At 67.3% G+C, this 55,441-nt stretch carries 52 protein-coding genes and 1 other RNA gene (1 of these 53 running past the window's edge); 32 read left to right on the top strand and 21 right to left on the bottom strand.

Annotation, left to right across the window (positions count from 1 at the left end):
• Positions 1-89: 89 nt before the first annotated feature.
• Complete coding sequence (locus GGR43_RS01065) at positions 90-1,970, bottom strand: methyl-accepting chemotaxis protein (RefSeq protein ID WP_284278522.1); 1,881 nt, start codon at positions 1,968-1,970, stop codon at positions 90-92.
• 168 nt (positions 1,971-2,138) lie between these two features.
• Complete coding sequence (gene purB, locus GGR43_RS01060) at positions 2,139-3,452, bottom strand: adenylosuccinate lyase (RefSeq protein ID WP_188070086.1); 1,314 nt, start codon at positions 3,450-3,452, stop codon at positions 2,139-2,141.
• A 282-nt stretch (positions 3,453-3,734) separates the two neighbouring features.
• Between purB and GGR43_RS01055 the strand changes: the two genes are divergently transcribed.
• Complete coding sequence (locus GGR43_RS01055; protein WP_188070085.1) at positions 3,735-4,184, top strand: EF-hand domain-containing protein; 450 nt, start codon at positions 3,735-3,737, stop codon at positions 4,182-4,184.
• 153 nt (positions 4,185-4,337) lie between these two features.
• Here GGR43_RS01055 and radC read toward each other — a convergent pair whose 3' ends face one another.
• Positions 4,338-5,201 carry a RadC family protein gene (gene radC, locus GGR43_RS01050; protein WP_188070084.1) on the bottom strand — a complete coding sequence of 288 codons (864 nt, stop codon included), beginning with the start codon at positions 5,199-5,201 and terminating at the stop codon, positions 4,338-4,340.
• Between the two features lie 161 nt (positions 5,202-5,362).
• On the opposite strand from radC, the gene GGR43_RS01045 reads away from it, so the two are divergent.
• The 8 genes from GGR43_RS01045 to GGR43_RS01010 all read left to right on the top strand — a co-directional run bounded on the left by GGR43_RS01045 (position 5,363) and on the right by GGR43_RS01010 (position 12,084).
• Entirely contained in the window at positions 5,363-8,611 is a 3,249-nt protein-coding gene (locus GGR43_RS01045; RefSeq protein WP_223177230.1) for an intermembrane phospholipid transport protein YdbH family protein, read from the top strand.
• A gap of 5 nt (positions 8,612-8,616) precedes the next feature.
• Positions 8,617-8,835 carry a YnbE family lipoprotein gene (locus GGR43_RS01040; RefSeq protein WP_246343279.1) on the top strand — a complete coding sequence of 73 codons (219 nt, stop codon included), beginning with the start codon at positions 8,617-8,619 and terminating at the stop codon, positions 8,833-8,835.
• Positions 8,832-9,242: a YdbL family probable chaperone protein gene (locus tag GGR43_RS01035; RefSeq protein WP_188070082.1), complete on the top strand. Its 411-nt coding sequence runs from the start codon at positions 8,832-8,834 to the stop codon at positions 9,240-9,242. Before GGR43_RS01040 ends, GGR43_RS01035 begins: the two co-directional genes overlap by 4 nt.
• Positions 9,243-9,414: 172 nt before the next feature.
• Positions 9,415-9,744, top strand: coding sequence for an AtpZ/AtpI family protein (locus GGR43_RS01030; protein ID WP_188070081.1), 330 nt, complete (start codon positions 9,415-9,417; stop codon positions 9,742-9,744).
• Between the two features lie 62 nt (positions 9,745-9,806).
• On the top strand, positions 9,807-10,565 hold the full coding sequence (locus GGR43_RS01025) for a F0F1 ATP synthase subunit A (RefSeq protein ID WP_188070338.1): 759 nt from the start codon (positions 9,807-9,809) through the stop codon (positions 10,563-10,565).
• A 65-nt stretch (positions 10,566-10,630) separates the two neighbouring features.
• Positions 10,631-10,858, top strand: coding sequence for a F0F1 ATP synthase subunit C (locus GGR43_RS01020; RefSeq protein WP_188070080.1), 228 nt, complete (start codon positions 10,631-10,633; stop codon positions 10,856-10,858).
• An 85-nt stretch (positions 10,859-10,943) separates the two neighbouring features.
• Positions 10,944-11,438 carry a F0F1 ATP synthase subunit B family protein gene (locus GGR43_RS01015; protein WP_188070079.1) on the top strand — a complete coding sequence of 165 codons (495 nt, stop codon included), beginning with the start codon at positions 10,944-10,946 and terminating at the stop codon, positions 11,436-11,438.
• Between the two features lie 10 nt (positions 11,439-11,448).
• On the top strand, positions 11,449-12,084 hold the full coding sequence (locus tag GGR43_RS01010) for a F0F1 ATP synthase subunit B family protein (RefSeq protein ID WP_188070078.1): 636 nt from the start codon (positions 11,449-11,451) through the stop codon (positions 12,082-12,084).
• A 166-nt stretch (positions 12,085-12,250) separates the two neighbouring features.
• Here GGR43_RS01010 and GGR43_RS01005 read toward each other — a convergent pair whose 3' ends face one another.
• The gene (locus GGR43_RS01005; RefSeq protein WP_188070077.1) at positions 12,251-12,757 is read right to left on the bottom strand and encodes a hypothetical protein; all 507 of its coding nucleotides are present in this window, start codon (positions 12,755-12,757) and stop codon (positions 12,251-12,253) included.
• 145 nt (positions 12,758-12,902) lie between these two features.
• On the opposite strand from GGR43_RS01005, the gene uvrC reads away from it, so the two are divergent.
• From uvrC to GGR43_RS00965, 8 genes are all read left to right on the top strand, one after another.
• Complete coding sequence (uvrC, locus tag GGR43_RS01000; RefSeq protein WP_188070076.1) at positions 12,903-14,840, top strand: excinuclease ABC subunit UvrC; 1,938 nt, start codon at positions 12,903-12,905, stop codon at positions 14,838-14,840.
• Between the two features lie 98 nt (positions 14,841-14,938).
• A complete protein-coding gene (locus GGR43_RS00995) occupies positions 14,939-15,628 on the top strand; it encodes a class I SAM-dependent methyltransferase (RefSeq protein ID WP_188070075.1) in 690 nt (229 codons plus the stop codon).
• Positions 15,629-15,705: 77 nt separating this feature from the next.
• The gene (recO, locus tag GGR43_RS00990) at positions 15,706-16,446 is read left to right on the top strand and encodes a DNA repair protein RecO (protein WP_188070074.1); all 741 of its coding nucleotides are present in this window, start codon (positions 15,706-15,708) and stop codon (positions 16,444-16,446) included.
• 66 nt (positions 16,447-16,512) lie between these two features.
• Positions 16,513-17,556 (top strand): 3-isopropylmalate dehydrogenase, encoded by a 1,044-nt coding sequence (gene leuB / locus GGR43_RS00985; RefSeq protein WP_188070073.1) that lies wholly within the window; start codon positions 16,513-16,515, stop codon positions 17,554-17,556.
• Positions 17,557-17,670: 114 nt separating this feature from the next.
• Positions 17,671-18,063: a hypothetical protein gene (locus GGR43_RS00980; RefSeq protein WP_188070072.1), complete on the top strand. Its 393-nt coding sequence runs from the start codon at positions 17,671-17,673 to the stop codon at positions 18,061-18,063.
• Positions 18,064-18,230: 167 nt separating this feature from the next.
• On the top strand, positions 18,231-19,439 hold the full coding sequence (locus GGR43_RS23460) for a trans-sulfuration enzyme family protein (protein ID WP_188070071.1): 1,209 nt from the start codon (positions 18,231-18,233) through the stop codon (positions 19,437-19,439).
• A gap of 14 nt (positions 19,440-19,453) precedes the next feature.
• Positions 19,454-19,852 carry a Co2+/Mg2+ efflux protein ApaG gene (apaG, locus tag GGR43_RS23455; RefSeq protein WP_188070070.1) on the top strand — a complete coding sequence of 133 codons (399 nt, stop codon included), beginning with the start codon at positions 19,454-19,456 and terminating at the stop codon, positions 19,850-19,852.
• Positions 19,849-20,643: a LysR family transcriptional regulator gene (locus GGR43_RS00965; RefSeq protein ID WP_188070069.1), complete on the top strand. Its 795-nt coding sequence runs from the start codon at positions 19,849-19,851 to the stop codon at positions 20,641-20,643. Before apaG ends, GGR43_RS00965 begins: the two co-directional genes overlap by 4 nt.
• Before the next feature lie 334 nt (positions 20,644-20,977).
• Here GGR43_RS00965 and GGR43_RS00960 read toward each other — a convergent pair whose 3' ends face one another.
• Entirely contained in the window at positions 20,978-21,784 is an 807-nt protein-coding gene (locus tag GGR43_RS00960) for a LytR/AlgR family response regulator transcription factor (RefSeq protein WP_188070068.1), read from the bottom strand.
• A gap of 13 nt (positions 21,785-21,797) precedes the next feature.
• Positions 21,798-22,880, bottom strand: coding sequence for a sensor histidine kinase (locus GGR43_RS00955; RefSeq protein ID WP_188070067.1), 1,083 nt, complete (start codon positions 22,878-22,880; stop codon positions 21,798-21,800).
• Positions 22,881-23,078: 198 nt separating this feature from the next.
• Here GGR43_RS00955 and GGR43_RS00950 point away from each other — a divergent pair, with 198 nt between their 5' ends.
• A complete protein-coding gene (locus tag GGR43_RS00950; protein ID WP_188070066.1) occupies positions 23,079-25,169 on the top strand; it encodes a RelA/SpoT family protein in 2,091 nt (696 codons plus the stop codon).
• A 299-nt stretch (positions 25,170-25,468) separates the two neighbouring features.
• On the opposite strand, the gene GGR43_RS00945 is transcribed toward GGR43_RS00950, so the two are convergent.
• Positions 25,469-27,730 (bottom strand): NADP-dependent malic enzyme, encoded by a 2,262-nt coding sequence (locus GGR43_RS00945; RefSeq protein ID WP_188070065.1) that lies wholly within the window; start codon positions 27,728-27,730, stop codon positions 25,469-25,471.
• A 175-nt stretch (positions 27,731-27,905) separates the two neighbouring features.
• On the opposite strand from GGR43_RS00945, the gene mutS reads away from it, so the two are divergent.
• On the top strand, positions 27,906-30,575 hold the full coding sequence (gene mutS / locus GGR43_RS00940; RefSeq protein ID WP_484592890.1) for a DNA mismatch repair protein MutS: 2,670 nt from the start codon (positions 27,906-27,908) through the stop codon (positions 30,573-30,575).
• A gap of 10 nt (positions 30,576-30,585) precedes the next feature.
• Entirely contained in the window at positions 30,586-33,351 is a 2,766-nt protein-coding gene (locus tag GGR43_RS00935) for a [protein-PII] uridylyltransferase (RefSeq protein ID WP_188070064.1), read from the top strand.
• A gap of 224 nt (positions 33,352-33,575) precedes the next feature.
• Here GGR43_RS00935 and GGR43_RS00930 read toward each other — a convergent pair whose 3' ends face one another.
• From GGR43_RS00930 to GGR43_RS00875, 12 genes are all read right to left on the bottom strand, one after another.
• Positions 33,576-34,100: a L,D-transpeptidase family protein gene (locus GGR43_RS00930; protein ID WP_188070063.1), complete on the bottom strand. Its 525-nt coding sequence runs from the start codon at positions 34,098-34,100 to the stop codon at positions 33,576-33,578.
• Positions 34,097-35,173, bottom strand: a complete 1,077-nt coding sequence (ribA, locus tag GGR43_RS00925; RefSeq protein WP_188070062.1) for a GTP cyclohydrolase II — start codon at positions 35,171-35,173, stop codon at positions 34,097-34,099. The genes GGR43_RS00930 and ribA overlap by 4 nt, the downstream gene beginning before the upstream one ends.
• The gene (locus tag GGR43_RS00920) at positions 35,173-35,967 is read right to left on the bottom strand and encodes an exodeoxyribonuclease III (RefSeq protein ID WP_188070061.1); all 795 of its coding nucleotides are present in this window, start codon (positions 35,965-35,967) and stop codon (positions 35,173-35,175) included. The genes ribA and GGR43_RS00920 overlap by 1 nt, the downstream gene beginning before the upstream one ends.
• Positions 35,968-36,563: 596 nt before the next feature.
• On the bottom strand, positions 36,564-37,223 hold the full coding sequence (locus tag GGR43_RS00915; protein ID WP_188070060.1) for a LolA family protein: 660 nt from the start codon (positions 37,221-37,223) through the stop codon (positions 36,564-36,566).
• Between the two features lie 77 nt (positions 37,224-37,300).
• The gene (locus GGR43_RS00910) at positions 37,301-37,963 is read right to left on the bottom strand and encodes a COQ9 family protein (RefSeq protein WP_188070336.1); all 663 of its coding nucleotides are present in this window, start codon (positions 37,961-37,963) and stop codon (positions 37,301-37,303) included.
• A gap of 89 nt (positions 37,964-38,052) precedes the next feature.
• Positions 38,053-38,475: a 6,7-dimethyl-8-ribityllumazine synthase gene (gene ribH / locus GGR43_RS00905; RefSeq protein ID WP_188070059.1), complete on the bottom strand. Its 423-nt coding sequence runs from the start codon at positions 38,473-38,475 to the stop codon at positions 38,053-38,055.
• A gap of 24 nt (positions 38,476-38,499) precedes the next feature.
• Complete coding sequence (gene ribB / locus GGR43_RS00900; protein WP_188070058.1) at positions 38,500-39,786, bottom strand: 3,4-dihydroxy-2-butanone-4-phosphate synthase; 1,287 nt, start codon at positions 39,784-39,786, stop codon at positions 38,500-38,502.
• Between the two features lie 74 nt (positions 39,787-39,860).
• Entirely contained in the window at positions 39,861-40,496 is a 636-nt protein-coding gene (locus tag GGR43_RS00895) for a riboflavin synthase (RefSeq protein WP_188070057.1), read from the bottom strand.
• Positions 40,497-40,538: 42 nt separating this feature from the next.
• Positions 40,539-41,519, bottom strand: coding sequence for a bifunctional diaminohydroxyphosphoribosylaminopyrimidine deaminase/5-amino-6-(5-phosphoribosylamino)uracil reductase RibD (ribD, locus tag GGR43_RS00890; protein ID WP_343054377.1), 981 nt, complete (start codon positions 41,517-41,519; stop codon positions 40,539-40,541).
• Positions 41,516-42,019 (bottom strand): hypothetical protein, encoded by a 504-nt coding sequence (locus GGR43_RS00885; protein ID WP_188070056.1) that lies wholly within the window; start codon positions 42,017-42,019, stop codon positions 41,516-41,518. The genes ribD and GGR43_RS00885 overlap by 4 nt, the downstream gene beginning before the upstream one ends.
• A 139-nt stretch (positions 42,020-42,158) precedes the next feature.
• Entirely contained in the window at positions 42,159-43,061 is a 903-nt protein-coding gene (gene rpoH / locus GGR43_RS00880) for an RNA polymerase sigma factor RpoH (RefSeq protein ID WP_188070055.1), read from the bottom strand.
• A 66-nt stretch (positions 43,062-43,127) separates the two neighbouring features.
• The gene (locus tag GGR43_RS00875) at positions 43,128-44,093 is read right to left on the bottom strand and encodes an RluA family pseudouridine synthase (protein ID WP_188070054.1); all 966 of its coding nucleotides are present in this window, start codon (positions 44,091-44,093) and stop codon (positions 43,128-43,130) included.
• A gap of 17 nt (positions 44,094-44,110) precedes the next feature.
• On the opposite strand from GGR43_RS00875, the gene GGR43_RS00870 reads away from it, so the two are divergent.
• The 9 genes from GGR43_RS00870 (at position 44,111) to GGR43_RS00830 (ending at position 51,789) form a co-directional block, all read left to right on the top strand.
• Positions 44,111-44,536: a M67 family metallopeptidase gene (locus GGR43_RS00870; RefSeq protein ID WP_188070053.1), complete on the top strand. Its 426-nt coding sequence runs from the start codon at positions 44,111-44,113 to the stop codon at positions 44,534-44,536.
• A gap of 121 nt (positions 44,537-44,657) precedes the next feature.
• Positions 44,658-45,335, top strand: coding sequence for a histidine phosphotransferase family protein (locus GGR43_RS00865; protein ID WP_188070052.1), 678 nt, complete (start codon positions 44,658-44,660; stop codon positions 45,333-45,335).
• Positions 45,336-45,417: 82 nt separating this feature from the next.
• Positions 45,418-47,844, top strand: coding sequence for a chemotaxis protein CheA (locus GGR43_RS00860; protein ID WP_188070051.1), 2,427 nt, complete (start codon positions 45,418-45,420; stop codon positions 47,842-47,844).
• Positions 47,841-48,290, top strand: coding sequence for a chemotaxis protein CheW (locus GGR43_RS00855; protein ID WP_188070050.1), 450 nt, complete (start codon positions 47,841-47,843; stop codon positions 48,288-48,290). The genes GGR43_RS00860 and GGR43_RS00855 overlap by 4 nt, the downstream gene beginning before the upstream one ends.
• Positions 48,291-48,366: 76 nt before the next feature.
• Positions 48,367-48,729 carry a response regulator gene (locus GGR43_RS00850; RefSeq protein WP_188070049.1) on the top strand — a complete coding sequence of 121 codons (363 nt, stop codon included), beginning with the start codon at positions 48,367-48,369 and terminating at the stop codon, positions 48,727-48,729.
• 108 nt (positions 48,730-48,837) lie between these two features.
• Positions 48,838-49,695 carry a CheR family methyltransferase gene (locus GGR43_RS00845; protein ID WP_188070048.1) on the top strand — a complete coding sequence of 286 codons (858 nt, stop codon included), beginning with the start codon at positions 48,838-48,840 and terminating at the stop codon, positions 49,693-49,695.
• Between the two features lie 151 nt (positions 49,696-49,846).
• Positions 49,847-50,542 carry an N-acetylmuramoyl-L-alanine amidase gene (locus GGR43_RS00840; protein WP_188070334.1) on the top strand — a complete coding sequence of 232 codons (696 nt, stop codon included), beginning with the start codon at positions 49,847-49,849 and terminating at the stop codon, positions 50,540-50,542.
• Between the two features lie 59 nt (positions 50,543-50,601).
• Positions 50,602-51,054: RNase P RNA component class A (rnpB, locus tag GGR43_RS00835), an RNA gene on the top strand.
• Positions 51,055-51,252: 198 nt separating this feature from the next.
• Positions 51,253-51,789: a J domain-containing protein gene (locus GGR43_RS00830; protein ID WP_188070047.1), complete on the top strand. Its 537-nt coding sequence runs from the start codon at positions 51,253-51,255 to the stop codon at positions 51,787-51,789.
• A 100-nt stretch (positions 51,790-51,889) separates the two neighbouring features.
• Here GGR43_RS00830 and GGR43_RS00825 read toward each other — a convergent pair whose 3' ends face one another.
• On the bottom strand, positions 51,890-52,471 hold the full coding sequence (locus GGR43_RS00825; protein ID WP_188070046.1) for an HNH endonuclease: 582 nt from the start codon (positions 52,469-52,471) through the stop codon (positions 51,890-51,892).
• A gap of 96 nt (positions 52,472-52,567) precedes the next feature.
• Between GGR43_RS00825 and gluQRS the strand changes: the two genes are divergently transcribed.
• The 3 genes from gluQRS (at position 52,568) to GGR43_RS00810 (ending at position 54,382) form a co-directional block, all read left to right on the top strand.
• Complete coding sequence (gluQRS, locus tag GGR43_RS00820) at positions 52,568-53,461, top strand: tRNA glutamyl-Q(34) synthetase GluQRS (RefSeq protein ID WP_425502133.1); 894 nt, start codon at positions 52,568-52,570, stop codon at positions 53,459-53,461.
• 92 nt (positions 53,462-53,553) lie between these two features.
• The gene (locus tag GGR43_RS00815) at positions 53,554-53,784 is read left to right on the top strand and encodes an HIG1 domain-containing protein (RefSeq protein WP_188070045.1); all 231 of its coding nucleotides are present in this window, start codon (positions 53,554-53,556) and stop codon (positions 53,782-53,784) included.
• Positions 53,785-53,797: 13 nt separating this feature from the next.
• Positions 53,798-54,382, top strand: coding sequence for a cob(I)yrinic acid a,c-diamide adenosyltransferase (locus tag GGR43_RS00810; protein ID WP_188070044.1), 585 nt, complete (start codon positions 53,798-53,800; stop codon positions 54,380-54,382).
• A gap of 201 nt (positions 54,383-54,583) precedes the next feature.
• Here the strand turns inward: GGR43_RS00810 and GGR43_RS00805 are convergent, their stop codons facing one another.
• A protein-coding gene (locus GGR43_RS00805) for a DUF1176 domain-containing protein (protein WP_246343257.1) crosses the window boundary here: on the bottom strand, positions 54,584-55,441 show its 3' portion. The gene runs 225 nt beyond the window's last position; 858 of the gene's 1,083 nt are visible here — the last part of the coding sequence; the start codon falls outside the window, past its right edge; it ends in the stop codon at positions 54,584-54,586.

The raw sequence follows: 55,441 nt of genomic DNA, 5'->3' as shown, positions 1-55,441 counted from the left end.
ACTTGCAGTTTGACTTGAAACGGGACGGCCCGGCATCGCGCAGGATGCCGGGCCGCATGTGAGCCATGTTCGGGAGCAAGGGCGGGGCGTCAGAATTCCGCCCAGTCGTCCTCCATATCGACGGCCAGATTGCCCTGGCTGACCGGCAGTGCGCGGCGGGGCGCGGTGCGGGTCGGCGGCGCGGCGGCATCGTCGTCGGAGAGGCCCGCCACCAGCGACGGACCATGGGACGAGGCGGGCTGCATGCCCAGCTCGAAGAAGGAAAGCTGGTCGACCAGCCGCTCCATCTCGCTGTTGAGGTTGCGCGAGCTGGCGGTGCTTTCCTCGACCATCGCGGCGTTCTGCTGCGTGGTCGTGTCCATCGACGTCACCGTTTCCGAAATCTCGCTGAGGCCGGCGGCCTGACGCGCGGCGGCCGATGCGATCTGGTCCATCAGGTCCGAAACCTCGGTCACTTCCGTCACGATCTGGCGCAGCGCCTCGCCGCTGTTCTCGACCAGCGACACGCCGTGCGAGATTTGCGCGCCGGAGGTGGCGACCAGCTGGCGGATCGAGTTGGCCGCTTCGGCCGAGCGCTGGGCCAGATGGCGCACCTCGCTCGCGACCACCGCGAAACCGGCGCCCGATTCCCCGGCGCGCGCGGCCTCCACGCCTGCATTCAGTGCCAGCAGGTTGGTCTGGAAGGCGAGGCCGTCGATGGTCGAGATGATCTCGTTCATCTCCTTGGACGACGCCTCGATATTGCGCATCGCGACGATCGCCTGCTTGGCGGTTTCGTCGACCTTTTCCGCCGAGGAGCGGGCGACGGCCAGACGGCTGCTGGTCTGGCGGGCATTGTCCGCCGCGACCTTCACCGAATCGGTGAACTCGCCCAGCGTCTTGGAGGTGTGGGCAAGCGCTTCGGCCTGATGCTCGGTGCGGAGCGAAAGGTCGGAGGACGCCTGCGCGATCTCGGTGGTGCCCATGCGGATGATGTTGCAGCCCTCGACGATCTCGGCCATCGCGTCGCGCAGGCGCGACACGGCGTCGTTATAGTCGTTGTGCAACTTGGCGAGCGGGCCGGTCGCGTTCTCGTCGACCCGGTGGGTCAGCCGGCCATTGGCCAGCGCCGACAGCCCGTCGCCGATCGCGGTGATGGTGAGCTGCGTTTCGCGCGCGCGCTCCGCCTCGGCCTCGGCGCGTTCCTTGTCGGCGGCGAACAGCGCCTTGAAGCTGTCCAGCGCGCGGGCGAGGCTGCCCAGCTCGTCCTTGCGCTTCAGCCCCGGCACCTCGACCGACAGGTCCCCGTCGACGAGGCGGGCGACGGCGGCGGCCATCAGCTTGACCGGCTTGGCGATGGTGTGCATCAGCATCGCCGCGAGGCCCAGCGCCGCGATCAGGCCGAAAATCACCGCGCCGATCACCATCATGCGCGATTCGTCGTAGATCTTCTCGCTCTGCGCGCTGATCGCCGCGCCGTTCTTGCTGCTGAGGTCGATGAGCTGGAGCAGGTCGTCCTCGACGGTGTAGAACATGTCCAGCGCCTCGCCGTCGAACATGTCGTTGGCGGCCGGGTCGCCGGCGTTCGACAGCGCGACCATCCGGTCGGTAAGCTGGCTGTATTCCGCCCAGTTCTTCTTCAGGTCGGCGAACAGCGCCTTCTGCTCCCTGGTGGCGAGCAGCGGTTCATAATCGTGCATCATCCCCTGAATCGCCTTGTCGGCGTTGCGCAGCATCTTTTCCGCCTTGTCCTTGGCCTCCGGCGTCTGGGCGGTGATGTGGCCGCTCTGCTGGATCCGGTATTGCGAGGTATAGGCGTGGAGATCGCCCACCAGCTGGGTCGCCGGCAGGGTGCGGGTGCGCATGATGCTGGAAAGCTGGTTGACCTCGCCGATCTTCATGATGGCGAACAGTCCGATCGCGGCGAGAAGCGCCAGCAGCATGATGAACGCTGCCGCCATCTTGGCAGTAATTGTCAATCCTCTGGGCACGGCCGATTCCCTTTACATGGTTCTGTTATGGGAAAGGGCAATAAATGCAGAGGCTTGAAAAATGGTAACCAGCCGGACAACCCGAACCGGATGGTGACGAAATGTCGCGGGCGGGGCTGCGGGCGGCGGGGGGAGGCGGCGGTTTTCCGTCCTCCCCCGCCCTTTCGATCAGGCGCCGAATACCCGCGCGAAAATGGTGTCGACATGCTTGTAGTGATAATCGAGGTTGAACTTGTCCTCGATTTCCTGCGCGGAAAGCGCGGCGGCGACGTCGGCGTCGGCCTTCAGCAGCTCCTTGAGCGAAAGCTGGCCGTCCGATTCCCATACCTTCATCGCGTTGCGCTGGACCATGCGATAGCTGTCCTCGCGCGATACGCCAGCCTGCGTCAGCGCGAGCAGCACCCGCTGCGAGTGGACGAGGCCGCCCATCTTGTCGAGATTCTTCATCATCCGCTCCGGATAGACGAGCAGCTTGTCGATCACGCCGGTCAGGCGGCCGAGCGCGAAATCGAGGGTGATGGTCGCGTCCGGGCCGATGAAGCGCTCGACCGAGCTGTGCGAGATATCGCGCTCATGCCACAGCGCGACATTCTCCATCGCCGGGACGGCGGCGCTGCGCACCATGCGGGCGAGGCCGGTGAGGTTCTCGGTCAGCACCGGGTTGCGCTTGTGCGGCATAGCCGAGCTGCCCTTCTGGCCGGGCGAGAAATATTCCTCCGCCTCCAGCACCTCGGTGCGCTGGAGATGGCGGACCTCGACGGCGAGGCGCTCGATCGAGCTGGCGATCACGCCCAGCGTCGCGAAGAACATCGCGTGGCGGTCGCGCGGGATGACCTGCGTGGACACCGGCTCGACCGAGAGGCCGAGCTTTGCCGCGACATGCTCCTCGACGCGCGGGTCGATATTGGCGAAGGTTCCGACCGCGCCGGAAATGGCGCAGGTGGCGATATCGGCGCGGGCGGCGATCAGGCGCTGCTTGCAGCGGTCGAACTCGGCATAGGCTTCGGCCATCTTGAGGCCGAAGGTGACGGGCTCGGCGTGGATGCCGTGGCTGCGGCCGATGGTCGGCGTCATCCTGTGCTCGAACGCGCGGCGCCTGATCGCTTCGAGCAGCTTGTCGAGATCGGCGAGCAGGATGTCGGCGGCCTGGCTGAGCTGGACGGCAAGGCAGGTGTCGAGCACGTCGGAACTGGTCATGCCCTGATGCATGAAGCGCGCTTCCTCGCCCACCTGCTCGGCGACCCAGGTGAGGAAGGCGATCACGTCATGCTTGGTGACGGCCTCGATCGCGTCGATCGCGGCGACGTCGATCGCGGGCTTCGTCGCCCACCAGTCCCACAGCGCCTTGGCGGCGGACGCGGGCACCACGCCCAGCTCGGCGAGCGCGTCGGTCGCGTGCGCCTCGATCTCGAACCAGATGCGGAAACGGTTCTCCGGTTCCCAGATGGCGGTCATTTCGGGGCGGGCATAACGAGGGACCATGGCGCGACTCTTCTGCTGGAGGAAAGGGGATCAGCGCGCCGCCTAGCAATATGATTCGCGCACCGCAATGGCGGTTGATCGGCATGCGGCGCCGGCGGCGGCGCGCGCAAGGGCGATCGGGGCGGCGGGAATCGTCCCGAATTATGCACAGGTGCGGGACGGGCCGACCCCATGGCGTCGACCATGGGAGCGGCGCGGCGATGTGAGGGGTTGCGCCTGCAACCCTTGCTCATCAGCTTGGTTGTGAAGGGGATCGAAGATGAATTTTGATTGGAGTTAGCGATGTTTCGTTTGATGATTTCCGGTGCCGCCCTTGCCCTCGCCGTTCCGGCGCTGAGCATGTCGGCGGCGGCCCAGCAGGCGCAGCCTCAGGACCCGGCCCAGAATCCGGCGGTCGGCGCCGGCGCGGCCGGTGCCGCGACCCAGCAGACACCCGCCCAACCCACGCCTGCCCAACCCGCTCAATCCACCCCGGCCAACCAAGCCTCTCAGGTCGCAACCATAATAGAGAGCGAATATCCGGTCTATGACGCCGACAAATCGGGCCAGCTCGATCAGGCCGAATTTTCCAAATGGCTGCTCGCCTTGAAGCAGCAGGAAATGCAGGCCACCGGCAAGAGCCTGTCGGAAGCCGAGCTGAACGCCTGGGTGTCCGCCGCCTTCCAGACGGCCGACGCCAATAAGGACGGCACCGTGTCGAAGGCCGAACTCACCACCTATCTGGGCGGCTGACGCCCGGACGGGTTCCCCGCAGGAAAGGCATCCATTTCGTCGGGGGATGCCTTTTCCGGAAATGGGGTGGCGCAGACAGCGCCGCCCCATTTTTGTTGGCGGTTTCCGGCCATGCCTCGCATGGTCCCTTTCCCCCAAAGGGGAGGAACGGGATCAGAACAGCCCCATCGCCCGCATGCTGGAAAAGCCTTCCGAGCCGATGATGATATGGTCGTGCACCGCGATGCCCAGCGGCTTGCCCGCCTCTATGATGTGGCGGGTGATGTCGATGTCCTGCCTGCTGGGCTGCGGCGATCCGCTGGGATGGTTGTGGACGAGAATGACCGCCGAGGAGCCGAGGTCGATCGCCCGGCGGATCACCTCGCGCGCATAGATGGCCGCCTGGTCGATCGACCCGTCCGCCATATGATCGTCGCGGATCAGCATGTTGCGGGCGTTGAGGTGCAGCACCCGCACCCGCTCTATCTTCAGCCACGCCATGTCGGCGCGCAGATAGTCGAGCAGCGCCTGCCAGCTCGACAGGATCGGCTGCTGCTCCACCGGCGCGCGCAGCAGGCGCAGCGCGGCGGCCTGCACGATCTTGAGCGCCGACACGCTGGTGTCGCCCATGCCGGGAAAGCGCGACAAGGCTTCCCAGTCGGCGGTCAGCACACCGCCGATGCCGCCGAAATGCGCGATCAGCGCCTTGGCGAGCGGCTTGGTGTCACGCCGCGGAATGGCGAGCGCCAGCAGATATTCGATCAGCTCATGATCCAGCAGCGCCTCCGCCCCGCCGGTCGCGAGCCGCTGGCGCAGCCGCGCGCGATGCCCCGCGCCATGATGGGCCGGCGCCTTGGCGGGAACGGCCGAGGACGGGGCGCTTCCGTCCTTCTCCTGCGCGGCTTCTTCGGGGAACAGCTCCGTCGCGCGCGCGGGCCAGAAGGCGGCTTCCCCCAGCCGGCAAAGCGCCGGATCGGCCTGCTCCGCCCCATATCCTTGCCTGCCGGCCTGCCGCTCGTCGGATCGCCCCTTCGCCATGCCGTATAGCGCTAGGCTTTGCCAAATCGCTCGGCAAGGATATTTACGATGCGGATTTTACGGAGACGGGCGCGTTCGATCCTGTAAGAGGGGGACCGATCCTCAGGAGGACGGGCACAGCCGGACGCGGGTCAACGGTTTACGGAGTGAGACGACAGGGAATGACTGGCGCGCAGATCGAAGAGGGAAGCTCCTTCCCGTCTGACCGGACACGCGCGCGTCGCCGTATCATGCTCGTCATCGCGCTGTCGCTGGCGGCGGCCATGGTGGCGCTCTGGTGGCAGAGGATGGCGATCGTCGAGCATTTCGTGCAGCGGGAGCTGGCCGCCCGCAACGTCCGCGCCAGCTATTCCGTCGCGCAGATCGCCTTCCGCACGCAGCGCATCGAAAATCTGGTGCTGGGCGATCCGGCGCGGCCCGACCTCACCGCCCGGTCGGTCGAGGTCGATATCGATTATGGCGCGTTCATGCCGCGCGTCGGCGCGGTGCGCGCGCGTGGCGTGCGCCTGCTGGGCCGGGTGGACGACAAGGGCCTCCATCTGGGCGAGCTGGACAAGTTCCGCGACCCGGCCTCGAAGGAGCCGTTCAGCTTTCCCGACATCGACCTGACGCTGGAGGACGCGCGCGCGCGGCTGGAAACGCCGGTCGGCGCGGTGGGCCTGTCGCTGCGGGGCAGCGGGCGGCTGGGCGACGGCTTTACAGGGACCGTGGGGGCGGTGATTCGCGATGCGCGCTTCGGCGCGTGCAATGCCCCGCTGGCGAGCGGTTATGCGGCGCTGCGGATCGAGGACGGCGCGCCGAAGGTGAAAGGCCCGCTGCGCGCGCCCGCGCTGCGCTGCGGCGATATGGGCGCGGCCGCTATCGCCTTCAACGCCGACCTCGCTTTCGACGAGGCGCTGAAGCAGGTTTCCGGTCGCCTGACCGGCGGGGCGGAGGCGGCGCGCGGGGGCGGGGCGACGCTCGCCCGGCCGCGCGCGGACCTGCGCTTTTCCGGGTCGATGCAGGCGCTGCGGGGCCGCGCCGCGCTGGATCTGGCGGGGCTGCGCCATCGCGCGGTTCGGGCGGACGGCTCGCGCATCGAGGGCGACTGGCACTGGGCCGCAGCCGAGGCGGGCAAGCCCGGCGGCTTCGGCGCGGATGCCGCGTTCGATTTGCGCCGGGTGCGGGCGTTCGATCTGTCGGGGCTTGGGCAGATGGCGCGCACCGCCGCCGCCACGCCCATCGGCCCGCTCGCCGCCCGGCTCGCGCGCGGGCTGGCGGGGTTGCAGCAGGACAACCGCCTCGCCGGGCATATCCGGCTGACCGGCAAGGATGCAGGCACGGGCGTGGATATGGACATGGAAATCCCGCGCCTCTCGTTGCGCGGCAGCCATGGCGAGCATGTCGCGCTGAGCAACGACAGCCGCATCGTGCTGCGCCTGCCGGAGGGGCGCTGGCGGCTCGACGGCGGGCTTTCGGGCGGCGGCGGCGACCTGCCCGAACTGGCGCTGCGCCTGCGTCCGACCGAAAGCGGCGGCGTTTCCGGGCAGATGTTCGTCCAGCCCTATGAGGCCGACGGCGCGCGGCTGGATATGGAGCCGGTGCGCTTCCTCGCCGCCGCCGACGGCAGCACCCGCATGACCACCCATGTGCGGCTCGACGGGCCGCTGCCCGACGGCGTGCTGCGCGGCCTCGACCTGCCGGTGACGGCGACGATCGACCGCCTCGGCAACTGGGCGGTCAATCCGGGGTGCACGCGCATCGGCTTCAAGATGCTGCGCACCGCCTCCCTCTCGCTCGACCCGCGCAGCCTCTCGCTGTGCGCGGGCGAGGGCGGGGCGCTGCTCGCCTCGCGCGGCGGCAGGCTGACGGGCGGGGGCGTGGTGCGGCAGGTCGACCTGACCGGCAGGATCGGCGCCAATCCGCTGCATCTCGTCGCGGGATCGGCGGATTTCTCCGTGTCGCGCGGCGATTTCGCGCTGGCCGGGGCGGACCTGCGCATCGGCGACCGCGCCGCGCCCGTGCGCCTCGCCGCGACGCAGCTTTCCGGCCGCGCGGTGCCCGGCGGCTTCGGCGGGGAGATGGCGGGGGTCGAAGCGAAGATCGGCACCGTGCCGCTGCTGGTCGAGGAAGGCCGCGCGAACTGGGGCTATGCGGCGGGCGCATTGTCGCTCAAGGGCCGCATCCTCGTGCTGGACGACGCCGCGCCCGACCGCTTCAACCCGGTCGAAGCGCGCGATTTCGCGCTGCGCATGGCCGATGGGCGGATACAGGCGAGCGGCACGCTCACCCTGCCGGGGCATGAGCGGACCATCGCCGTCGTCCGGGTCGCGCATGATCTGGGCAGCGGCGTCGGCCGCGCCGACCTCTCGGTCGACGCCCTGCGCTTCGACGGCGGGTTGCAACCCGACCAGCTGACCTTCCTCGCGCTCGGCGTCGTCGCCAATGTCGAGGGCACGGTCGAGGGCGCGGGGAGGATCGACTGGCGCGGGTCGAGGGTGTCGAGCACCGGCCGCTTCTCCACGCGGGGAATGAACCTTGCCGCCGCCTTCGGGCCGGTGCAGGGGCTTTCGACCAATATCGCCTTCACCGACCTGCTCGGCCTCGTCACCGAACCGCATCAGCAACTGCGCCTCGCCAGCGTCCATCCGGGCGTGGAGGTGCATGACGGCGTCATCCATTACCAGCTGCTGCCCGACTATCGCGTGGCGATAGAGAATGGCCGCTGGCCGCTCGCGGGCGGGGAGCTGACGCTGCTGCCCACGGTGCTGGACATGAGCGCGGAACGATCGCGCCATCTCACCTTCCGGGTGCTGGGCATTCAGGCCGGATCGTTCATCGAGCTGCTGGAGCTGGAGAATGTGAACGCCACCGGCACCTTCGACGGGCTGCTGCCGATGATCTTCGACGCGCAGGGCGGGCGAATCACCGGCGGCGTGCTGGCCGCGAGGCAGATCGGCCTGCCGCCGCTGGTCATCGACCATGTCGAGGGGCTGAGCATCCCCTGCGACCCGAACCGGCAGGCGGGGCATCTGGCCTATGTCGGGCAGGTGTCGAACGAGGATCTCGGCATGTCGGGCAAGCTGGCCTTCGACGCGCTCAAGGACCTGCAATATAAATGCCTCACCATATTGATGGACGGCGCGCTGGACGGCGAGATCGTCACGCAGGTGGTCTTCAACGGCGTCAACCGCGGCGAATTGTCGAGCGTGCCGAAGGTCGTCGCGAAGAAGTTCGTCGGCCTGCCCTTCCTGTTCAATGTGCGCATCGAGGCGCCCTTCCGCGGCCTGATGAGCACGGCGCAGTCGTTCATCGACCCCAGCCTATTGATTCGCGATCAGCTCGACAAGGAGCTGGAGGCCATCGGCGAGAAGGGGGTTGCCGTTAAGCCGCGCGAAAGCGAAGATATGCTCAATAAGGAGAAGAAATGAGCCAGATGTGCGAACAAGGGCGGCCCGCGCGGCCGGGCGGATATGCGCTGGGCGGCGCGGCGGCGGGCATCGCCCTGCTGCTGGGCGGGTGCATCACCGTCAAGGCGCCGGACAAGCCGATCGAGATCAACCTCAATGTGAAGGTGCAACAGGAAGTGGTCGTCCGTCTGCAAAAGGACGCGCAGGACCTCATCCAGAACAACCCGGAGCTGTTCCCGCAATGACACGCAAATCCTCCCTTCTCCTCGCCGCGCTGGGGCTGGCCGTCGTCGGCCTGACCGGCGCGCTCCTCTCCTCCGGCCCGGCCATGGCGCAGTCCGGCGTCGTCGCCTCGGCGATGGCCGCCGGCACGGTGGGCGAGCAGGCCGACGGCTATCTCGGCATCAACGGATCGGTCAGCGCTGAAGTCCGCGCCGAGGTCGAATCGATCAACATCAAGCGGCGCGCGGCCTATACCGACCTTGCCGCCAAGCGGGGCGTGACCGTGGCCGATGTCGCGGCGGCGACCGGCTGCCAGACGCTGGCCAGCCGGGTGAAGCCGGGGCAGGTCTACCGCATCGGCACCGGCGGCTGGCAGACCAAGGGCAGCGCGCCGATTTCGCTGCCCGGCTATTGCGCCACGGCCAACTGAGCGGGCGCGGCGGGGCCGTGACCGGCCTTAAAGCGGGCATTGTCGCGACTCGCAACATGTCCGGTTGACTTGATCCTTTCCCCTTTCTAAACGGGCCGCGCCTTGACGGGTGCAGTCTTCACGGTTCAAGCCTTTCCTTACCCAAGCCGCTGTTGGAGAAGGAGAGGCCGGAATGTCGGAGATTGAACCTGGGCAGGACCCTGTTCGGGAAGACCCCCGCATCGTGTCGCTGGAAAAGCGAATCGAGGAGGTGGAGCGTACCGAGCGGAAGAGGACCGGTCAGCGCGACCCGGTGGCGGAGGAAAACAACCGCCTTGGCAATCGCGTGCTGGCCGAGCTCGTCGGAGGTCTTGCCGGTGGCGCGCTGGTGGGCTGGTTTCTCGACCGGTTGCTCGGCACGTCCCCCTGGCTCCTGCTGGTCTTCCTCTTCCTGGGGATAATCGTGGCCTTCAGGAACATCATAAGGATTTCGACGAAGCGCTCCGGCAGGCCGGGGCGCTGATGTCATAGGCAAGTGCATGGTTTCGGGGGTTATAAGTGGCAGAATCCGGTAAAATCGACCCGATGCACCAGTTCGCGATCGAACCCCTGTTCGGTACGAGCAACCTGTCGCTGGGCGGATACAACATCGCCTTCACCAACAGCGCGCTGTGGATGGTGGTCGCGGCCGTCGCGCTGTGGATCTTCGTCGCGGGCGGCATGAAGCGCAGCCTGATTCCCGGCCGCTGGCAGATGGCGGTGGAATTCTTCACCGGCTTCATCGAAAAGCTGCTCACCGACAATGTGGGCGCGGGCGGCAAGAAATACGTCCCCTATGTCTTCACCCTGTTCATGTTCATCCTGATGGGCAATATCCTCGGCCTGCTGCCGCTGGGCCTCGTCGGGGTGCATCCCTTCACCTTCACCAGCCATTTCACCGTCACCGGCGCGCTCGCCGTGCTCAGCTTCTCGATCGTGCTGATCGTCGGCTTCTGGAAGCATGGCCTGCACTTCTTCTCGCTGTTCGTGCCGCACGGCACGCCGCTGCCGATGATCCCGGTGATCTTCCCGATCGAGGTCGTGTCGTTCATGGTGCGCCCGTTCAGCCTCGGCCTGCGTCTCTTCGTCGCGATGACCGCCGGGCACGTGCTGCTGAAGGTGCTCGCCGGGTTCGTCATCAACTCGACCAATGCGGGCCTGGGCTACGGCGCGCTGGTCGGCATCCCCAGCTTCACGCTGATGGTCGGCATCAGCGCGCTGGAGCTGCTGGTCGCGGTCATCCAGGCCTATGTTTTCGCGCTGTTGACCTCGGTCTACATCAACGACGCCGAAAATCTTCACTGAGCCAAATCTTCGCCGAATTTATCAACGCTGTTCAAAGCACGAGTTTCAGAAAAGGAGTTATCATTATGGACGCAGAAGCCGCAAAGCTGTTGGGTGCCGGTCTGGCCGCGATCGGTGCGGGCATGGCCGCGCTCGGTGTGGGCAATGTCTTCGCTTCCTTCCTCGAAGGCGCGCTGCGCAACCCGTCGGCCGCCGACGGCCAGCAGGGCCGCCTGTTCATCGGCTTCGCCGCCGCGGAACTTCTGGGTCTGCTGTCGTTCGTCGTCGCGATGATCCTGGTGTTCGTCGCCTAAGCAGCGATCGGACGATTGTTACCGTGAGGGGCGGATTTTCCGTCCGTTCCTCACGCCTATTCTCTGATCCAACGGGACGGGTGCAATGCCTCAGATAGCCCAGCTTGCCGCAACCTACAGCTCGCAGATCTTCTGGCTGCTGCTGACGTTCGGCCTGCTCTTCTTCGTTGTCGGACTGGGCATGGTGCCCAAGATCCAGTCGACCGTCGATTCGCGCAACGCGAAGATCGCGGACGATCTGGCGCGCGCCAAGGCGGCCTTCGCCCGCGCGGACGAGATCGAGGAAGACTATCGCGCCCGCGAAAATGCGAGCCGCGCCGCCGCGCAGGCTCTCGTCGCCGAAGCCAAGGCCAAGGCGGCCAAGGACAGCGAGAAGCAGGTCGCGACCGCCGACAAGAAGATCGCGGCCCGCATCGCCGAGGCGGAGGAGGCCATCAAGGCGTCGTCGGCCAGGGCCCTGGCGGAGCTGGAGGCGGTTTCCGCCGAAGCCGCGCAGGACATGGTCGCAAAGATTTCCGGCGGGGAAATTTCCCGCGAGGCTGCCTTGCAGGCGGTGAAGGTGGCTCTGGCCCATGGCTGAGGAAGCAGGAATGAACGCGCACGCCGATACGCTGACCGGTTCGCAGGCCGTGGCCGAGAATCTGGAAAACGCCGACAAGGTGCAGGACCTGCATGGCCAGGTCCATGCCGCCAGCGAAAGCGTCGGCGGGCCGGAAGTCCATCATGCCGAACCGGCGGTGGCGGGCGTGCTGGACGCGACCGTCTGGGTCAGCCTGGCGATGGCGGTCTTCATTCTGGTGCTGCTGGTGAAGAAGGTTCCCTCGGTCATCGGCAAGGCGCTGGACGGCCGGATCGACGCGATTCGCGCGCAGCTGGACGAGGCTTCGAAACTGCGGGCCGAGGCCGAGGCGCTGAAGGCGGAATATCAGGCGAAGCTGTCCGATGCCGAGAAGGACGCCGCCGCCCTGCGCGCCCGCGCGGAGGAAGAGGCCGCGCTGCTGATCGCCGACGCCAAGACCAATGCCGCCGCGCTGGTGAAGCGTCGCCAGAAGATGGCCGAGGACAAGATCGGCGCCGCCGAGCGCGCCGCCGTGGCCGAAATCCGCGCCAGAGCGGTGAGCGCCGCGACCAGCGCCGCCTCCGCCCTGCTCGCCGAGCATCATGACGCGAAGGCGGACAAGACGATGATCGACAGCACCATCAAGTCGCTGGGCACGATCAACTGACCGGATCGCACAGGCCCCTGCGGCCCCTGTGAGCGGAGTGAAGAGGCGTCGCATGTGCGGCGCCTTTTTGCATTTGGAGACCCCTTGCCTGCCGTGGGAAAGCCCGCCGCATGGCTTCGTGCGCGGCCCGGACCGGTCATGCCGTTCCCGCTGCGGAGAGCGCCGTTCAGAAATAGATGTCGATATAGTCCGTCAGCCTGTCGCACCACTCGAATTCCCGCAGGCGGTAATAGGGCCGGTTCTGGGTGATGGCGAAACGCCATTCTTTGGTCGCTTCGCATGTACGCCCCCGGTCGGGCGTGTCGGTGATGCTGATCGTGCCTTGGAAGAGGAAATAGTCCTTTCCGATCTCCCGGATGACGCCGTCGAGAAACAGGCGTCCCGGCCCGCCGGCTTCGAACTGTGCGCCGCGCAACCTCCAGCTGTCGCCCTTGGCGCTGATGCTCGCCGTTCCGCGCGTATTCCAGTCGATCCACTGCAGCGTCAAACCCCGGTTGCCGAGCAGGCGGCGCGCGGCGGCCCTGTCGAGGATGCGGGTCGGCTTTTCGCTGGCAGGCGCGGGCGCGGCACGATCTTGCGATACCTCCGGCCGGGCGGCGGCGGGGGCCGCGCTGGCGAGGAACAGGACCGCAAGCGGGAGCGGGGCGGCGAGGAACGGGCGCAGCATGGTCATGGGGCAAAGCTAGCCCCGTGCAAAATTGTCCGCAAGGCCGGGCGCGGAGGCGGGGCAGGCCCCGGTTGCGGCCGGGGCGAAATAATCCGCTCCCGCCATCGCCTTCCCTCTCGCTAACGCGCTCCTTCCGCCCTACATCGGCCCCATGGCCTCCACCGATCTTCCCGACCGCTTCAACGAGGAAAAATCCGTCTTCACCGTGCGCGGCGCGGGCGCGCCCGACATAGAGACGGGCGTGGCGGCGATCCGCGAGGTGGTGCGCACGCTGCCGCTGCGGCCCGGCGTCTATCGCATGCTCGATGCGCGCGGCGACGTGCTCTATGTCGGCAAGGCGAAGGCGCTCAAGAATCGCGTCACCAACTACACGCAGGTGATGCGCCTGCCGCGCCGGCTGCAACGCATGGTGTCGCAGACTCGCGCGATGGAGATCGTCACCACCGGCAGCGAGGCCGAGGCGCTGCTGCTGGAAGCGCAGCTGATCAAGCGCTATCGCCCGCCCTATAATGTGCTGTTGCGCGACGACAAGAGCTTCCCCTTCATCCTCGTCCGCCACGACCACGCCTTCCCGCGCATCCAGAAGCATCGCGGCGCGCGCAAGGCGGAAGGGCGCTATTTCGGCCCCTATGCCGGGGCCGGGCAGGTCAACCGCACGCTCAACGCGTTGCAGAAGCTGTTCCTGCTGCGCAGCTGCACCGACAGCTTCTTCCGCAACCGCGCGCGCCCCTGCCTGCTCTACCAGATCCGCCGCTGCTCCGCGCCCTGCGTCGGGCGGATCGACGAGGCGGCCTATGCCGAGCTGGTCGCCGATGCCGAGGCGTTTCTCGACGGCAAGGGCGGTGGCGTGCAGGCGAAGCTGGCCGACGCGATGAACAAGGCGGCCGAGGCGCTGGATTATGAGCTGGCGGCGGTCTATCGTGATCGGCTGAAGGCGCTGACCTTCGTGCAGAACAGCGGCGTCGCCTCCCAAGGAGTCGAGGATGCCGATATCTTCGCGCTGGCGAGCGAGGGCGGGGCGATGTGCATCCAGGCCTTCTTCCTGCGCGGCGGCCAGCATACCGGCAGCCAGTCGCTCTTTCCCGTCCACACGCAAGAGGTCAGCGAGGACGAGGTGATGTTCTCCTTCCTCGCCCAGTTCTACGAGGACGTGCCGCCCGCGCGCCTCATCCTGCTGGACCGGCAGCTGGAGGAGGGGATGCTGCTGGAGGAGGCGCTCTCCACCAAGATCGGGCGCAAGGTGCGCATCGAGGTGCCGCAGCGCGGCCCGCGCACCAAGCTGATCGAGGAGGCCCGCCGCAACGCCGCCGAGGCGCTGCAACGGCGGCAGGCGGAAAGCACGGGCCAGGCGAAGCTGCTCGCCGGGCTGGCCGATCTGTTCGGGCTGGAGGGGCCGCCGGACCGGATCGAGGTCTATGACAACAGCCATATCCAGGGCGCGCACGCGCTGGGCGCGATGATCGTCGCGGGGCCGGAGGGCTTCCGCAAGAATGCCTATCGCAAGTTCAACATCAAGGATCCCGACACGCGGCCGGGCGACGATTTCGCGATGATGCGCGAGGTGTTCACGCGCCGGTTCGCGCCGCTGGTGGAGAAGGAGGCGCGGGCGGACAGCCCGGAGCGGGAGAAGGGCGAATGGCCCGATCTGGTGCTGATCGACGGCGGCAAGGGACAATTGTCGGCGGCGCGCGAGATGCTGGAGGAACTGGGCATAGAGGATGTGCCGCTGGTCGGCGTCGCCAAGGGGCCGCATCATGGCCGCGAGGGGCGGGAGGTGTTCCACCTGCTCGACGGGCGGGAGATCATGCTGCCGCTCAACGATCCGCTGCTTTTCTATCTGCAACGCCTGCGCGACGAGGCGCACCGCTTCGTCATCGGCGCGCACCGGGGCAAGCGCAGCAAGGCGATCACCACCTCGTCGCTGGACGAGGTGCCGGGCATCGGCCCCGCGCGCAAGAAGGCGCTGCTGATGCATTTCGGCACCGCGCGGGCGGTGAAGGATGCGCGGCTGGAGGATCTGCAACGCGCGCCCGGCGTGTCGAGGGCCGTGGCGCAGGCCGTCTACGATTATTTCCATCCGGGCGGCTAGCGGAACGGGCGGAAAGGCGGCCGGCCGCTTTCCTGTTCTCATGCCCGGCGGCTTGTGATAGTCGCCGGGGGCGGCACCGGCGGCAGGAAAGGGCAGGCATGGAAGGGGATCGCGCGGCGCGCGGCGGCGTGTTCAGGCCCGAATTCGAGGTCGCGGAGGGCACCGAGAGCAACCGTTTCCGCACCGCGCGTTTCAGGCGGTTTCGCGCCTTGCTCGAATCCCTTCCCGCAAAGGCCGATGGCGCCCCCATCCGCATTCTGGATGTCGGCGGCGCCCCCGGCTACTGGCTCGGCGTCCGGCCGCTGTGGCAGGATTTCCCGGTCGAAATCACGATCGTGAACATCGGCGCGGAGGATGAGGACCGCCCGCCCTTTCACCTGCGGAAGGGGGACGCGTGCAGCCTGCCCTATGCCGATAGAAGCTATGACATCGTGCATTCGAACAGCGTGATCGAGCATGTCGGCCAGTGGCGGGCGATGCGGGCGATGGCGCATGAGGTAAGGCGGCTGGCCCCGCGCTATTTCGTCCAGACGCCGAATTTCTGGTTTCCCTATGAGCCGCATTACAAGATGCCGTTCATTCATTGGCTGCCCGAATCCGTGCGGGCGGCCATGGTGCTGCGCAAGGCACGCGGCTGGATATCCGCAGATACCTACGATCAGGCCATGACCGAGGTGCAGGACATCAATCTGGTCACGGCCCGGCAAATGGCCGAGCTTTTCCCCGATGCCGCGATAGAGCGCGAATATATCGGGCCGTTCACCAAATCGCTGATAGCCATTCGTTGACGGACCGGTCGCCGTCGCGAAAGGGCGGCAGGAAGGCAGGGGCTGCCTCCCTTCCCGCTTTGCGCTAAGGAAGGGCGATGCCCCATTTCTCCACCCCCGCGATCCTCTGCGCCGTGCGGCATCATGGCGAGCATGGCGCGGTGGTGCGGGCGCTGACGCCGGCGCACGGTCTGGTCGCGGGCTATGTGCGCGGCGGGCGGTCGCGGACGATGCGCCCCGTGCTGCTGCCCGGCAACCGGGTGATGGCGGACTATAGCGCCCGCACCGCGGAGCAGCTTTCCTCGCTCGGCGTCGAATTGTCGCACAGCCTCGCGCCGATCCTGTCGGAGCCGCTGCCCGCCGCCGCGATCGAATGGATCTGCGCGCTCACCGCCACCGCCCTGCCGGACGATATTCCCTATCCCGCGCTCTACGAGGCGATGGGCGCGGTGCTGGATGCGGTCGAGGCCGCGCCCGCCGCGCGGGGCTGGGCGGTGGGGCTGGTGCGCTATGAGCTGCTGCTGCTGGCGGAGCTGGGCTTCGGCCTCGACCTGTCGGGCTGTGCGGTGACGGGGCAGGGGATGGAAAGCCTCGCCTATGTCTCGCCCCGCACCGGCGCCGCCGTCAGCGCGCAGGCCGCCGCCGGATATGAGGCGCGGCTGCTGGCGCTGCCGCCTTTTCTGCGCGACCGGACGATGCAGGCCGACTGGACGGATATCCTCGCCGGCCTCGCGCTGACCCGTCATTTCCTCGAACGCTCGGTGCTGATCGACCGCCGCGCCGGCGTGCTGGCGGCCCGCGACCGCCTGACCGACCGCCTCAAAAGAGCGGTTGCGTGAACAGCGCCTTCTCCATATGCGTGCCCGCATATTCATCCGCGGTCGCGGGACGGGAAGGAGATATTCATGCTGGTTGCGCTGTTCGCCGGAGACGGCATCGGTCCTGAAATCATGGCGGAGGCCCGCCGCGTGCTCGACGCGCTCGGCCTCGACGGCCTGACTTATGAGGAAGGGCTGGTGGGCGGCGCGGCCTACAAGGCGAAGGGGCATCCGCTGCCGCCGGAAACGCTGGATATCGCCCGCCGCGCCGATGCGATCCTGTTCGGCGCGGTCGGCGATTATGATTGCGACGCGCTGGAGCGCCATCTGCGCCCCGAACAGGCGATCCTCGGCCTGCGCAAGGAACTGACGCTGTTTTCCAACCTGCGCCCGGCCAAGGTATTCCCGCAGCTCGCCGACGCCTCCGCGCTCAAGCAGGAGGTGGCGAGCGCGATCGACCTGCTGATCGTGCGCGAACTGAACGGCGACGTCTATTTCGGCGAGAAGGGCATCCGCACCACCGCCGACGGCCTGCGCGAGGGCTATGACATCATGAGCTATAACGAGGCGGAGGTCCGCCGCATCGCGCACAGCGCCTTCCGCGCCGCGCAGGTGCGCCGCAAGAAGCTCTGCTCGGTGGACAAGGCCAATGTGCTCGAAACCAGCCAGCTGTGGCGCGACGTGGTGACGGAGGTTGCCGCCGACTATCCCGATGTCGAGCTGTCCCACATGTATGTCGACAATGCGGCGATGCAGCTGGTGCGCAACCCCGGCCAGTTCGACGTGATCGTCACCGGCAACCTGTTCGGCGACATCCTCTCCGATCAGGCGAGCATGTGCGTGGGGTCGATCGGCATGCTGGCCTCGGCCTCGCTCGATGCGAACGGCAAGGGGCTGTACGAGCCTATCCACGGCAGCGCGCCCGATATCGCCGGGCAGGGCAAGGCCAATCCGCTGGCGACGATCCTGTCGGCGGCGATGATGCTGCGCTATTCGCTGGGCAGGCCGGAGGCGGCGGACCGGATCGAGGCGGCGGTGGCGAAGGCGCTGGAAAGCGGCGCGCGCAGCCCCGATCTGGGCGGCGCGATGACCACCCGCGAAATGGGCGACGCGGTGCTGGCCGTCCTCTGATTTCCCGGTGGCGGCGGGCGATGAAACCCGCCGCCCCGATTCCGACTTTTTTAACAGAATCAACGCTATCGCCGATCCTGTACAGAGAAACAGGGTCGGACGATGCAGGGCACAATGCGCGCGGAACATGACGCGTTACGCACCATGGTGCGCGAATTTGCGGAGTTCCTGAACGGACCCCTGCCTCAGGACATGGCGGACGCGTCGAAGCGGCGGCTGGAATTTTCCCGGCTGTTCCGCAGCCATATCGTCGCCGAACGCGATTATGCCCGCGCCTGCCTGCAATATGCCGACAAGTCGGTGCACGCGCTGATGGAGGAATATTCCCGCGCCTTTCACGCGCTCTATTTCGACTATAGCCGCCATATCCAGCATTGGGGCCTCGACCGGGTGAGGGAGGACTGGCGCGGCTACGGCAAGGCGGTGGGCGAATTGCGCGAACGTTTCCTGAAGCTGATGGACTGGGAGGACGCGGAAATCCTCCCCGCGCTGGCGGTCACCGAATAAGGCGGCAGCCGCTTCGCCTTTCGGCACGCGGGGGAGCAAAAGGCTTGCAGTTGCGCGCCGTGGCGGTAAGGGCTGTGGCAGCGGCCGACGCCGTGCAAGCCCCTGCCCCCGCGCAGGGGCTGCCCCGTCGCCTCCATCACGATCAGGCATCACGATCAGGGCATGAGATGAAACGCACAACGGGTCAGAATCGCGAGATTACCTCCAAATGGCGTCCGGCGACGCAGGCGATCAGGGGCGGCACCTGGCGCAGCGAGCATGGCGAGACCTCCGAGGCGATCTTCCTCACCTCCGGCTATTGCTATGACGACGCGCAAACGGTCGCGGTGCGCTTCGCCGGGGAGCAGGAGGGCATGACCTATTCCCGCCTCCAGAACCCGACCGTGCAGATGCTCGAAGAGCGCATCGCGCTGATCGAGGGGGCTGAGGCCGCGCGCTGCCAGGCGAGCGGCATGGCGGCGATGACGGCGGCGCTGCTGTGCCAGCTGAAGGCGGGCGACCATGTCGTCGCGGCGAAGGCGGCGTTCGGTTCCTGCCGCTGGCTGACCGACACGCTGCTGCCGAAGTTCGGCATCGAGACGACCGCGATCGACGCCTTCATCAACGAGGAATGGGAAAAGGCGATCCGCCCCAACACCAAGCTCTTCTTCTTCGAAACCCCGGCCAACCCGACCATGGATCTGGTCGACATGGACTATGTCTGCGGCCTCGCGAAATCGCGCGGCATCGTCACCGTCGTCGACAATGCGTTCGCGACCCCGGTGTTGCAGCGCCCGCTCGATTATGGCGCGGATATCGTCGCCTACAGCGCGACCAAGCTGATGGACGGGCAGGGGCGCGTGCTGGCGGGCGCGATCTGCGGCAAGGCGGAATTCATCAACGACGTGCTGATGCCGTTCCAGCGCAACACAGGGCCGACCCTCTCGCCGTTCAACGCCTGGGTGGTGCTCAAGGGCATGGAAACGCTGGAGCTGCGCGCGCTGCGCCAGTCGGAAAGCGCGCTCGCCGTGGGCCGCTTCATGGAAAAGCGCGTGCCGAAGATCCTGCACCCCGGCCTGGAGAGCCATCCGCAATATGTGCTGGCGCAAAAGCAGATGAGGGCTTGCGGGCCGATCTTCTCCTTCATCCTCGACGGCGGGCGGGAACAGGCGCATGCGCTGCTCAACGCGCTGGAGCTGATCGATATCTCCAACAATATCGGCGACAGCCGCAGCCTGATGACGCATCCGGCCTCCACCACCCATCATGGTGTCGGCGCGGAAACGCGCGAGGCGATGGGCGTGGTCGAGGGCATGCTGCGCCTCAATGTCGGGCTGGAAGACCCGCAGGATATTATCGAGGATCTGGATCAGGCATTGACCTCGATCGGCCTTTAGGAGAATCTGGGCCGGTGAAGGCCTTGTTTCCCTTTTTCGCCGTGACCGACGATATCGTCGTCCGTGTCGCCGTCAGTTATCTCCCGGAGCAGTCCCAGCCGGAGCAGGACCGATGGTTCTGGGCCTATCATGTCCGCATCGAAAATGAGGGGGACGAGCCGGTGCAACTGCTGTCGCGGCGCTGGTCGATCACCGACGGGCGCGGGGCGGTGCATCATGTGGAAGGCGAAGGGGTGATCGGCGAGCAGCCGGTGATCCATCCCGGCGCCTCCTATGATTATGTGTCGGGCTGTCCGCTCACCACCTCGACAGGGGTGATGGAGGGCCATTATACGATGGTCGCGTCGGACGGGCGCATGTTGAAGGTCGCCATTCCGCGCTTCGCCCTGATTGCTCCTGCGGAAACGGAATGAAAAGAACCCATCTGCCCCTGAATGGCCTGCGCGTGCTGGATGCCGCCGCGCGCCACCTTTCCTTCACCCGCGCCGCCGACGAACTGGCGGTGACGCCCGCCGCCGTGGGGCAGCAGATCCGCGCGCTGGAGGACATGCTGGGTGTCGTCCTCTTTCGCCGCACGCCCAAGGGGCTGGAGCTGACACCGGAAACGGAGGGCGCGCTGGAGGCGTTGCGCAATGGCTTCCTGAAGTTCGAGGAAGCGGTGCAGACGATGCAGGCGGGCCAGTCCAGCAACGCGCTGACCATCGCCGCGCCGCGCGACATCATCGCGACCTGGCTGATGCCGCGCCTCGCCGGCTATGCGGCGGAGCGGGCGGACCTGCACCTGACGCTGATCGCCGCCGACACGCCGCCCGACTTCACCGAGGCGAATCTCGACCTTGCGATCGAACTGACCGGCGGCGTCGGCGAGCATGAGGGCGTTCCATTGGATGACGGGCGCTATATCGTCGTGGAAAGCGCGACCGGCGGCGCCGAAGGCTGGATCGACTGGCCCGGCAGCGGCGCGCCCGCCGCCGAACCGGCGCTGATCCGCGTCGCCGACGGCGGCCTCGCCATCAGCGCGGCGGCCAATGGCCTCGGCCGCGCCAGCGTGCCGCATCTCCTCGCGCAGGGCGCGCTCGCCGATGGGCGCGTGCGGCAGGTGGGAGAGGCGCAAGCGGGCAAGCACGGCTATTGGCTGATCGCCCCCGCCCCGCAATGGCGGCAGAAGAAGGTCCGCGCGCTGGTCGAGGTGCTGACCGCCTGATACGCTCGCCGATCTCGGGCTGCATGAGGGTTAATCGGGTTCACGCGGAGGCGCGGAGACACGGAGAGATTGGGAGGGGCCGCAGGTCTCTCAGCTTTTCTTGCCTTGGGCGGGCCGGGTGGATGGAATAAAGACGCTTCGCGAATATTCCCTCCGCATCTCCGCGCCTCCGCGTGAAATTTCAATAAGCCCCAGAGAAACAGCCTATCCCATCTCCGTCATGCCAGCGCAGGCTGGCATCGCCCTCGACAGCGTGGAACCAGGCCCCCCGTCATGCCAGCCTGCGCTGGCATGACGGGGGGCGGAGAGGTAAGGAAGCGGACGAACGGCCGCCTCAATGCACGAAGCGGGCCACCACGTCGCGATAGCTGCGGCTGACCTTCACCTGCGCGCCGGATTCGAGGATCAGGAAGCATTCGCCGTTGGTATGCGGCTTCACCTGCCGCACCTGTGACAGGTTGACGATGGTGGAGCGGTGCACGCGCTGGAAATTGCGCGGGTCGAGCCGCTTTTCGAGGTCCTTCATCGTCTCGCGCAGGATCAGTGAATTGTCGGCGGTGTAGATGCACATATAGTCGCCCGCCGCGTCGATCCGCTCGATGCTGTCGACATCGACGCGGAAGATCTGGCCGCGATCCTTGATGTTGATCAGCTTCTCATAGCGGCTGGCGGACGGCGCGCTCTCGTCCTCGTCCGTGTCGAAGCTCGACATCGCCTCCGGCGCGACCTCGGCCAGCACCTCGCGCAGGCGCTCGGCCTCCTGCGCCTGGCGTTTGTCGGCAAGGCGCTGGCGCACCCGTTCCAGCGCGTCGGCGAGCCGCTGCTCGTCCACCGGCTTCATCAGATAATCGACCGCCTGCGCCTCGAACGCGCGGATCGCGTGGTCGGAATAGGCGGTGACGAACACGAACAGCGGCGGCTCTATGTCCATCGTGCCTGCGACGACCGAAAAGCCGTCGAAGCCGGGCATCTGAATGTCGAGAAAGACGAGATCGGGCTTGTGGGTCTTGATCGCGCGGATCGCCTCCCGCCCGTTCTGGCAGGTTTCCACTATTTCAACGTCGGGATGGGCCTCCAGACGCAGGCTCAGCCCCTGAATGGCGAGGCTTTCATCGTCGACGAGAATGGTGCGGATTGTCATCTTGGGAAATCTCTCATGCTGGCTTCGTTACCAGGGGCAGCTCGATCGTGACGACGAAACCACCCCCCGGAGCAAAACGCGTTTCGAAGCTATGTCGTTCCCCGAACGCCTGCGTCAGCCGGTCGCGAATATTGACCAGTCCAACCCCTGTAGACAGATTTGGGCGTTTATGCTCGTCATTCAACCCCGGACCGGTATCGGAAACCACGATGCGCACATTTTCCCCTGCCGGATGGGCGCTGACGCCGATTTCCGCCCCTTCCTCCTTGGGCGTCACCGCATATTTGATCGCATTCTCGACCAGCGGCTGGAGCAGCAGCGAGGGCAGATGGGCGTCGGCGACGCGCGGGTCGATGTCGAACACCGGGCGCAGCCGGTCCTCGAACCGCATCTTCTCTATCTCCAGATAGAGCTTCAGCGTCTCGATCTCCTGATGCAGCGGCACCATCGCGGTCGGCTCGTTGATGAGGGTGTAGCGCAGGAAGGAGGACAGGCGGGAGAGCATCGCATTGGCCCTGTCCGTCTGCTTCAGCAGCACCAGCGTCGATATGCTGTTGAGCGTGTTGAACAGGAAATGCGGGTTGAGCTGATAGCGCAGCATCGCCAGCTGCGCGCTCGACGCCTGGTTTTCCAGGCGCAGCAGCTGGTCCGCCTGCTCCTCCACCGTCAGGTAGAAGTTGATCGCATAATAGAGCGCGGCCCAGGCGAACAGCAATGTGACGGTGAGATAATAGGCGCCGAGCAGCAGTTGCAGGCCGACCGCGCTGCTGCCCCGGTTCTGCGTCGCGAACACCCAGGCGTCGATGAAAGCACCGATCCCGGCGGCGATCAGCACCACGAGGATCGAGACGGTCCACGTCACGAACGGCCGCTGCTTCAGCAGCATGCGGAAGATCACCGCCATCAGCAGCGTCAGCGAATAGCCGGTGATGGTCGAAATGAGGACCGGGATCAGGAAGGAAAAGGGCTGGCCGTTGGCGAGGCCGGAAATGCCGCGCAGCATGAAGGCGCCGGCCCAGCCGACGGATTGCAGGTTCCAGAACGCCCGGTTCTTGTCCTGAAAAAAAGGTTTGGCCTGAAACGGATTAACGGACATGCGCTGTCCGTCTTACCGCATGGCTCCGGCAAACGGGAACCGCTTTTTTGCAAAAAACATATGCGATGACCGAAGGCGGCGGAACCGGGCCGGATCGTCCCTCGCGGCGGTTGCGAGGGAGGCGAACAGCGGAAAAAGGCGCGCATAAATGATTTTTTTGTTGCGCCCGCGCGCATTTAACCCAAATCGTCAGGGATAATGTTGCGTCAATATGAACTTGTCGAACGCGTAAAACGCTACGATCCCGATGCGGACGAGGCGATGATCAATCGCGCCTACGTCTTTTCCGTGCAGAAGCATGGCAGCCAGAAAAGGGCGAGCGGCGACCCCTATTTCAGCCACCCGATCGAGGTGGCGGGCATCCTGACCGATTTCTACATGGACGACAAGACGATCGTCACCGCGCTGCTGCACGACACGCTGGAGGACACGCTCACCACCTATGAGGAGATAGAGGAGCTGTTCGGCCCCGACGTCGCCCGGCTGGTCGACGGCGTCACCAAGCTTTCGAAGATCGAGGCGCAGTCGGAAAACGAGCGCGCGGCGGAAAATCTGCGCAAGTTCCTGCTGGCGATGTCGGACGATATCCGCGTACTGCTGGTGAAGCTGGCCGACCGGCTGCACAACATGCGCACGCTGCACTTCATCGGCAAGGAAGAGAAGCGCCGCCGCATCGCGCGCGAGACGATGGAGATCTACGCGCCGCTGGCCGAGCGCATCGGCATGTACGACTTCATGCGGGAAATGCAGCTGCTCGCCTTCCAGCAGCTGGAGCCGGAAGCGCATGACAGCATCACCCGGCGGCTCGACCAGCTGAAGGAAGGCGGGGTCGACAAGGTCGCGCGCATCTCCTCCGGCCTGCAACTGCTGCTGGGGCAGGCGGGAATGAAGGTAACGGTGTCGGGGCGGGAGAAGCATCCCTATTCGATCTGGCGCAAGATGCAGGAACGGCACATCAGCTTTGAGCAGCTGACCGACGTGATGGCCTTCCGCATCATCACCGCGACGACCGAGGATTGCTATCGCGCGCTGGGCATCATCCACGGCCGCTACAAGATGGTTCCGGGCCGCTTCAAGGATTATATCTCGACCCCCAAGCGCAACGGCTATCGCTCGCTGCACACGACGGTGATCCATGCCGAGAATGCGCGCATCGAGATTCAGATACGCAGCGCCGAGATGCACCGGGAGAATGAGTTCGGCCTCGCCGCCCACTGGGCCTACAAGCAGGGCAAGGGGCCGGACGGGCAGGCGGGCTGGCTGCGCGACCTGATCGAGATCCTCGACCAGAGCCACGATGCCGACGAACTGCTCGAAAACACGCGGCTCGCCATGTATCAGGACCGCATCTTCGCCTTCAGCCCGAAGGGGGAGCTGTACCAGCTGCCCAAGGGCGCGACGCCGGTGGACTTCGCCTACGCGGTGCACACGAGCCTCGGCGGGCAGACGGTCGGCGCCAAGGTCAACGGCCGGGTGGTGCCGCTGCGCACCGTGCTGGAAAATGGCGATCAGGTCGAGATATTGAAGAGCGAGGGGCAGGAGCCGCAGCCCGGCTGGCTGACCTTTGCGATCACCGCCAAGGCGCGCGCGGCGATCCGCCGCTATATCCGCCACAAGCAGCGCGACGAGACGATCCGGCTGGGCGAGAACCTGTTCGAGGAGATCGTCGACCGGCTGCCGGTGGAGATCGGCGACAAGGCGGTCGCGGCGGCGTTGAAGCGCCTGAAGATGGAGGATCGCGCCGCGCTGATGATCGCCATCGCCACCCATCGCGTCACCGACATGGAGGTGATGGAGGCGCTGATCCCCGGTTCCACCAGCGGGCAGGACGGCGACCATCACGCCCCGGCGCAGCATCATCCGGTCTCGATCCGCGGCCTGACGCCGGGCATAGCCTATAGCCTGGGCGAATGCTGCCACCCGGTGCCGGGCGACCGCATCGTCGGCATCCGCCGCACCGGCGAGCCGATCGAGGTGCACACCATCGACTGCATGGCGCTGGAGGACGGGCAGGACGCGGACTGGGTGGACCTTGCGTGGGACAGCAAGTCGAAGGGCGGCACCGCGCGGTTGCAGGTGATCGTCAAGAACCAGCCGGGCGCGCTGGCCGCCGTCGCCAATATCTTCGGCGTCAACAAGGCGAACATCCTGAACCTGCAACTGGTGAACCGCGAGGGGCCGTTCCACACCGACATCATCGATCTGGAGGTGACCGACGCCCCGCACCTGATGCGCATCGTCTCCGCCCTGCGCGCGCTCGATTGCGTGGCGCAGGCGGACCGGGTGTAGCGCGATCACCCCTTAAAACGGGTTCTGGGGACTCGGCCGAAACCGGACTTTACCTCTATCGTCACCCTGAACTTGGTTAGCTGCGCTGGCCTTCGGCTCAGGGTCCATCGCGCCGGATCGGCCATCGGTCTGTGGGGCTGGATGGATGCTGAAACAAGTTCAGCATGACGGTTGGGCTATGTCAGTTCCACCCCAACCCTGTTTTCCATACCATGTCTGCAAAGGCTATAATCGTCAAAAAAAAGGAGACGGGCCAATAGCCGCGCCTCCCCTTTCCCTTGATTGGGCTACCCCCGCGCTCAGCCCGCGATGCCGCTCGCCGCCAGCACCGCCAGCGTCATCAGGTCGCTCGCGGTGGAGGCCATGGGCGCGACCTGCACCGGCTTTTCCATGCCGACGAGGATCGGGCCGATCACCGAATCGCCGCCCAGTTCGCGCAGCAGCTTGGCGGAGAGGTTGGCCGATTGCATGCCCGGCATGATCAGGCAGTTGGCCGGGCCGGACAGGCGGCTGAACGGATATTTCTTCATCACCGCCGGGTTGAGCGCGACGTCGGGCGCCATCTCGCCCTCATATTCGAAATCGACGCCGCGCTGGTCGAGGATCGACACCGCCGAGCGCAGATTTTCCAGCCAGTTGCCGGTCGGGTTGCCGAAGGTCGAATAGGACAGGAAGGCGACGCGCGGCTGGTGGCCCATGCGGCGGGCGACGGCTGCCGTCCCTTCCGCGATATTGGCCAGCTCTTCCGCGCTGGGGCGTTCGTTGACCATCGTGTCGGCCATGAACACCGTGTGCGTCTGGCCGACCAGCACATGCACCGCGAAGTTGGTCTGCCCCTGCACCGGATCGACCACGCGGCGCACCTGCCGCATGGTTTCGGGGAAGGTGCGGGTGATGCCGGTGATCATCGCGTCGGCCTCGCCCATCTGCATCAGCAGCGAGGCGAAGATGTTGCGGTCCCGGTTGACCATGCGCTGGCAGTCGCGCAGCAGATAGCCGCGCCGTTGCAGGCGGCCGTAGAGCTTTTCCACCATCGCGGGCACCAGCGGCGAGTTGACGCTGTTGTGCACCTCGAAGCTGTGCGGGTCGGAAACGCCCAGATCGCGCAGCCGGTCGTAAACGTCCTGCCGCCCGACCAGCACCGGGATGCCGTAGCCGCCGTCGCGGAACTGGATCGCCGCGCGCAGCACGACCTCTTCCTCGGCCTCGGCGAAGACGACGCGCTTCGGGTTGGCCTTCGCATTTTCATAGGCGAGGGTCAGCACCGAGGTGGTCGGGTTGAGGCGGCCCTTCAGCGACCGGGCATAGGCGTCCATGTCCTCGATCGGCTTCTGCGCGACGCCGCTTTCCATCGCCGCGCGGGCGACGGCGACCGGCACGACCTCCATCAGGCGCGGATCGAACGGGGCGGGGATGATATAGTCCGGCCCGAACTGGTGCGCCTGGCCATAGGCGGCGGCGACTTCCTCCGGCACCTGCTGGCGGGCGAGCTCGGCGATCGCGGTGGCGGCGGCGATCTTCATCGCCTCGTTGATCGCGGTCGCCCGCACGTCGAGCGCGCCGCGGAAGATGAACGGGAAGCCGAGGACGTTGTTCACCTGATTGGGATAGTCCGACCGGCCGGTCGCGACGATGGCGTCCGGGCGCGCGGCCTTGGCGGCGGGCGGCGAGATTTCGGGATCCGGGTTCGCCATCGCGAAGATGATCGGCTGCTCCGCCATGTCCTTGACCATGTGCGGCTTGAGCGCATCGGCGGCGGACAGGCCGAGGAACACGTCGGCGCCCTTCAGCGCCTCTTCCAGCGTGCGCGCCTCGGTCTTGACCGCATGGGCGGATTTCCACTGGTCCATGCCGCTGGAGCGGCCCTGATAGATGACGCCCTGACGGTCGCACATGATGACGCGGTCGGCGGGCGCGCCCATCGCCTTGATCAGTTCCGTGCAGGCGATGGCCGCCGCGCCCGCGCCGTTGACGACGACGTTGATGTCCTTGATGTCGCGGCCGGTGATGTGCAGCGCGTTGATGAGGCCCGCCGCGCAGATGATCGCGGTGCCGTGCTGGTCGTCATGCATCACCGGAATGTTCATCCGCTCTTTCAGAGCCTGCTCGATGATGAAGCATTCGGGCGCCTTGATGTCTTCGAGGTTGATGCCGCCGAAGCTCGGTTCGAGCAGCGCGACCGCATCGATGAAGGCCTGCGGATCTTCGGTGGCGACCTCGATGTCGATCGAGTCCACGTCGGCGAAGCGCTTGAACAGCACCGCCTTGCCTTCCATCACCGGCTTGGAGGCGAGCGCGCCCAGATTGCCGAGGCCGAGGATGGCCGTGCCGTTGGAGATGACCGCGACCAGATTGCCCTTCGCGGTATAGTCATAGGCGGTGCCGGGATCGTCGGCGATCGCCTTCACCGGGACGGCGACGCCGGGGGAATAGGCGAGAGAAAGGTCGCGCTGGGTAGCCATCGGCTTGGAGGCAATGATCTCGATTTTGCCTGGCCGTCCCTGCGAATGGAAATACAGGGCCTCGCGTTCGGAAAATTCGACACTTGCTCTCTCGGTCATTGTATCTCCTTCATTCGCACTGCACCTGACGGGGACGATCCGCATCGCCGTGCAAAAGGCCCTAGACCCATTTACGTTACGGCCACAAGTGCGATGAAGCCCGCGGCGGCATAAATTGTTTTCACCGGGGCGGGGGCTTCCGCTTCGCCGCGTCACCGGCTATCGCTGCGCGGTGATGGCCAATCCCGCTTCCAAGACCGGCTCCGTTTCCTCCGCCCCCGCTTCGGCCCAGACGCCGATGATGGCCCAGTATATGGAGCTGAAGGCGCAGGCCGCCGATTGCCTGCTCTTCTACCGCATGGGCGACTTTTTCGAGATGTTCTTCGACGATGCGAAGGCCGCCGCGGCGACGCTCGACATCGCGCTGACCTCGCGCGGGGAGCATGACGGCGTCCCCATCCCGATGTGCGGCGTGCCGGTGCATAGCGCGGAGGCCTATCTGGCGCGTCTGATCCGCGCCGGGCACCGCGTCGCCATCGCCGAGCAGACCGAAACCCCGGCGGAGGCCAAGGCGCGGGGCGGGTCCAAGGCGCTCGTGGCGCGGGGTATCATCCGCTATGTGACGCCGGGCACGCTGACCGAGGACACGCTGCTCGATTCCCGCGCCGACAACATGCTGGTCGCGGTCGGCGAGGCGGGCGGGGAGATCGGCATCGCCGCCGCCGACATCTCGACCGGCCGGTTCGAGACGATGACGGTGGACGCCGCCGCATTGCAGGCCGAGATCGCCCGGCTGGGCGCGAGCGAGATCGTGATCGCGAACGGCTCTGCGCTCGACGTTGCGGGCAGGCAGGGGGCGGGCGCGCATGGCTTCGACAGGGGCGCCTTCTCCTCGCAGCGGGCCGAGGCGCGGCTGAAGGCGATGTTCGGCGTGGCGACGCTCGATGGCTTCGGCAGCTTCGGCCGGGCGGAACTCGCGGCGATCGGCGGCCTGCTCTCCTATCTCGACCATGCCGGGCAGGGGACGCTGCCCCATCTCGCGCCGCCGGTGCATATCGCGCCGGGCAGCCATATGGCGATCGACGCCGCGACGCGCGAGAGCCTTGAGATCGTCGCCACCATGGCCGGGGCGCGGCAGGGCAGCCTGCTGCACGCGGTCGATCGCACCGTCACCGGCGCGGGCGCGCGCCTGCTCGCCGCCGATCTGGCCGCGCCGCTGCTCGACGGCGCGGCGATAGAGGCGCGGCTCGATCTGGTGCACTGGCTGCACGATCATGGCGGCCAGCGCGATGCGTTGCGCGCGGTGCTGCGGGCGCTGCCGGATATCGGCCGCGCGCTGGGCCGCGTGGCGATGGGGCGCGGTTCCCCGCGCGACCTCGGCCAGATACGCGACGGCCTGGGCGAGGCGCGGATGCTGCGCGAGCGGCTGGCGAGGGCGCCGGATCGCCCGCCGCTGCTCGACCGGCTGCTGCCCGCGCTCGACGGTCATGGCGATCTGGTCGATGAACTGACCCGCGCGCTCGTCCCCACCCCGCCCACCGAGACGGCGAGCGGCGGCTATATCGCGGAAGGCTATGACGCCGCGCTCGACGATCTGCGGCGGCTGGGCAGCGACGGGCGGCGCGCGATCGCGCTGCTGGAGGCGCGCTATCGCGACGAGACGGGCATATCGGCGCTCAAGATCCGCCATAATGCGGTGCTGGGCTATCATGTCGAGGTGCCTGCCCGCCATGGCGACACTCTGATGAAGGAAGGGTCGGGCTTCACCCATCGCCAGACGCTGGCCGGGGTGGTGCGCTTCAATTCGGTCGATCTGCACGAACAGGCGAGCCGGGTGATGCAGGCGGGCGCCCATGCGCTCGCCGCCGAGGCCGCGCATCTCGAAGCGCTGATCGAGCAGGTGCTTTCCCGCAAGGAAGCGATCACCCGCGCCGCGCAGGCGATCGCGCGGCTCGACGTGGCGGCGAGCCATGCCGAGCGCGCGGCCGAGGGCGGCTGGGCACGCCCGCGCTTCGTGCCGGACCAACGGCTGGAGATCGTCGGCGGGCGGCATCCGGTGGTCGAGGAGGCGCTGCGGCGCGAGGGCCAGCCCTTCGTCGCCAATGATTGCGTGCTGTCGGGCGCGGACCGGCTCTGGCTCGTCACCGGCCCCAATATGGGCGGCAAGTCGACCTTCCTGCGCCAGAACGCGCTGATCGTGCTGCTGGCGCAGGCGGGCGCCTTCGTGCCCGCGCAATCAGCGACGCTGAGCCTTGTCGACCGCCTGTTCAGCCGCGTCGGCGCATCGGACAATCTGGCGCGCGGCCGCTCCACCTTCATGGTCGAGATGGTCGAGACGGCGGCGATCCTCTCCCAGGCGACAGAGCGCAGCTTCGTCATATTGGATGAGGTCGGGCGCGGCACCTCCACCTATGACGGCCTCGCGCTCGCCTGGGCGGTGGTCGAGGCGGTGCATGAGGTCAACCGCTGCCGCTGCCTGTTCGCGACCCATTATCATGAGCTGACGCGCCTGGCCGAAAGCCTCAAGGCCCTGTCGCTGCACAATGTCCGCGCGCGTGAATGGAAGGGCGATCTGGTGCTGCTGCACGAGGTCGCCGACGGCCCTGCCGACCGCAGCTACGGCATCGCGGTGGCGCGGCTCGCGGGCCTGCCGCCTGCCGTGCTGGCGCGGGCGAAGGACGTGCTGTCCCGGCTGGAGGCGGGCAAGGCCAGGACCGGTGGCATAGCGGCGGGCCTCGATGACCTGCCGCTCTTCGCCGCGAGTCTGGCCGCGCAGGAGGAAGCGGCCGCCGACCCGCTGCGCGAGGCGCTGTCCGCGCTCGATGTGGACGCGCTGTCCCCGCGCGAGGCACTGGATCATCTCTATCGCCTCAAAGCGCTGGCGAATGAGGGGGCGGAGCACTAGATATCCTCTTATGACCGATCTTTTCGCCAGCCTGCCCAACCGGCGCTCCATCATCAATCGCCGGATCATCGCCGACAGGATCGAGGCGCTGGCGGCGGAAAGCAGCGGCGATGTGGGCCATTTGCGGCAGAAGATCGTCGCCGTGCTGGCCGAGGCGCTGAAGGAAGGGCGGGCGGAGGCCAAGCGGCGGCTGGAATATCGCCCCACCAACGGGCGCGAGGCGGTGCAGGCGCTCGCTTTCCTGACCGACCAGATCGTGCGCATCCTGTTCGACGCGACCACCCACTATCTCTATTCGCCGGGCAACCGCACCGCAGGCGAGCAACTCGCGCTGCTGGCGGTGGGCGGCTATGGCCGGGGCGAGATGGCGCCGCACAGCGACGTCGATATCGCCTTCGTCACCCCCTACAAGCCGACGAGCTGGACCGAGCAGGTCATCGAATCCATGCTCTATTCCCTTTGGGACCTGGGCCTGAAGGTCGGGCATTCGAGCCGCTCGATCGACGAGATGATCCGCATGTCGAACGCCGACCTCACGGTGCGCACCGCGATGCTGGAGGCGCGCTATGTCTGGGGCGACCGCGCCGTCTACGACGAAGCGCTGGCCCGGTTCGACGCGGAGGTGGTGCGCGACAGCGCCCGCGCCTTCGTCGCCGAGAAGCTGGCCGAGCGGGAAGAGCGGCACAAGCGGATGGGCGACAGCCGCTATGTGGTCGAGCCCAATGTGAAGGAAGGCAAGGGCGGCCTGCGCGACCTGCACACGCTGTTCTGGATCGGCAAATATGTGAACCGCGTGCGCTCCGTTTCCGGGCTGGTCGAGGCCGGGCTGCTGACCCCGCATGAACTGCGCCAGTTCCAGAAGGCGGAGAATTTCCTCTGGGCGGTGCGCTGTCACCTCCATTATCTGACCGGCCGGGCGGAGGACCGGCTGACCTTCGACATGCAACTGGAGGTCGCCCAGCATATGAGCTTCACCGCGCGCTCCGGCCGGGCGGGGGTGGAGCGGTTCATGCATTATTATTTCCTCACCGCGAAGAAGGTGGGGGATCTGACGGCGGTGTTCCTCGCCCATCTCGACGACCAGTGGGCCAGCAAGGGGCGCCGTTTCGTGCCCTCGATATTCCGCCGCCCGCGCAAGCTGGAAGGCTATGTGCTGGAACGCGGGCGGCTGGCGCTGCCCAGCGACGATTTCTTCCAGAAGGATCCGGTGCGCCTGCTGGAGATTTTCGCCGTGGCCGACCAGCATGAGCTGGAGATCCACCCCAGCGCGCTGATCGCCGCCAGCCGCGATGCGCAGCTGATCGACAATGCGATCCGCCGCGACCCCCGCGCCAACGCCTTCTTCCTCGACGTGTTGACCTCTCCGCGCGATCCGGAACGGGTGCTGCGCTGGATGAACGATGCCGGGGTGTTCGGCCGCTTCGTGCCGGATTTCGGCCGCGTCGTCGCGCAGATGCAGTTCGACATGTACCATCATTACACCGTCGACGAGCATACCATCCGCGCCATCGGCCTGCTCTCGCGGATCGAGCGCGGCGAGCTGATCGAGGATCATCCGCTGGCGGCGGAACTGATGAGCAAGCTGATTTCCCGCCGTGCGCTCTATGTCGCGGTGCTGATGCACGACATCGCCAAGGGGCGCGGCGGCGACCACAGCATATTGGGTGCGGAGGTTGCGGAAAAGCTGTGCCCGCGCCTCGGCCTGTCGGCGGCGGAGACGGAAACCGTCTCCTGGCTGGTGCGCCATCATCTGCTGATGAGCGCGACCGCGTTCAAGCGCGACCTTTCCGACTACAAGACGATCATGGACTTTGCCGAGGTGGTGCAGAGCGCGGAGCGGCTGCGCCTGCTGCTGGTGCTGACGGTGGTGGATATCCGCGCGGTCGGCCCCGGCGTCTGGAACAGCTGGAAACGGCAGTTGTTGTCCGACCTCTACATCGCGGCGGAGGAGGTGCTGCGCCTCGGCCACAAGTCGACGGGACGCAAGGAACGGATCGCCGCGAAGAAGCAGGCGCTGCGCGAGGCGCTGGACGTTCCCGCCGCCGAGTTCGACCGCTATGCCAGGCGCCTGCCCGACAGCTATCTGATCGCCGAATCGGTCGAGATACTGGCGCAGAATGCGCGGCAGATACTGGCTGCGGGCAAGGAGCCGCTGTCGATCGTCGCGGAGGTCTACCCGGAGCGCGGCGCGACGCTGGTGACGGTCTATGCGTCCGACCATCCGGGCCTGTTCTACCGCATCGCGGGCGCGATCCACCTTGCGGGCGGCAGCATCATCGACGCGCGCATCCATACGCTGCGCGACGGGCGGGCGATCGACAATTTCCTGGTGCAGGACCCGCTCGGCCGGCCGTTCGACCATCCCGACCAGTTGGCGCGCATCCGCCGGGCGATCGCCGACGCGCTCGCCAACAAGCAGAAGCTGCAACCCAAGCTGGAAGCCAAGCCGTTGCCGCGCACCCGCGCCGAGGCGTTCCAGATCGTGCCCAATGTGCTTATCGACAATATGGCGTCGAACCGCTTCACGGTGATCGAGATCCACGCGCGGGACAAGCCGGCGCTGCTCTTCAACCTCGCCTATGCGCTGTTCCAGTCGAAGGTGACGGTGCACAGCGCCCATATTTCCACCTATGGCGAGCGGGCGGTCGATACCTTCTACATCACCGACCTGCTGGGCGGAAAGATAGAGAGCAAGTCGCGGCTCCAGACGCTGGAAAAGCGCCTGCTGGCGGCCAGCGAGGCGCGGGTTATCGAGGAACTGGCGGCGGTGGAGTAGGGCGGACCGAAATCAGGCCCATGCGGGCCTGCGAGCCGCGCTATTCTGCGCTTCGGTGCTCACGGCCCCTTAGGTCGCTGCGCTCCGGTGCTCGAATATCACGCCTCCCGGCTCCACCTGAACCTGATTTCGACCCACCCTTGGCGCGTCTTCTTCCCGTTCGGGCTGAGCTTGTCGAAGCTCTGTCCTTCTTCCTGTACCGCTGCCTGAACAGCCGCGCCGCTTCAGCCTATCTCCATCGCCATGCCGGGGCGCAGCTTCGGCAGGATGCGGTCCATCTCCTCGCGGGCGATGGCGATGCAGCCCTCGGTCGGGCTGGGCGCGCCGTCCTCGCCCGGCACCCAGATATGCCAGAAGATCGCGCTGCCCGCGCCCGGTACCGGCGGCGCGTCGTTATGGCCGAGCACGACGATGATATCATAGGCGGCATCGTCCCGTCGCAGCCGCTCGTGCGAGAAGGGATGGGGCAGGTGGACCGGGCGGTTATAGGCCGGGTCGCCCGCGCCGTCCGACCAGCCGTCCTCCTCGCGCGTCCAGCGCCACGGGAGCAGCGGCGGCTCGCGCATTTCCACCCGGCCGGGCCGCAGCAGCACGCCCCGGATCGGCCATGTGCCGAGCGGGGTGCAGCCGTCGCCCTCGCGCTTCGCCTCCGCCGGGCAGGCGCCGCCCTTGCCGATGGCGCAGGGGATTGTCCGCCCGTCGAAGCGCAGCGTGCGGTCGGCGGTGCTGACGCGGACTGCCGTCGTCACAACTGATGGCCGGTGCGGTCGCGCTTGGTGTCGAGATAGCGGGCGTTGTGCGGGTTGGCGGCGATGGCGAGCGGCAGGCGCTCCGTCACGCCGATCCCTTCCGCTTCCAGCCCGGCGACCTTGGCGGGGTTGTTGGTGAGCAGCCGCACCTGCGGGATGGAGAGCAGCTTCAGCATCTGCGCCGCGACAGAGAAATCGCGCGCGTCGATGGAAAAGCCCAGCCGCACATTGGCGTCCACCGTGTCGAAGCCCTGATCCTGCAGCGCATAGGCGCGCAGCTTGTTGATGAGGCCGATGCCGCGCCCTTCCTGCCGCAGGTAAAGCAGCACGCCCCAGCCGCCTTCGGCGATCCGGTGCATGGCGGCGTGGAGTTGCGGCCCGCAATCGCATTTCAGCGATCCCAGCACGTCGCCGGTCAGGCATTCGCTGTGCAGCCGTACCACCGGCACGCTGCCGTCGCGATCGCCGATGATCAGCGCGATATGCTCGCGCGGGTCGCCCGGCGTGCGGAAGGCGACGATCTCGCTGTTCTCCGCCGTCGACACCGGCAGGCGCGCCCGCGTCGCGATATGGAGGCGCGCGCCGCCGTCATAGGTCTGGATCGCGTCGGCGGCGACGCTGGCCTCGCAGGCCGGTTCTCCGCGCGCGACGAAATAGGCGGGAAGGATGCCCGCCTGCCGCGCGAGGCGCAGCGCGGCGCGGGCGGCTTCGGGCCGGGGCAGGGGCAGCGCGCGATACGGTCCCTTGAGCGGCGTCGCAAGGTCCTGCACCGGATCGGCCAGCGCCATCGCGCCCGCCGCGTCGATCCAGCGTTCGCGCTGGACCAGCACCGGCGCTTCCGGCTCGGCGGCCTCGCGCTGGTTGGCGAGGTGCAGCGTCTGCGCGCGGGCGGCGGATATCAGCAGATCGGCATCCGAGTCGGGATCGAACGCGGCGAGATTGTGCGCATCCGCGCTTTCGACCGCCAGCAGGCGCAGGCGTCCGTCGGACGCGATCACCTCCACCGCCCAGCCCCGGCGCAGGGCGTCGATAGCGCGGGCGACGGAGCGGTCGGAGGCGGCGGGATCGCTCATCAGAACTCGAATTCCGTGATGAGCGGCGCGTGGTCCGACGGCCGCATCCAGCTGCGGCAGGGTTCGCAGACCTTGTGGCTCAGCGCCTTGTCGGCCAGTTCCGGGCTGACCCACATATGGTCGAGGCGGCGCCCCCGGTCGGACGCCTGCCAGTCGCGCGCGCGATAGCTCCACCAGGTGTAGAGGCGCTGTGGCGCGGGGTAGAAGCGGCGGCCCAGATCGACCCAGTTGTGCGCCGCCTGAAGGCGCGAGAGCACCTCGCATTCGATCGGCGTATGGCTGACCACGTCGATCAACTGCTTGTGGCTCCACACGTCGCATTCCAGCGGCGCGATGTTGAAGTCGCCGACCAGGATGGTCGGCTTGTCGAGCTTGCCCGCCCACTCGACCATGCGTTCGAGAAAATCGAGCTTCTGCCCGAATTTCGGGTTGAGCGTCCGATCCGGCACGTCGCCGCCCGCGGGCACATAGACATTTTCCAGCCGCACCCCGTTGTCGAGCCGGATGCCGACATGGCGCGCCTCGCCATTGGCCTGCCAGTCGAGCCGGTCGTCCTCGCGGATGGGCACCCGGCTGAGGATGGCGACGCCGTGATGCATGGGCTGGCCGTGCAGCACCTGATGATTATAGCCCAGCTGGCGGAACACGCCGCCGGGGAAGGTGTCGTTAACGACCTTGGTTTCCTGCAGGCACAATATGTCCGGCGCTTCCTCGTTCAGGAAGCGGGTGACGATGTCGATGCGGGCCCGGACGCTGTTGATGTTCCACGAAGCGATTTTGAGTTTCTGAGACATGGTTTTCCCCTAGGGGGCATGGCGCGGGGACGCAAGCGTGCTGGCGCCATGGCGCGGCGGGAAGACGGGAAATGGCGGAAAGCCCCGGCATAGGAAGGCCCCCGCTCCGGGGGCGTGGAGCGGAGGCCTCTTATATGCGCCAGGGGCGCGAACCGCAGAGACGGGGTTGTACGGGGTAACAGGGGGGAAGCCCGGTACAGCGCCTCTGCTTGAAGATGCTTCTATCCGATTCTGTCTGTCGCCAGGATGAACGGAATTCAGGAAAGCGATTTTGGCGCCCCCTCCACCTTTACCGTCACCCCAGCGCAGGCTGGGGTCGCAGGCTAGGTCGCGCGCCGCCTCCACAGATGCCAGCCTGCGCCGGCATGACGCGATGGAGAGGGCGGATGGGGTGGTGAGGGGACATGGCCCAATCGTCATGCTGAACTTGTTTCAGCATCCATCCGGCCCACAGACCGCTGGTCAATCCGGCGAAATGGACCCTGAGCCGAAGGCCAGCGCAGCTAACCAAGTTCAGGGTGACGGTAAAGGCTAGGGGCCATTATCGGCCGGAAACTCCCACTCGCCGCCTCTGCTCATCAAGGCGGGATTGTCCCTCAATGACCGCCGGGGCGGCTGCGCACGCGGGGGTCTTTCCAGCGGAAGGCGGCGTCCTCGACCGGCACGTTATAGGCCTGCCCGGAAAGGCGGACGGCGGTGCGGTTGCCCTGTGCGTCGCGCGCGACCCAGCCGTGCAGGTCCAGTCCCGCCGGGGCGGCGGCGTTGCGGCGGAACACCAGCGTGATCGTGCCGAATTCGGGCCGCTTGGGATCGCGCGCCTCGATCGACAGTACATTGGGGTCGCCGGTCTGCACCACCTTGCTGAACTTCGTGAAGTCGCGCGATGGGTCGATCAGCGCGCCGAGCGGCGAGCTGCCGATCGGCCAGCGCTGCACCTGCCGCACTTCATAATCGATCATCGTCAGCGACTTGCCGTCCGCGACGATCAGCAGCGGCACGTCCTTCTGATACTGGAAGCGGATCTTGCCCGGCTGCTTCAGCGTCAGCTGGCCGGTCAGCGTCTGGCCGTTGCGGTCGGTCTGGGCGAAGTCGGCGGTCAGGCTCTTCACCTCGCGGATGTAGCGGGCGACGCTGGCGAGGTCGTCAGCGTCCCGGCCCTGCGCGGCGGCGGGCGCCACCGGGAAAAGGGCGCCCGCCGGCGCAAGGGTGAGAAGGCCGGTCAGCAGGCAGGCTTTGCCCAGCCTGGAAAATCGCATGGCTATACTCCTTGTTCGTCCGTCATCCATGGCGGCAGGGGATTGAACCTGCACTGAACCGGTGGATCATGCCGGGTTCAGCGGGCGTGGTAGCGCAGCCGCCCGACGAAGCGGGCGAGGCTGGGGCGGTTTTCCGACCGCGCCCGCCAGCGCTGCTTGGTCTTTTCCCATTTGCCGATGGCGGCAAGACGCCGCGCCAGAAAGGCGCGCGTGTCGGCATGGTCCTCGCTCTCGTCGTTGAGGAAACAGAGCAAAGTCGCGGAATAGATCGCGCCCAGCGAGGTGCGCTTGGTGTAGTGGTTGAGGTCGGTCGCCTCGTCCCCGGCGGCGCGCCACATCAGGTCGGCGGCGCGCCATCCGAGCTTCGCCGCGCGCGCCAGATGATTCGGCATGGCGAGGACGGCGACCGCGCGGCGCAGCGCCTCGCGATTGCGCGCGAGCAGCACCAGCCGCGCCTCGACCAGCGCCTGAATGCGCCCGCGCACCGAAAGGGACGCCAGCCGTTCCGGCGGACAGGCGGCGATCATGTGCGCGTCGATATCCGCGAACCAGGCGTCGATCATCGCCATGGCGTCGCCGTCGAAGGCGAGGCGGGCGACGGCGGGCGCGACCTTCGCCTGTGCGGCGGCGGCCTCCACGGCGGCGTCGGACCAGCCGTCGAACGCTGCGTTGCGCGCGACCAGCGGGGCGAGCGCGGCGCGGATTTCGTCAACGGTGGGGTCGGCTGGCAGATCGGTCATCATGGTCCTCCGCCTGCCTGAATAGAGGCATTTCCGGCCCGGCGAAACCCTGACGAGCGGAAATTCGGGAGAACGGGCGCTATTCGGCCCTAGCCGCCGAACTGCCGGCGAATCTCCAGCATGCGGATCGCCGCCTTGGCCGCTTCGCCGCCCTTGTCCTTTTCGTCCGGGCGGGCGCGGGTCAGCGCCTGCGCCTCGTTCTCGACCGTCAATATGCCGTTGCCGACCGGCACGCCGTCCAGCGACAGCGCCATCAGGCCGCGCGCGCTTTCGTTCGACACCACCTCGAAATGATAGGTTTCGCCGCGAATGATGACGCCGATGGCGACGAAGCCGTCATATTGCCCGCTGTCCACCGCGAGCGAGATCGCGCCCGGAATTTCCAGCGCGCCGGGAACGGTCATCACCTCATGCTCATGCCCCGCCGCTTCCAGCGCGGCGCGCGCGCCCGCGACCAGCAGGTCGTTGAGATGGTCGTAGAAACGGGCTTCGACGATGAGGAATTTGGCCATGACGCGCCTTTTTGTTTTGAGAGGTCAGATGTCGATCGGGTGCTGGCCGACGACCGACAGGCCGTAGCCGTCCAGCGCGATCAGGCTGTGATGGGTGTTGGACAGCAGGATCATGTCCTGCACGCCCAGCTCGGACAGGATCTGCGCGCCGACGCCATAGTTGCGCAACTCGTCCATGCCGCCGTCGGTGAAATGCCCGGCATGGTTGAGCAGCGTGCGCGAGATGAAATCCGACCGCTCGGTGCTGGTCATCACGACGATGATGCCGTTCCCCGCCTCGCCGATGATCTCCATCGATCGGGCGAGCAGGCTGGCGCGCGGGCCGGACTGGCCGTAGACGTCGTCCAGCAGCGAGAGCTGATGCACGCGCACCAGCGTCGGCTGGTCGGGATCGACCTTGCCCTTTTGCAGCACCATCTGCTCGGTGCCCGACGCGCTGTTGTAGAAGCTGATCGCCTTCCACTCGCCGCCCCACTGGCTTTCGAAGCGGGTTTCGACGCGGCGCTCGACCAGATGGTCGTGGCGGCGGCGATAGGCGATGAGGTCGCGGATGGTGCCGATCTTCAGCTTGTGCTTCTGCGCGAACGGGATGAGGTCGTCGAGCCGGGCCATGGTGCCGTCGTCCTTCATGATCTCGCAGATCACGCCGGACGGGTTGAGGCCCGCGAGCCGCGCGACATCGACCGCCGCCTCGGTATGGCCGGTGCGGATCAGCACGCCGCCGTCCTTCGCCACCAGCGGGAAGATGTGGCCGGGCGTCACGATATCCTCCGGCCCGCGCGCGGCGTCGATGGCGACCGCGACGGTGCGGGCGCGGTCGGCGGCGGAGATGCCGGTGGTCACGCCCTCGCGCGCCTCGATCGACACGGTGAAGGCGGTTTCGTGGCGGGTGCCGTTGTTGCGGCTCATCAGGTCGAGGCCGAGCTGCTCCACCCGCTCGCGCGTCAGAGCGAGGCAGATGAGGCCGCGCCCGTGCATCGCCATGAAGTTGATCGCGTCGGGCGTCGCCATCTGCGCGGGAATGACGAGATCGCCTTCATTCTCGCGGTCCTCGTCGTCGACGAGGATGAACATGCGGCCGTTGCGCGCCTCGTTGATGATCTCTTCGGGGGAGGCGAGCGCGGTGCCGCTTTCCCGCCTGTCGATATAGCTTTCGAGCTTGGAAAGCGTTTCCGCCGTGGGGTTCCAGTCGCTTTCGCCCAGCTTGCGCAGGCTGTTGGCGTGAAGCCCGGCGGCGCGCGCAAGGCCGGAGCGCGACATGGCGCCGCTGTGAACCAGATCCTCGATCTGCTGGATGAGCTGAGTAGACATGCCGCCAGTAATCACATTGAAATGTGATTGTCAACGGCATTGTCACATCGGCGCAGGCGCGCGGATTTTCGGCCTCACCCGGCCGGCAGGCGCTCTTTCAGGCGGGAGAGATAGCGTGCCAGCACGTCGATTTCCACATTGACCGGCGTGCCGGGGGCAAGGCGGCCCAGCGTGGTCACATCCCAGGTATGGGGGATGATATTGATCGAGAAATGCGCTTCCTCGCCCTCGTCCCGCACCTCGTTGACGGTCAGCGACACGCCGTCGATCGTCACCGATCCCTTGGCGGCGATATAGGGGGCGATTTCCGCCGGGGCGGCGAAGAGGATGCGGTGCGATTCGCCCTCCGGCGTGACGCTGACGACCTTCGCCACGCCGTCGACATGGCCGGTCACGATATGGCCGCCCAGTTCCTCGCCCAGCTTCAGCGCGCGTTCGAGGTTCAGCCGTCCGCCCTGCGCCCACATGCCGGGCGCGGTGCGACTGACCGTCTCCGCCGAGGCATCGACTGCGAACCAGCCCTTGCCGCCCGCGTCCTGTCCCCCGTCGACTCCCTTGTCCACCACCGTCAGGCACACGCCGGAACAGGCGATGGAGGCGCCGATCGCGACATCGCCCATGTCGTAGCCGCATTCGATGACGAGGCGCAGGTCGCCCCGCTGCTCCGCCTGACGGATGATGCCGATGTCGGTGACGATGCCGGTGAACATGAAAGGGGCCTTTTCGATATAGGGAAAGAAACCGGCCCCGTCCTAACCGTCTCGCCGCCGCAGGTAAATCTCCATCATGTCCTCGCCCAGCATGCGGCGGTCGGCGAGGCGCCAGCGGCCATGGGCGGCGGCGAGGCCGGCAAGGCCGATATCTCCCACCGCGCCGCGCCCGCCGCCAATGACGATCGGCGCGCGATAGAGCAGGAGGCGGTCCACCAGATCGGCGGCAAGGAAGGCGGCGGCGGTCTGCGCGCCGCCCTCGACCAGCAGGCTCGCCACGCCGTCGAGATCGGCGATGTGCGCCGGGTCGCCGATCAGCGTCCAGCCTTCCGGCGCGTCGCCATGGCCGAGGAGAAGGCGGCGCGGGCTGCGATCCTCCAAACCGGGCAGGCGCACGTCGAGGCGCGGCGCGTCGGCCCACCATGTCCCGCGCCCGACGAGAATCGCGTCGTGGCGCGCCCGCTCGCCATGGGCATGGGCGCGCGCGGCCGGGCCGGTGATCCACTGGCTGGTGCCGTCCGCCATCGCGATGCAGCCGTCGAGCGACAGGCCAAGCTTCAGCGTGACGGCGGGGCGGCCCCATGTCTGGCGGGCGAAGAAGGGGGCCATGGCGGCGCGCGCCTGCTCCGCCATCAGCCCGGTCTCGACGGCGATGCCGTGATCGCGCAGCCAGGCGATGCTCTGGCCCTGGGTGCGCGGATCGGGATCGGCAACGGCGACCACCACCCGCGCGAGGTCCGCCCGGTGCAGCAGCTCGACGCAGCGCGGGCCGCGCGGGGAAAGGTGGAAACAGGGTTCGAGCGTCACATAGGCGGTCGCGCCCTCGGTCAGCCCCTCGGCCTGCGCCAGCGCGCGCGCCTCGGCATGGGGGCGCCCGCCCGGCTGGGTCCAGCCGCGCCCGACGATCTCCCCGTCGCGCACGATGATACAGCCGACATTGGGATTGGGCGTGGTGCGCCCGAGGCCGCGCAGCGACAGGGCGATGGCGGCGCGCATGAAGCGCGCGTCATCGGCCGGGGTCATTGCGGTCCTTCGGATTCTGGTTCGGATGCGGGCGGGGCCGTGGACGGGGCGGATGTGGCCTCGCCGGCGGCCGCGCCTTTCGCCCGCGCCGCCGCCAGCTTCTTGTCCAGCTCCGCATTCAGATATTTCAGCGCCTCGGCGCGGCGGCGATCGTTGCGGGCCGCCTCCTCGCGCCATTCGATGCCGAACATGTCGGCCAGCTTCTGCATGCCCTCCTGCTTCCTGCGCAGCGCCACCTCGCGCTCGGCCAGATCGATCTTCTGCTGGAGGATCACCTGCGCGTCGGAGCGAGTCGAATCCCAGCTCTGGAAATAGGTGATCTTGTTGCGGGTGGGCATGGTGTTGGTGTTGGCATCGACTATGAATGCCCAGATGATGAGGCCGGTCAATGCCATGGAAACGCCCAGCAACGGCCATTTGTGCGGACGCTTTTCAATCAGATAGGCCCACAGGTCGCCGGCGGCGCTGCGGGGGGAAACGGGGCGGGGGAATATGGCCATGGCCGTCGCTATAGTTCCTCTCTCGTCGCTATGCAAAATATGGCGGCGGGCATGCCGTACCGCTCCGGCCTGCGCTGGCATGACGGAAGGAGCCGGACGCCCGACCCGAATCGTCTGCCCACCCGTCCGTCCGCCAGACTCAGGCCGGAAGCAGGCGGCGGTCGCCCGCCAGCCGCATCATCGCCTTTTGCAGCTTCTCGAACGCGCGCACCTCGATCTGGCGCACCCGCTCGCGCGAGACGCCGTAGACCTGGCTCAGTTCCTCCAGCGTCTTGGGCTCCTCGGCCAGCCGCCGCTCGGCCAAGATGTGCTTCTCGCGCTCGTTGAGCGAATCCATCGCCTCGATCAGCAGGTCGTGGCGCAGGCCGCGCTCTTCCGCCTCGGCGACGCGCTCGTCCTGCAACGGATTGTCGTCAGCCAGCCAGTCCTGCCACTGGCCCTCGCCATCCTCGCGCATCGGCACGTTGAGCGAGGTGTCCCCGCCCATCGCCATGCGGCGGTTCATGCTGACGACCTCTTCCTCGCTGACGCCCAGATCGGTGGCGATCTTGGTCACGTCCTCAGGGCGCAGGTCGCCATCCTCGAACGCCTCGATATTGTTCTTCATCCGCCGCAGGTTGAAGAACAGCTTCTTCTGCGCCGCCGTGGTGCCCATCTTCACGAGGGACCAACTGCGCAGGATGAATTCCTGGATGCTCGCCCGGATCCACCACATCGCATAGGTGGCGAGGCGGAAGCCGCGATCGGGCTCGAACTTCTTCACGCCCTGCATCAGGCCGATATTGCCTTCGGAAATCAGCTCGCTGACCGGCAGGCCATAACCGCGATAGCCCATCGCGATCTTGGCGACGAGCCGCAGATGCGAGGTGACGAGCTGCGCGGCGGCCTCCGGATCCTGATGCTCCTGATAGCGCTTGGCGAGCATATATTCCTGCTCCGGCGTCAGGATCGGGAACTTGCGAATCTCGGCGAGATAGCGATTGAGGCTCGCATCGCTGTTGAGCGCAGGCACGATCGCCTGGGTGGTGTCATTGCTGGCCATATCGAGTATCTCGTCCCTTTCCAGCCGTCCCGCACGGGGCGACGGCGTAGTCTTCAGCGTCCCTCATCATAGGCGAAGCTGGCTTAACAGTTGCTGCATATCGGCGGGTGGCGGGGAATCGAATTCCAGACGTTCCCCCGTGACAGGATGGATAAAGCCCAGACGCGCCGCATGCAATGCCTGACGTCTGAACGCGAGGCGGCCGGATAAGGTTCCCAGCGCCCCGCCGCGCGAGGCGCGCGTGCCATAGGCCGGGTCGCCGACCAGCGGATGGCCGATATGCGCCATATGGACGCGCACCTGATGGGTGCGGCCGGTTTCCAGCCGGCATTCGACCAGCGCCGCATGGGCGAGGCTTTCCAGCGTGCGATAATGGGTGACGGCGTGCTTGCCGCGCCCCTCTGGCTGCACCGCCATCTTCTTGCGGTCGCGGTCGGACCGGCCGATCCAGCCCCGGACGGTGCCGGACATCGGCCGGGGATGGCCGGAAACGATCGCCTGATAGAGGCGGGATATGCTGTGATCCTTGAACTGCCGCGCCAGTCCCTCATGCGCGGCGTCGGTCTTGGCGACCACCAGAAGCCCGGACGTGTCCTTGTCGATGCGATGGACGATGCCGGGACGGGCGACGCCGCCGATGCCGGAAAGCTCGCCCGTGCAATGGTGGAGCAGCGCGTTGACCAGCGTGCCGTCGGGGTTGCCCGCCGCCGGATGGACGACGAGGCCCGCGGGCTTGTCGACCACGACCAGATGGGGGTCTTCATGGATGATGGAGAGGGGAATGTCCTGCGGCTGCGCGTCGGCGGGCGTGGCCTCCGGTATCCGCAACACGAAGCTCTGCCCCGCCTCGACCTTGCGGGACGGGTCGCGCACGCTCTTGCCGTCGGCCTCGCTGACCTGCCCGTCGAGGATGAGCGCCTTCAGCCGCTCGCGCGACAGCGACGGCACCAGCCCGGCCAGCGCCTTGTCGAGCCGCGTGCCCGCATATCCTTCATCGACCAGAGCGGTCAGGATGGAAAGTTCGTCCCCCATTGCCTAGAAATGTGGGGATGACGATACGCATATCAAGGGTGCTCCTCGCGCAAATGATGGAGGCCGCCGCCGCCAGCCCCGACCGGGAGGTGTGCGGCCTGCTGCTGGGCGCGGGGGGCCGGGTGGAGGCGCTGCTGCCCGCCGCCAATGTGGCGGCGGACCCGGTCCGCCGGTTCGAGATCGACCCGCTGGTGCTGCTGCGCGCGCACAAGGCGGCGCGGCGGGGCGGGCAGGCGGTGCTGGGCCATTATCATTCGCATCCGGCCGGCAAGGCGGAACCTTCGCCCTGCGATGCCGGGCAGGCGCATGGCGACGGCGCGCTCTGGCTGATCTGCACGCCCGGCGGGGACCATGGGCTGTGGCGCGCGGCGGGCGAGGGGCTGCACGGACAGTTCGTGCCGGTGCCCCTGTCCGTCGAGCCGGACGGGCCGGACGACCATTAGCGGCGGGGCGCCAACCTCCGCTTGCATCCCTGCGGCGATGGGGGCTAACAGGGGCGCAAGGCGGATCGCGCGCCGGTCCACGGGGATGCGCGGCGATGATGCGTAAGGAAAAGGCAGTCGGATGAGCGGTCAGGCAAGCGGTCAGGCACGGGCTAAGGACGAGGATCAGGCGCTGGATTTCGCGGCCCTGCTCTGCTCCCGCCTCTGTCACGATCTGCTCAGCCCCGTGGGCGCGTTCAACAACGGCCTGGAGCTGATGGCCGACGAGACCGATCCCGACATGCGGGAAAGGTGCCTCGACCTCTTGGCCGAAAGCGCGCGCACATCGGCCAACAAGCTCAAATTCTTCCGCCTCGCCTTCGGGTCGGCGGGCGGCTTCGGCGAGGAGGTGCCCGCCAATGAGGTGCGGCAGGCGATAGAGGGCATGTTCGCCGCGTCCGGCCGGGTCCGCATCGGCTGGCTGGTGGGCACGGAGATGCTGCCCAAGGGCGCGGTCAAGATCTTGCTCAACCTCGCGCTCGTCGCGGGCGACGCGCTGGTGCGCGGCGGCCAGCTCGACATCGGTGCGGAGGCGCATGAAGGCGGCCTCGAAATCGCCGTGCGCGCGCAAGGGCAGAAGATCGTGCTCGACGAGGAGCTGCGCGCCGCGCTCGCGGGCACGCTGCGCGAGGAGGCGCTGTCCTCCCGCAACGCCGCCGCATGGATGACGCGCCGCCTTGCCGAGCGGGCGGGCGGGCAGATCATGCTGTCGCCGCCGGGGGAGCCGGCGCTGGTGTTCGGCGCGCTGCTGCCGGCCTAAGTGACGAAATCGACACGTTTTTAACCGCGAATTAACCACGCCCGGCCGATCTTGCGCCCCATTCGGGTACGCGGGCACATTGATGGACGAGCTATTATCGGAATTCGTGGCGGAAACGCAGGAGTCGCTGGAGGCGCTGACCAATGTGGTCGTCGCGCTTGAAGCCGACCCCTCCGACCGCGCGCGCCTCGACCAGCTTTTCCGCTTTTTCCATACGGTGAAGGGCAGTTGCGGCTTCCTCAACCTGCCCCGCTTCGAACGGCTGAGCCATGCGGCGGAGGATGTGCTGTCCGATTACCGCACCGGCGGCGCCGTGCCGGATCCGGCGACGATCAGCGCGGTGCTGGCCGTGATGGACCGCATCGGGGAGCTGTGCGTGGCCGTCGATTCGGGCGATTCGCTGCCCGACCGCAATGACGAGCATCTGATCGCGACGCTGCGCCATTGCCATGAAGTGGCGCGCGCGACCCGCGAGGAAGGCAAGGCGCGGGCGGACATGTCGCCCGCCGGTGGCGATGCGGCCTCCCGCGCGGCGCCCGCGTCGCGCACGGTGCGCCTGCCGCTGGTGCTGATCGACCAGTTGATGAACGGCGTGTCCGACATGGTGCTCGCCCGCAACGAGCTGGCCCGCAAATTGCGGGCGCAGGGTCGCCAGCCGGAAACCGACGCCGCGTTCGAGCGCCTGTCCGCCTGCATCGCCGACATGCGCGACACCATTTCCAAGACGCGGATGCAGCGGGTGGACCGCCTGTTCATGGCGATCCCGCGCATGGTGCGCGACCTCAGCCGCGAGCTGGGCAAGACGATCGCGCTCGGCATCGAGGGCGGCGATGTCGAGATGGACCGCGAGATGGTCGAGATGGTCATCGACCCGTTGACCCATATCGTGCGCAACAGCATCGACCACGGCATCGAAACCCCGGCGGAGCGGCGGGCGGCGGGCAAGCCGGAGGCGGGCAGTCTGCGCCTTTCCGCCTATCAGTCCGGCAGCCAGATCGTGATCGAGGTGGTGGACGACGGGCGCGGCATCGATGTCGACGCGGTGGTCGCCAAGGCGCTCGCCGCCGGGGCGGTGAGCGAACGGGACGTCGCCCGGCTGAGCGAGCAGGAAAAGCTCGACCTGGTCTTCGCCCCCGGCATCACCACCGCCCGGCAGGTGACCGCCGTGTCCGGCCGGGGCGTGGGGATGGATATCGTCCGCGCCAATATCGAGCGGATCGGCGGGGTCATCTCGCTGACGAGCGAGCCGGGGCGCGGGCTGGCGATCTCGATCCGCGTGCCGCTGACCCTCACCATCATTCCGGGGCTGGTGCTCAATGCGGGCGGCCTCAATTTCGCGATCCCCCGCTCGGCGGTGATCGAGATACTGCATGACAGCAACCCCGCCGTCTCCGTCGCCCGCCTCGGCGGCGCGCTGACCGCGACGATCCGCGACACGCGCTATTCGATGATCGATCTGGAAGAGGTGATCGGCGTGCCGATGGCGCAGCGGCCGGGTCCGCGATCGCTGATGCTGGTCCGCTCCGCGTCGGGCATTCCCTATATCCTCGCCGTCTCGCAGGTCGAAAATCACGAGGAGCTGGTGATCCGCCCCGCCGCGCCCGTGGTGATGGCGGCGGGCATCTATGCGGGCATGACCCTGCCCGACAATGGCCAGCCGATGCTGCTGCTCGACGCGGGCGGCATCGCGCAGGTCGCCCGGCTGCCGCTGGTCGCCGAGACGGTCGATGCAGGCGCGGCGCGCGAGGACGCGGCCGACCGGCGGGCGGCGAGCTATCCGTCGCTGCGCTTCATCGAGCTGACCGGCGAGGAACGGGCGATCCGCCTGTCGCTGGTCGAGCGGGTCGAGGACGTTCCGGTGGAGCAGGTGCTCACCAGCGGCGGCCATTGCCGGGTGCGCATCGGCGACCGGCTGGTCCCCAGCCCGCATCCGGTCCGCGCCGACCAGGTGCCGCCGGGCGCGCGGGTGGTGACCTGCCTGCGCATCCGCGACGGCGTGCGCGAGCTGTGCTACCCGGTCCACGCGGTGGTCGACATCAGCGAGGTGCCGGTCGAGATGGACCTGTCCGCGCGCTACGGCATCGTCGCCGGGCTGGTGCTGATCGACGGCAGGCAGGTGGAGGTGGTGGACGGCTTCGCGCTGATGGCGGCGGTCGATGGAGCGGCGGCGGAGGAAGCGGCAAGGCAGGTGCGCTGCGTGATCGCCGATGCCGACGATATGTGGAACCGCGAGATACTGGCCCCGCTGCTGATGCAGGCGGGCTATGACGTGCGCTGGCGGCGGCAGGACGAACCGGCGGACGAGGGCGACGTGCTTCTCGTCACGGCCGGGGAGCAGGATGCCGTGGCCGCGCCTGACGGAAACGGGCCGGACGGGGAAAAGGCGGTTATCCGCCTGCGCGCCCATGCCGCGCCCGCCGGGCCTGCCGATACCAGCATCTACCGCTATGACCGGGAAGCCCTGCTCGGCGCGCTCTCCTCGTTCGACGGGGAAAGGAGGCGGGCATGAGCACGCTTTATCTGTTTGCGCGTATCGCCGGGACGGCCGTTGCCCTGCGCACCGACGAGATCGAGGCGGTGGTGCGCCTGAAGGAGGTGTCGCCGGTGCCCGGCGTGCCGCCTCATGTCGCGGGCCTTTCCGCGCTGCGCAGCCGGGTGCTGACGGTGGTGGACGCCGCGACGCTCATCATGGGCGCTGCCTCCGCCGCGCCGCCATGGCCCGATACCGGGCGCTATGCGGTCATGTGCGACGTGGGCGGGCACAGCTATGGCCTGCTGGTCGACGGCGTGGACGATATCGCCGCGATCGCGACGCCGCCTCTGCCGCTGTGCGGGCGCGTCGACCGGGCGTGGGAGCCGCATGCGCAGGGGGTGGTGGAAAATGATGGACGCTCGCACTTCATCCTGTCGATCGCCCGCCTGCTCGACCACTGCGGATCGGCGCAGGCAGCGTGAACGGTTCGTTTACGATTCCATCAGTTTTTTGAGTCCATAATGGACCGGCATGCAGAACGGGACCAGGGAAGCCAATATGAAAAACTGTCTGGTGGTTGACGATTCCAAGGTGATACGGAAGGTCGCGCGCCATATTCTGGAATCGCTCAATATCCGGGTGAGCGAGGCTTGCGACGGCCGCGATGCGCTGAACCAGTGCCAGAATGCCGAACATGATGTCGTGCTGCTCGACTGGAACATGCCGGTGATGAGCGGCATGGAATTTCTCCAGCAGCTTTCCAGCATCAACGTGGCGCGTCCCAAGGTGATTTTCTGCACGACCGAAAACGGGCTGGGCCATATTCGCGCGGCGCTCGACGCCGGGGCGGACGAATATGTGATGAAGCCGTTCGACCGCGACATATTGGAAAGCAAGTTGCAGCAGGTCGGGGTGATCTGATCCGGGCGATCGCCTGTCTGCTGACTTTTCCATCGGGGGCGGCATGTCGAAAGCATATTCTGGCGGCGGATCGGACGGACGGGCGCGCGGCCCCCGGCACCGGGCGCCATGCTAGAGGCCGGCCTCACCCCCGCGATGCGCGTGCTGGCGGACCTGCTGGAAAGCCGCACCGGCCAGAAATTGTCCGAAGCGCGGCGCTGGCGCATCGAAACCTCGCTGAAACCGGTGCTGAAGGCGCATCGCCTCTCCAGCCTCGACAGCCTCGCCGCCGCGATCATCGCCGATGCCGGGGGCGCGCTGGCGCAGGCGGCGGTCGATGCGCTGCTCAACAACGAAACCTGCTTCTTCCGCGATGCGCAGCTGTTCCGCATGGTGGCCGACGATCTGTTCCCCGCGCTGATGGCGGCCGATGGCCGGGGGCGGCGCGAGCGGACGCTGCATCTCTGGTGCGCGGGCTGCTCCACCGGGCAGGAGGCCTATTCGCTGGCGATGCTGTTCCGCACCCATCAGGACCGCTGGCCGGACTGGCGCCTGCGCATAACGGCCACCGATATTTCCGCCGAGGCGATTGGCCGGGCGCGGCAGGGCCTGTTCTCGCAGAACGAGGTGCAGCGCGGCCTGCCGATCAACGAGCTGCTGCGCTGGTTCGAGCCGAGCGGCGACCAGTGGCGGATCGACCCGTCGCTGCGCGAGATGATCGATTTCCGCGCCGCGAACCTGTTCGACGAGAGGCCGCCGGCCCACCCCTATGCCGCTGTTTTCTGCCGCAACGTTCTGCTGTATTTCTCCGGCGAACGGAAAAGCCGCTTGCTGGATATCCTCTCGCGCGCGCTGGATTCGGGCGGCTATCTGCTGCTCGGCGCGGGGGAAACGGTGATCGGCCAGCGGAGCCAGTTCGTTGCCAGTCACCAGTTTCGCGGCGTCTATGAACGGATCGGAGCGCCGCTGTTCGATCCCGTCATCTGAGGCGCGCGGGCGCCCTTTCCGTCCATTTCCGCGGGAGCGCGGCGGGCGCACCGCCATTCCCCGCTTGATCGCGCCCCTTTTGTTCGCCATGCTTTTCGCCTGCGCCGACGGGACCGGAGGATTTGCTTCCGGTCGGGGGGCGGGAAGGCAGATACAGGGAATTCCGGTGATAGAAAGGCTGTCGCCCAATTTTGACGAACGCAGGCTGCCGGTCACCATGCTGGTGCTCCATTATACCGGGATGCCGGATGCGCAGAGCGCGATCGACTGGCTGGCCAATCCCGAATCGAGGGTTTCCGCCCATTATGTCGTGACCGAGGACGGGCAGGTCGTCCACATGGTGCCGGAGGACAAGCGCGCCTGGCATGCGGGGCAGAGCTATTGGCGCGGCATCAGCGACGTCAACAGCGCCAGCATCGGCATAGAGATCGTCAACCCCGGCCATGAATGGGGCTATCGTCCTTTCCCGCAGGCGCAGATCGACGCGCTGATCCCGCTGGTGCACGATATCGTCACCCGCTACGGCATCACGCGTGGCAATATCGTCGGCCACAGCGACGTCGCGCCCGACCGCAAGCAGGACCCCGGCGAGCTCTTCCCCTGGGCGAAGCTCGCCCGGCTGCGGCTCGCCCTGCCGCGCCCGACCAAATATCTGATGGACCCGCTGTGGAGCGACGGCGCCTTCCTGCTGGCGCTGGAGCGCTTCGGCTATGACATCAAGGAACCGGAGGCGGCGGTGCGCGCCTTCCAGCGGCGCTTCCGCCCGGAAATGATCGACGGCATCATCGACGGCGAATGCCGCGCGATATTGCTGGCGCTGCTCCTCCCCAAACCGCAGGGGGACTGAGCGGGGCGTCAGTCCGCTCAGGGTTTCCAAGCGGGGGACGACACGCTATATGAGGGGCGCCAGAGGGTCGGGCGGCCGCGGCCCGCATGCGTGCGGGGCGAGGAAAGTCCGGGCTTCACGAAACGACGGTGCCGGATAACGTCCGGCGGGCCATGGGGCTTCCCTTCGGGGAAGGGCCATGGTTCAGGGACAGTGCAACAGAAAGCAGGTCGCCAAAGGCTTCAGGCCCTAAAGCTTCGGCGAGGCGACAGTGAAAGGGTGCGGTAAGAGCGCACCGCGCCCCCGGCAACGGCGGGCGGCTTGGTAAACCCCACCGGAAGCAAGACCGAATAGGGACGGCATTGCCTGTCTTCGGGCAGGCAGGGGCGGTTTCGGCCCCGATCGTCCGGGTTGGTCGCTTGAGGCCGGAAGCAATTCCGGCCCTAGAGGAATGGTCGCCCATCCGCCGGCGCGTCCCCCCTGGGGATACGGTTGGTGGTGGACAGAACCCGGCTTACAGACCCTCTGGCACGGATTGTCTGTATTCGTTTCATGCGGGGCTGCGTCGCACGCTTTCCTGCGCTTCGGTGCTCACGGACCTGTAAGTCCGCTGCGCTCCGATGCTCGGAAATCCCGCGCCTCGCCTCCACCTGAACCGAATACAGACAATCCTTCGGTCGGGAAGCAAGCGCCGCCTTTCCATGGGCAGCGGCTTTTAGTAGATTGGTCGGATGGCTAGAGCAGGGCGTAGAAATGACTGGGGCTTTCCCCGCTGGGGCGGCTATGGCGCGGAGCGGCAGGCGCAGCAGGTGCGCATGTGCGACCGGCACGGCTGCGACCAGCCCGGCGATTGCCCCGCGCCCAAATCCCCCAACAGCCGCGAGCGCTGGTATTTCTGTCAGGCGCACGCCGCCGAATATAACAAGGGCTGGGATTATTTTCAGGGCCTCGACGAGGAGGAGCGCACCCGGCGGGAGCGGGAGGAACAGGCCACCGCCAGCGGCTTTGCTGGCGGCGCGTTCTACGGCTGGGGCCGCCCCGGCGACGGCACCCGCACCCGCGACGAGATGCGCGCGCTGGAGATATTGGAGCTGGAAGCCGACGCCGATTTCGAGATGGTCCGCAAAAGCTGGCGCCGCCTCGCCAAGGAATATCACCCGGACGTGAAGCCCGACGACAAGGACGCGGCGATGCGCTTTCAGGCGATACAGGCGGCCTATGACGTGCTGAAGGTCGCGGAGGAGCGGCGAACCGGCAAGATGGGCTAAACGGCGGGTTCGGGGTGGCTTTGCGACATTAGCCCCTCCCCTTCAGGGGAGGGGAGGATCGATCTCAGCTATCGGCGGGAAACACGCCACCCAAATCTCTTCACGCCAGCAACTCCACATCCCAATAAAGCCAGTCGTGCCAGCTCTCATGCAGATGGTTGGGCGGGAAAGCGCGGCCGTTTTCCTGCAAGTGCCATGTCGTCGGGCGGATCGGCTGCACCCGCAGGCGCATGCCCGCCTCGCGCGGAGTGCGGCCGCCTTTCCTGAGGTTGCAGGGCGAGCAGGCGGTCGCCACATTCTCCCATGTCGTGCGCCCGCCCGCGCGGCGCGGCACCACATGGTCGAAGGTCAGCTCATGCGGCGATCCGCAATATTGGCAGGAGAATTTGTCGCGCAGGAACAGGTTGAACCGGGTGAAGGCGGGATATTGGCTGGGCCGCACATATTGCTTCAGCGCGATGACCGAGGGGATCTTCATCTCGAAGCTGGGCGAGTGCACCTCCCGCTCATAGGAGGAGATGATGGTCACCCGATCCAAAAAAACCGCCTTGATGGCGGTTTGCCAGGGCCAGAGGCTCAACGGATAATAACTGAGCGGCGTATAGTCCGCATTCAGCACCAGCGCCGGACAATTGTCGACATGGCGCGTCTCGTCTGTTCTGATCAGATCGGGATGATACATATACTGTCTCTCTCCCCCTTGTGGCGCCCCGCCTATCGCCGATATGCGTGACAGCGGCATGACACCATCATTAACCCCTCGCCGTCAAGAGTCTGTATGATCGGCTCCCCGCACCCACAGCATATGGTGACGCGCTTCGCGCCGAGCCCCACCGGGCGGCTGCATATCGGCCATGGCTGGTCCGCGCTGCTGGCGATGGACATGGCGCGCGGGGCCGGTGGCGAACTGCGCCTGCGGATCGAGGACATAGATGGCACGCGCAGCAGGCCGGAACATGTCGAAGGGATAATCGAGGATCTGCGCTGGCTGGGGATCGAGTGGCGGGGCGAGATCGTGTTCCAGTCGCGGCGCCTGTCGCTCTACGACGCGGCGCTGGAGACGCTGAAGGGCCAGGGGCTGGCCTATCCCTGCTTCTGCACGCGGGCGGAGATCGCCGCCGAGATCGCGGCGAGCGGCTCGGCCCCGCATGGCGGCGACGGTCCGGTCTACCCCGGCACCTGCCGCGCCCTCGATGCCGCGCGCCGCGCGGAGAGGATCGCGCGGGGGGACGCGCATTGCTGGCGGCTGGACATGGAGCGGGCGGTCGCCGCCGCCGGTCCCCTCGTCTGGCTGGACATGGAGGGGCATGGCGTCGCGGCCGACCCTCTGCGCGCGGGCGACGTGGTATTGGCGCGCAAGGATGCGCCGACCAGCTATCACCTCGCCGCCACGGTGGACGACGCCGCGATGGGCATCACCCATGTGCTGCGCGGCGAGGATTTGCGCGCCGCGACCGATATCCACCGGCTGTTGCAGGCGCTGCTCGACCTGCCGACGCCGCTCTACCGCCACCATCCGCTGCTGGTCGACGCCTCGGGCCGGCGGCTCGCCAAGCGCACGCAGGGGCTGGCGCTGGCCGAATTGCGGAACGCGGGCATGGACCCGGCCCGGCTGCGCGAGGACCTGCGCGCGATGCGCTTTCCGGTTGGCATCCATGTGGCAAAGGCCTAGACTTCGCCCCGCTTATATCGACCGGGCAGGAGTCCGGCGTCTTCATTATCCGTGGTCCGGCCGGGGCTGGCATATTTTTCGGGATGGAATCCATGAATGTCTTTCTGACGATCCTGCTGTTGCTGGCGATGGCCGCGACGCTCTTCATGCTCATCAAGGGTATCGTCACCTTCCTGCGGACGAGCGAGGCCGACCTCAGGTCGGGCGCCGCCGGGCCGAGCGCGTCCAGCCTGAAGCAGAACAAGGCGATGTTCGGGCGCATCCTGTTCCAGGGGCTGGCGATCCTCATCATCGCGCTGCTGCTGATGGCCAAGGGCAACTGAGCGGGGAGCATCGATGGTCAAGCTGAACAAGATCTACACCCGCACGGGCGATGCGGGCACGACCGGGCTTGTCGACGGGTCGCGGGTGTCGAAACATGACGCGGTGATGCAGGCCGTCGGCGATGTGGACGAGGCGAACAGCGCGCTCGGGCTGGCGATCGTCGCGCTGGGGGAAAGCGGGCATGCGGCGGCGCTGTGCCGTATCCAGAACGACCTGTTCGATCTGGGCGCGGATATCGCGACGCCGGTGGGCGATACGGAGCCGGAATGGGCGCTGCGCATCGTCGCGGAGCAGGTAGCGCGGCTGGAGCGCGAAATCGACGCGCTGAACGCGGATCTGGCGCCGCTGGACAGCTTCATCCTGCCCGGCGGATCGGCTGCGGCCGCCGCCGTGCATCTGGCCCGCGCCGTCACCCGCCGGGCCGAGCGCAGCCTCGTCGCCGCCGCGCAGGACCGGGCGATCAATCCGCAGGCGCAGGCCTATCTCAACCGCCTGTCCGACCTGCTGTTCGTGCTCGCCCGCGTGGTCAACGCCGATCCCGCGCTGGGCGGCACCGGCGACGTCAAATGGGTGCCGGGAGCATCGCGGCAGGGGTGACGGGTTTGGATGCTGGCGGTCATTCCTCCCCCTTGGGGGAGGGGACCATGCGAAGCATGGTGGAGGGGAACAGGCCGCCGGATGTGAGGTTTGACAGACAGGGCGTTACGCTTGATGGATGGTGCCCCTCCACCACCCTGCGGGCGGTCCCCCTCCCCATGCCGGGGAGGAACGTGCCGCTTCTGGCCCCAATCCACCGCCCTATTTCTTCCCCGTCGCCGCCACCGGCCGGGCGCGCCAGAGCGTGATCCATTCCCAGGCGCCCCGGCACTGGTCCATGCGGCGCAGCTCGACCAGGCGGAAGACGGAGCCGTCCCACACATAGCTTTCCGCCGATCCGCAATCGCCGAGACCGCGCCCCTTGGCGAAGCTGCTGAGCGTCGCGCGCGTCGCATCCCACCCCGCATTGACGAGCATCGGCGGGCCGCCCGGCTCGCTCCAGCCCGGCTGGCTGTCGAACCGTGCCAGCCGGAAGGCGCGGCGCCCGGCCTGCCCGGTGGCGATCAGCGGCACGCTGCTGAAATTATAGGCCCCCGCGCCGCAGGGAATCAGCACCAGCTCCTCCTTTTCGGAAAGGCGGGCTATCTGCGCTTCCTGCGTGGGGTCCTGCTCGGCGCCGCATCCGCTCAGCGCCAGCGCGCGGCCGCGCTCCTCGCGCCAGAGCGCGGAGGGCTGCGGCAGGCCCTGCGGCACCGGCAGATGGGAGACCGACGGCAGGCTGCCTGCCGCGCGGACGGCGTCGGCGCGCAGCCTGCCCTTCGCGACGAGGCCCGTCACCGTGCCCGCCCGGCCCTGCTGCGCATCCATGTAGCGCAGCGCCGCCGATGCGCCGGACAGCGACGCCGCGCCCAGCGTCCGGCCCCTGGCCGAGGCGGAAAGGACCATGCCGCGCACCATGCCCTTCACCAGCTCGGCGCTCGCCGCCGGGGCGACTGCCACACTGTTGCCCTTGCCCTGCGCGCCGGCGAATTTGACGCCGTCGACCAACAGGTCCACCGGCCCGTCATGCTCCTCCGGCAGCAGCAGCTCGATCCGCGGGTCCGCCGCCGGTCCCGCGTC

Source organism: Sphingobium jiangsuense (assembly GCF_014196495.1).
Classification (GTDB): domain Bacteria; phylum Pseudomonadota; class Alphaproteobacteria; order Sphingomonadales; family Sphingomonadaceae; genus Sphingobium; species Sphingobium jiangsuense.
This window is presented reverse-complemented; position numbering and strand designations above follow the sequence as displayed.

Bases quoted from the DNA above. Each gene is read 5' to 3' on its own strand.
- purB (WP_188070086.1), bottom strand. From the start codon at position 3,452: ATGGTCCCTCGTTATGCCCGCCCCGAAATGACCGCCATCTGGGAACCG.
- GGR43_RS01055 (WP_188070085.1), top strand. From the start codon at position 3,735: ATGTTTCGTTTGATGATTTCCGGTGCCGCCCTTGCCCTCGCCGTTCCG.
- radC (WP_188070084.1), bottom strand. From the start codon at position 5,201: ATGGCGAAGGGGCGATCCGACGAGCGGCAGGCCGGCAGGCAAGGATAT.
- GGR43_RS01045 (WP_223177230.1), top strand. From the start codon at position 5,363: ATGACTGGCGCGCAGATCGAAGAGGGAAGCTCCTTCCCGTCTGACCGG.
- GGR43_RS01040 (WP_246343279.1), top strand. From the start codon at position 8,617: ATGTGCGAACAAGGGCGGCCCGCGCGGCCGGGCGGATATGCGCTGGGC.
- GGR43_RS01035 (WP_188070082.1), top strand. From the start codon at position 8,832: ATGACACGCAAATCCTCCCTTCTCCTCGCCGCGCTGGGGCTGGCCGTC.
- GGR43_RS01030 (WP_188070081.1), top strand. From the start codon at position 9,415: ATGTCGGAGATTGAACCTGGGCAGGACCCTGTTCGGGAAGACCCCCGC.
- GGR43_RS01025 (WP_188070338.1), top strand. From the start codon at position 9,807: ATGCACCAGTTCGCGATCGAACCCCTGTTCGGTACGAGCAACCTGTCG.
- GGR43_RS01020 (WP_188070080.1), top strand. From the start codon at position 10,631: ATGGACGCAGAAGCCGCAAAGCTGTTGGGTGCCGGTCTGGCCGCGATC.
- GGR43_RS01015 (WP_188070079.1), top strand. From the start codon at position 10,944: ATGCCTCAGATAGCCCAGCTTGCCGCAACCTACAGCTCGCAGATCTTC.
- GGR43_RS01010 (WP_188070078.1), top strand. From the start codon at position 11,449: ATGAACGCGCACGCCGATACGCTGACCGGTTCGCAGGCCGTGGCCGAG.
- GGR43_RS01005 (WP_188070077.1), bottom strand. From the start codon at position 12,757: ATGACCATGCTGCGCCCGTTCCTCGCCGCCCCGCTCCCGCTTGCGGTC.
- uvrC (WP_188070076.1), top strand. From the start codon at position 12,903: ATGGCCTCCACCGATCTTCCCGACCGCTTCAACGAGGAAAAATCCGTC.
- GGR43_RS00995 (WP_188070075.1), top strand. From the start codon at position 14,939: ATGGAAGGGGATCGCGCGGCGCGCGGCGGCGTGTTCAGGCCCGAATTC.
- recO (WP_188070074.1), top strand. From the start codon at position 15,706: ATGCCCCATTTCTCCACCCCCGCGATCCTCTGCGCCGTGCGGCATCAT.
- leuB (WP_188070073.1), top strand. From the start codon at position 16,513: ATGCTGGTTGCGCTGTTCGCCGGAGACGGCATCGGTCCTGAAATCATG.
- GGR43_RS00980 (WP_188070072.1), top strand. From the start codon at position 17,671: ATGCGCGCGGAACATGACGCGTTACGCACCATGGTGCGCGAATTTGCG.
- GGR43_RS23460 (WP_188070071.1), top strand. From the start codon at position 18,231: ATGAAACGCACAACGGGTCAGAATCGCGAGATTACCTCCAAATGGCGT.
- GGR43_RS00965 (WP_188070069.1), top strand. From the start codon at position 19,849: ATGAAAAGAACCCATCTGCCCCTGAATGGCCTGCGCGTGCTGGATGCC.
- GGR43_RS00960 (WP_188070068.1), bottom strand. From the start codon at position 21,784: ATGACAATCCGCACCATTCTCGTCGACGATGAAAGCCTCGCCATTCAG.
- GGR43_RS00955 (WP_188070067.1), bottom strand. From the start codon at position 22,880: ATGTCCGTTAATCCGTTTCAGGCCAAACCTTTTTTTCAGGACAAGAAC.
- GGR43_RS00950 (WP_188070066.1), top strand. From the start codon at position 23,079: ATGTTGCGTCAATATGAACTTGTCGAACGCGTAAAACGCTACGATCCC.
- GGR43_RS00945 (WP_188070065.1), bottom strand. From the start codon at position 27,730: ATGACCGAGAGAGCAAGTGTCGAATTTTCCGAACGCGAGGCCCTGTAT.
- mutS (WP_484592890.1), top strand. From the start codon at position 27,906: ATGGCCAATCCCGCTTCCAAGACCGGCTCCGTTTCCTCCGCCCCCGCT.
- GGR43_RS00935 (WP_188070064.1), top strand. From the start codon at position 30,586: ATGACCGATCTTTTCGCCAGCCTGCCCAACCGGCGCTCCATCATCAAT.
- ribA (WP_188070062.1), bottom strand. From the start codon at position 35,173: ATGAGCGATCCCGCCGCCTCCGACCGCTCCGTCGCCCGCGCTATCGAC.
- GGR43_RS00920 (WP_188070061.1), bottom strand. From the start codon at position 35,967: ATGTCTCAGAAACTCAAAATCGCTTCGTGGAACATCAACAGCGTCCGG.
- GGR43_RS00915 (WP_188070060.1), bottom strand. From the start codon at position 37,223: ATGCGATTTTCCAGGCTGGGCAAAGCCTGCCTGCTGACCGGCCTTCTC.
- GGR43_RS00910 (WP_188070336.1), bottom strand. From the start codon at position 37,963: ATGACCGATCTGCCAGCCGACCCCACCGTTGACGAAATCCGCGCCGCG.
- ribH (WP_188070059.1), bottom strand. From the start codon at position 38,475: ATGGCCAAATTCCTCATCGTCGAAGCCCGTTTCTACGACCATCTCAAC.
- ribB (WP_188070058.1), bottom strand. From the start codon at position 39,786: ATGTCTACTCAGCTCATCCAGCAGATCGAGGATCTGGTTCACAGCGGC.
- GGR43_RS00895 (WP_188070057.1), bottom strand. From the start codon at position 40,496: ATGTTCACCGGCATCGTCACCGACATCGGCATCATCCGTCAGGCGGAG.
- ribD (WP_343054377.1), bottom strand. From the start codon at position 41,519: ATGACCCCGGCCGATGACGCGCGCTTCATGCGCGCCGCCATCGCCCTG.
- GGR43_RS00885 (WP_188070056.1), bottom strand. From the start codon at position 42,019: ATGGCCATATTCCCCCGCCCCGTTTCCCCCCGCAGCGCCGCCGGCGAC.
- rpoH (WP_188070055.1), bottom strand. From the start codon at position 43,061: ATGGCCAGCAATGACACCACCCAGGCGATCGTGCCTGCGCTCAACAGC.
- GGR43_RS00875 (WP_188070054.1), bottom strand. From the start codon at position 44,093: ATGGGGGACGAACTTTCCATCCTGACCGCTCTGGTCGATGAAGGATAT.
- GGR43_RS00870 (WP_188070053.1), top strand. From the start codon at position 44,111: ATGACGATACGCATATCAAGGGTGCTCCTCGCGCAAATGATGGAGGCC.
- GGR43_RS00865 (WP_188070052.1), top strand. From the start codon at position 44,658: ATGAGCGGTCAGGCAAGCGGTCAGGCACGGGCTAAGGACGAGGATCAG.
- GGR43_RS00860 (WP_188070051.1), top strand. From the start codon at position 45,418: ATGGACGAGCTATTATCGGAATTCGTGGCGGAAACGCAGGAGTCGCTG.
- GGR43_RS00855 (WP_188070050.1), top strand. From the start codon at position 47,841: ATGAGCACGCTTTATCTGTTTGCGCGTATCGCCGGGACGGCCGTTGCC.
- GGR43_RS00850 (WP_188070049.1), top strand. From the start codon at position 48,367: ATGAAAAACTGTCTGGTGGTTGACGATTCCAAGGTGATACGGAAGGTC.
- GGR43_RS00845 (WP_188070048.1), top strand. From the start codon at position 48,838: ATGCTAGAGGCCGGCCTCACCCCCGCGATGCGCGTGCTGGCGGACCTG.
- GGR43_RS00830 (WP_188070047.1), top strand. From the start codon at position 51,253: ATGGCTAGAGCAGGGCGTAGAAATGACTGGGGCTTTCCCCGCTGGGGC.
- GGR43_RS00825 (WP_188070046.1), bottom strand. From the start codon at position 52,471: ATGTATCATCCCGATCTGATCAGAACAGACGAGACGCGCCATGTCGAC.
- gluQRS (WP_425502133.1), top strand. From the start codon at position 52,568: ATGATCGGCTCCCCGCACCCACAGCATATGGTGACGCGCTTCGCGCCG.
- GGR43_RS00815 (WP_188070045.1), top strand. From the start codon at position 53,554: ATGAATGTCTTTCTGACGATCCTGCTGTTGCTGGCGATGGCCGCGACG.
- GGR43_RS00810 (WP_188070044.1), top strand. From the start codon at position 53,798: ATGGTCAAGCTGAACAAGATCTACACCCGCACGGGCGATGCGGGCACG.